This window comes from Mycobacterium sp. (assembly GCF_032159565.1).
GTDB lineage: Bacteria > Actinomycetota > Actinomycetes > Mycobacteriales > Mycobacteriaceae > Mycobacterium.
The window spans coordinates 1-54684 of sequence record NZ_JAVHWR010000189.1 but is presented as its reverse complement, the minus strand read 5'-3'; the positions used below and the strand labels follow the sequence as shown (position 1 = coordinate 54684).

At 66.1% G+C, this 54684-nt stretch carries 46 protein-coding genes; 22 read left to right on the top strand and 24 right to left on the bottom strand.

What is annotated here, in order from left to right; genetic code table 11:
- Window positions 1–310: 310 nt before the first annotated feature.
- From QOC76_RS25695 to QOC76_RS25665, 7 genes are all read right to left on the bottom strand, one after another.
- Window positions 311–523 (bottom strand): formate dehydrogenase subunit delta, encoded by a 213-nt coding sequence (locus tag QOC76_RS25695; RefSeq protein WP_526361751.1) that lies wholly within the window; start codon window positions 521–523, stop codon window positions 311–313.
- Window position 524: 1 nt separating this feature from the next.
- On the bottom strand, window positions 525–3347 hold the full coding sequence (fdhF, locus tag QOC76_RS25690; protein WP_526361749.1) for a formate dehydrogenase subunit alpha: 2823 nt from the start codon (window positions 3345–3347) through the stop codon (window positions 525–527).
- Window positions 3344–4945 carry a formate dehydrogenase beta subunit gene (locus QOC76_RS25685; protein WP_526361747.1) on the bottom strand — a complete coding sequence of 534 codons (1602 nt, stop codon included), beginning with the start codon at window positions 4943–4945 and terminating at the stop codon, window positions 3344–3346. The genes fdhF and QOC76_RS25685 overlap by 4 nt, the downstream gene beginning before the upstream one ends.
- Window positions 4942–5433, bottom strand: coding sequence for a formate dehydrogenase subunit gamma (locus QOC76_RS25680; protein WP_526361745.1), 492 nt, complete (start codon window positions 5431–5433; stop codon window positions 4942–4944). Before QOC76_RS25680 ends, QOC76_RS25685 begins: the two co-directional genes overlap by 4 nt.
- A gap of 90 nt (window positions 5434–5523) precedes the next feature.
- On the bottom strand, window positions 5524–6780 hold the full coding sequence (gene frc / locus QOC76_RS25675; protein ID WP_526361743.1) for a formyl-CoA transferase: 1257 nt from the start codon (window positions 6778–6780) through the stop codon (window positions 5524–5526).
- Window positions 6781–6831: 51 nt separating this feature from the next.
- Window positions 6832–8562: an oxalyl-CoA decarboxylase gene (gene oxc / locus QOC76_RS25670; RefSeq protein WP_526361741.1), complete on the bottom strand. Its 1731-nt coding sequence runs from the start codon at window positions 8560–8562 to the stop codon at window positions 6832–6834.
- A gap of 171 nt (window positions 8563–8733) precedes the next feature.
- Window positions 8734–9642: a LysR family transcriptional regulator gene (locus QOC76_RS25665; protein ID WP_526361739.1), complete on the bottom strand. Its 909-nt coding sequence runs from the start codon at window positions 9640–9642 to the stop codon at window positions 8734–8736.
- Between the two features lie 109 nt (window positions 9643–9751).
- Here QOC76_RS25665 and QOC76_RS25660 point away from each other — a divergent pair, with 109 nt between their 5' ends.
- Window positions 9752–10231 (top strand): PAS domain-containing protein, encoded by a 480-nt coding sequence (locus QOC76_RS25660; protein ID WP_526361737.1) that lies wholly within the window; start codon window positions 9752–9754, stop codon window positions 10229–10231.
- 101 nt (window positions 10232–10332) lie between these two features.
- Here QOC76_RS25660 and pyk read toward each other — a convergent pair whose 3' ends face one another.
- Both pyk and QOC76_RS25650 read right to left on the bottom strand, forming a co-directional pair.
- On the bottom strand, window positions 10333–11751 hold the full coding sequence (pyk, locus tag QOC76_RS25655; RefSeq protein WP_526361735.1) for a pyruvate kinase: 1419 nt from the start codon (window positions 11749–11751) through the stop codon (window positions 10333–10335).
- Window positions 11752–11762: 11 nt separating this feature from the next.
- Window positions 11763–12788: a ketopantoate reductase family protein gene (locus QOC76_RS25650; protein WP_526361733.1), complete on the bottom strand. Its 1026-nt coding sequence runs from the start codon at window positions 12786–12788 to the stop codon at window positions 11763–11765.
- A 272-nt stretch (window positions 12789–13060) separates the two neighbouring features.
- On the opposite strand from QOC76_RS25650, the gene QOC76_RS25645 reads away from it, so the two are divergent.
- Genes QOC76_RS25645 through thiC form a run of 4 tightly spaced genes read left to right on the top strand, consistent with a single transcriptional unit; the run spans window position 13061 to window position 17465 of the window.
- Window positions 13061–14155 carry a Re/Si-specific NAD(P)(+) transhydrogenase subunit alpha gene (locus QOC76_RS25645; RefSeq protein ID WP_526361731.1) on the top strand — a complete coding sequence of 365 codons (1095 nt, stop codon included), beginning with the start codon at window positions 13061–13063 and terminating at the stop codon, window positions 14153–14155.
- Window positions 14152–14469, top strand: coding sequence for an NAD(P) transhydrogenase subunit alpha part 2 (locus QOC76_RS25640; RefSeq protein WP_123026674.1), 318 nt, complete (start codon window positions 14152–14154; stop codon window positions 14467–14469). The genes QOC76_RS25645 and QOC76_RS25640 overlap by 4 nt, the downstream gene beginning before the upstream one ends.
- Window positions 14462–15850, top strand: coding sequence for an NAD(P)(+) transhydrogenase (Re/Si-specific) subunit beta (locus QOC76_RS25635; RefSeq protein ID WP_526361729.1), 1389 nt, complete (start codon window positions 14462–14464; stop codon window positions 15848–15850). Before QOC76_RS25640 ends, QOC76_RS25635 begins: the two co-directional genes overlap by 8 nt.
- Window positions 15851–15881: 31 nt before the next feature.
- Entirely contained in the window at window positions 15882–17465 is a 1584-nt protein-coding gene (gene thiC / locus QOC76_RS25630) for a phosphomethylpyrimidine synthase ThiC (protein WP_526361727.1), read from the top strand.
- A gap of 237 nt (window positions 17466–17702) precedes the next feature.
- Here the strand turns inward: thiC and QOC76_RS25625 are convergent, their stop codons facing one another.
- Entirely contained in the window at window positions 17703–18449 is a 747-nt protein-coding gene (locus tag QOC76_RS25625) for a Mut7-C RNAse domain-containing protein (RefSeq protein ID WP_526361725.1), read from the bottom strand.
- A 172-nt stretch (window positions 18450–18621) separates the two neighbouring features.
- Between QOC76_RS25625 and QOC76_RS25620 the strand changes: the two genes are divergently transcribed.
- The 4 genes from QOC76_RS25620 to QOC76_RS25605 are packed head-to-tail and all read left to right on the top strand — an operon-like array spanning window position 18622 to window position 23534.
- A complete protein-coding gene (locus QOC76_RS25620) occupies window positions 18622–20934 on the top strand; it encodes an MMPL family transporter (protein WP_526361761.1) in 2313 nt (770 codons plus the stop codon).
- Window positions 20935–20937: 3 nt separating this feature from the next.
- Window positions 20938–22008: a type III polyketide synthase gene (locus QOC76_RS25615; RefSeq protein WP_526361723.1), complete on the top strand. Its 1071-nt coding sequence runs from the start codon at window positions 20938–20940 to the stop codon at window positions 22006–22008.
- Window positions 22009–22017: 9 nt separating this feature from the next.
- Complete coding sequence (locus tag QOC76_RS25610; protein WP_526361721.1) at window positions 22018–22521, top strand: isoprenylcysteine carboxyl methyltransferase family protein; 504 nt, start codon at window positions 22018–22020, stop codon at window positions 22519–22521.
- Window positions 22518–23534, top strand: coding sequence for an NAD(P)/FAD-dependent oxidoreductase (locus QOC76_RS25605; RefSeq protein WP_526361719.1), 1017 nt, complete (start codon window positions 22518–22520; stop codon window positions 23532–23534). The genes QOC76_RS25610 and QOC76_RS25605 overlap by 4 nt, the downstream gene beginning before the upstream one ends.
- A gap of 346 nt (window positions 23535–23880) precedes the next feature.
- Here the strand turns inward: QOC76_RS25605 and QOC76_RS25600 are convergent, their stop codons facing one another.
- From QOC76_RS25600 to QOC76_RS25590, 3 genes are all read right to left on the bottom strand, one after another.
- Entirely contained in the window at window positions 23881–25440 is a 1560-nt protein-coding gene (locus tag QOC76_RS25600; protein WP_526361717.1) for a class I adenylate-forming enzyme family protein, read from the bottom strand.
- The gene (locus QOC76_RS25595; protein ID WP_526361759.1) at window positions 25437–26318 is read right to left on the bottom strand and encodes an SDR family NAD(P)-dependent oxidoreductase; all 882 of its coding nucleotides are present in this window, start codon (window positions 26316–26318) and stop codon (window positions 25437–25439) included. Before QOC76_RS25595 ends, QOC76_RS25600 begins: the two co-directional genes overlap by 4 nt.
- A 73-nt stretch (window positions 26319–26391) precedes the next feature.
- Window positions 26392–27792, bottom strand: a complete 1401-nt coding sequence (locus tag QOC76_RS25590; protein ID WP_526361715.1) for a WS/DGAT/MGAT family O-acyltransferase — start codon at window positions 27790–27792, stop codon at window positions 26392–26394.
- Window positions 27793–27931: 139 nt separating this feature from the next.
- On the opposite strand from QOC76_RS25590, the gene QOC76_RS25585 reads away from it, so the two are divergent.
- Window positions 27932–30175 (top strand): alpha/beta hydrolase-fold protein, encoded by a 2244-nt coding sequence (locus tag QOC76_RS25585; protein WP_526361713.1) that lies wholly within the window; start codon window positions 27932–27934, stop codon window positions 30173–30175.
- Window positions 30176–30268: 93 nt separating this feature from the next.
- A complete protein-coding gene (locus QOC76_RS25580; RefSeq protein ID WP_526361757.1) occupies window positions 30269–31087 on the top strand; it encodes an alpha/beta fold hydrolase in 819 nt (272 codons plus the stop codon).
- A gap of 167 nt (window positions 31088–31254) precedes the next feature.
- Here the strand turns inward: QOC76_RS25580 and QOC76_RS25575 are convergent, their stop codons facing one another.
- The 3 genes from QOC76_RS25575 to QOC76_RS25565 all read right to left on the bottom strand — a co-directional run bounded on the left by QOC76_RS25575 (window position 31255) and on the right by QOC76_RS25565 (window position 32539).
- Complete coding sequence (locus QOC76_RS25575) at window positions 31255–31452, bottom strand: hypothetical protein (RefSeq protein ID WP_526361711.1); 198 nt, start codon at window positions 31450–31452, stop codon at window positions 31255–31257.
- 79 nt (window positions 31453–31531) lie between these two features.
- Window positions 31532–31690, bottom strand: a complete 159-nt coding sequence (locus QOC76_RS25570) for a DUF6307 family protein (RefSeq protein ID WP_526361709.1) — start codon at window positions 31688–31690, stop codon at window positions 31532–31534.
- Window positions 31691–31795: 105 nt separating this feature from the next.
- Window positions 31796–32539 (bottom strand): TetR/AcrR family transcriptional regulator, encoded by a 744-nt coding sequence (locus QOC76_RS25565; RefSeq protein WP_526361707.1) that lies wholly within the window; start codon window positions 32537–32539, stop codon window positions 31796–31798.
- A 382-nt stretch (window positions 32540–32921) separates the two neighbouring features.
- On the opposite strand from QOC76_RS25565, the gene QOC76_RS25560 reads away from it, so the two are divergent.
- Both QOC76_RS25560 and QOC76_RS25555 read left to right on the top strand, forming a co-directional pair.
- Window positions 32922–33158, top strand: a complete 237-nt coding sequence (locus QOC76_RS25560) for a hypothetical protein (protein ID WP_526361705.1) — start codon at window positions 32922–32924, stop codon at window positions 33156–33158.
- A gap of 59 nt (window positions 33159–33217) precedes the next feature.
- Window positions 33218–34114 (top strand): slipin family protein, encoded by an 897-nt coding sequence (locus tag QOC76_RS25555; protein WP_526361703.1) that lies wholly within the window; start codon window positions 33218–33220, stop codon window positions 34112–34114.
- Window positions 34115–34740: 626 nt separating this feature from the next.
- Here the strand turns inward: QOC76_RS25555 and QOC76_RS25550 are convergent.
- A complete protein-coding gene (locus QOC76_RS25550) occupies window positions 34741–35157 on the bottom strand; it encodes a hypothetical protein (protein ID WP_526361701.1) in 417 nt (138 codons plus the stop codon).
- Window positions 35158–35935: 778 nt separating this feature from the next.
- A complete protein-coding gene (locus QOC76_RS25545) occupies window positions 35936–36724 on the bottom strand; it encodes a DeoR/GlpR family DNA-binding transcription regulator (RefSeq protein WP_526361699.1) in 789 nt (262 codons plus the stop codon).
- A gap of 129 nt (window positions 36725–36853) precedes the next feature.
- On the opposite strand from QOC76_RS25545, the gene QOC76_RS25540 reads away from it, so the two are divergent.
- Genes QOC76_RS25540 through QOC76_RS25500 form a run of 9 tightly spaced genes read left to right on the top strand, consistent with a single transcriptional unit; the run spans window position 36854 to window position 46804 of the window.
- On the top strand, window positions 36854–38173 hold the full coding sequence (locus QOC76_RS25540) for a D-tagatose-bisphosphate aldolase, class II, non-catalytic subunit (RefSeq protein ID WP_526361697.1): 1320 nt from the start codon (window positions 36854–36856) through the stop codon (window positions 38171–38173).
- The gene (locus QOC76_RS25535) at window positions 38170–39303 is read left to right on the top strand and encodes an SIS domain-containing protein (RefSeq protein ID WP_526361695.1); all 1134 of its coding nucleotides are present in this window, start codon (window positions 38170–38172) and stop codon (window positions 39301–39303) included. The genes QOC76_RS25540 and QOC76_RS25535 overlap by 4 nt, the downstream gene beginning before the upstream one ends.
- Before the next feature lie 2 nt (window positions 39304–39305).
- On the top strand, window positions 39306–40292 hold the full coding sequence (locus QOC76_RS25530; RefSeq protein ID WP_526361693.1) for an N-acetylglucosamine kinase: 987 nt from the start codon (window positions 39306–39308) through the stop codon (window positions 40290–40292).
- Window positions 40289–41251, top strand: coding sequence for an EamA family transporter (locus QOC76_RS25525; protein ID WP_526361691.1), 963 nt, complete (start codon window positions 40289–40291; stop codon window positions 41249–41251). Before QOC76_RS25530 ends, QOC76_RS25525 begins: the two co-directional genes overlap by 4 nt.
- Window positions 41248–42570, top strand: a complete 1323-nt coding sequence (locus tag QOC76_RS25520) for an alpha-glucosidase/alpha-galactosidase (protein WP_526361689.1) — start codon at window positions 41248–41250, stop codon at window positions 42568–42570. Before QOC76_RS25525 ends, QOC76_RS25520 begins: the two co-directional genes overlap by 4 nt.
- Window positions 42571–42582: 12 nt before the next feature.
- Window positions 42583–43863: an ABC transporter substrate-binding protein gene (locus QOC76_RS25515; protein ID WP_526361687.1), complete on the top strand. Its 1281-nt coding sequence runs from the start codon at window positions 42583–42585 to the stop codon at window positions 43861–43863.
- A 4-nt stretch (window positions 43864–43867) separates the two neighbouring features.
- The gene (locus tag QOC76_RS25510; RefSeq protein WP_526361685.1) at window positions 43868–44758 is read left to right on the top strand and encodes a carbohydrate ABC transporter permease; all 891 of its coding nucleotides are present in this window, start codon (window positions 43868–43870) and stop codon (window positions 44756–44758) included.
- The gene (locus QOC76_RS25505) at window positions 44755–45663 is read left to right on the top strand and encodes a carbohydrate ABC transporter permease (protein WP_526361683.1); all 909 of its coding nucleotides are present in this window, start codon (window positions 44755–44757) and stop codon (window positions 45661–45663) included. The genes QOC76_RS25510 and QOC76_RS25505 overlap by 4 nt, the downstream gene beginning before the upstream one ends.
- Window positions 45664–45697: 34 nt before the next feature.
- Complete coding sequence (locus tag QOC76_RS25500; protein ID WP_526361681.1) at window positions 45698–46804, top strand: ABC transporter ATP-binding protein; 1107 nt, start codon at window positions 45698–45700, stop codon at window positions 46802–46804.
- A gap of 7 nt (window positions 46805–46811) precedes the next feature.
- Here QOC76_RS25500 and QOC76_RS25495 read toward each other — a convergent pair whose 3' ends face one another.
- The 6 genes from QOC76_RS25495 to QOC76_RS25470 all read right to left on the bottom strand — a co-directional run bounded on the left by QOC76_RS25495 (window position 46812) and on the right by QOC76_RS25470 (window position 54666).
- A complete protein-coding gene (locus QOC76_RS25495; protein ID WP_526361679.1) occupies window positions 46812–48290 on the bottom strand; it encodes a glycoside hydrolase family 130 protein in 1479 nt (492 codons plus the stop codon).
- A complete protein-coding gene (locus tag QOC76_RS25490; protein WP_526361677.1) occupies window positions 48287–49309 on the bottom strand; it encodes a glycosyltransferase in 1023 nt (340 codons plus the stop codon). Before QOC76_RS25490 ends, QOC76_RS25495 begins: the two co-directional genes overlap by 4 nt.
- Window positions 49306–50460, bottom strand: a complete 1155-nt coding sequence (locus QOC76_RS25485; protein WP_526361755.1) for a glycosyltransferase — start codon at window positions 50458–50460, stop codon at window positions 49306–49308. Before QOC76_RS25485 ends, QOC76_RS25490 begins: the two co-directional genes overlap by 4 nt.
- A 294-nt stretch (window positions 50461–50754) precedes the next feature.
- Complete coding sequence (locus QOC76_RS25480; protein WP_526361675.1) at window positions 50755–51216, bottom strand: cyclic nucleotide-binding domain-containing protein; 462 nt, start codon at window positions 51214–51216, stop codon at window positions 50755–50757.
- 103 nt (window positions 51217–51319) lie between these two features.
- The gene (locus QOC76_RS25475) at window positions 51320–52858 is read right to left on the bottom strand and encodes a serine hydrolase domain-containing protein (protein ID WP_526361753.1); all 1539 of its coding nucleotides are present in this window, start codon (window positions 52856–52858) and stop codon (window positions 51320–51322) included.
- A 35-nt stretch (window positions 52859–52893) separates the two neighbouring features.
- A complete protein-coding gene (locus QOC76_RS25470) occupies window positions 52894–54666 on the bottom strand; it encodes a DUF7159 family protein (RefSeq protein WP_526361673.1) in 1773 nt (590 codons plus the stop codon).
- Window positions 54667–54684 lie beyond the last annotated feature (18 nt).

Below are 54684 nucleotides of genomic sequence, written 5' to 3'. Positions count from 1 at the left end.
CTCGAAATAGACCTTGAGCGCAAGACCACATTTGAGACATTGCCAACCTGCACCCGGCTGTCCGATTCGCCCAGGTCAAGCCGTCTCAAACCTCAGTCGCAGAATAGGTTGTCTCATTCCCGACGTTCACACCGCAGTGAGACCACGCCAAGAAGAGACGATCCAACGCGCGAACTCAGCGTGGCACGTATCGGCTGAGCATGCGGGGGCAGCCCGAAAGCGATGGATATGCGTAACGCCGAAACGTACGTTTGGGCGCAAAAGTGCGAGTAGCACGCACCATTTCGTCGATCTCGGCGCGTCTGAAGTACTACCGCAGCAGGGCCGCCGCGGCCACCGCTACAGGCTCGAAATCCGTTGTCCCCGAGTCGACGAGCTCGAACAGGCGCCGTTTCATGCGCGGATCCCAGAACCTACTGACGTGGTTGGCGACTTCGGCAACCGCCCGCTCGGTGGGCAGATAGCCGAAATGAACGACGATCTTGTTGATCAGCCTGATCTCGGCAGCATCGTGGAGCGACATGTCAGTCCACGAGCCCGGCGGCCAGCTCACGGTCTGCGGCCGCTTGGCCATTGAGATGCAAGACCGGGTGGGTGAGCGTGACTTGGACGGCCGTCACCTTGTACTCCGGGCAGTTCGTCGCCCAGTCGGAGTTCTCCGTCGTCACGACATTCGCTCCGGTGACCGGGTAGTGAAACGTGGTGTACACGACGCCGGCCGGCATCCGGTCGGATATCTGTGCACGTAGCGTCGTTTCGCCGACCCGACTGCCCAACGTCACCTCGTCGCCGTCGACGATGCCACGCACCTCGGCGTCGTGAGGATGGATCTCCAGCAGATCCTCCTGGTGCCAAGCGATGTTCGCCGTGCGCCGGGTCTGCGCTCCGACGTTGTACTGGCTCAGTATCCGGCCCGTCGTCAGAATAAGCGGGAAGCGCCGCGTGCTGCGCTCGTCGGTCGGCACGAACGGGGTCGGCACGAACCTGCCCAGACCCCTGGTGAACGACTCGACGTGCATGATCGGCGTACCGTCCGGCGCACCCTCGTTGCACGGCCACTGGATGCTGCCCACCTCGTCGAGCTTGTCAAACGAAACGCCCGCGAACGTCGGCGTGACAGAAGCGATCTCGTCCATGATCTGGCTGGGGTGGTCGTAGTGCATGGGATAGCCCATGGCCGTGGCGATCTGGCTGACGATGTCCCACTCGTGCTGGCCGCTCTTCGGCTTCATCACCGCACGGACGCGGTTGATCCGGCGTTCGGCGTTCGTGAACGTCCCGTCCTTCTCCAGGAACGACGCGCCCGGCAAAAACACGTGGGCGTATTTCGCCGTCTCGTTGAGGAACAGGTCCTGGACCACCACCAGCTCCATCGCACCCAGTGCGGCGAGAACATGCTTGACATTCGGGTCGGATTGCGCGATGTCTTCACCGTGGACGAACAGCCCACGGAATGTGCCGTCGATCGCCGCATCGAACATATTCGGGATGCGCAAACCCGGATCTGCTAAAAGCTTTGTACCCCAGAGGTTTTCGAACACGTGACGCACCGCGTCGTCCGACACGTGCCGGTATCCGGTCAGCTCGTGCGGGAAAGAACCCATGTCGCAGGCGCCCTGCACGTTGTTCTGGCCGCGCAGCGGGTTGACGCCGACACCGTCGCGGCCGATATTGCCGCACGCCATCGCCAGGTTCGCCATCCCCATGACCGTCGTCGAGCCCTGGCTGTGTTCGGTCACGCCCAGGCCGTAGTAGATGGCTCCGTTCGGCGCCATGGCGTACAACCGCGCGGCGGCGCGCAACTCCTCGGCGGGCACGCCGGTGATCGACTCGACCGCCTCGGGGCTGTGCTGGTCGCCGGAGATGAACCGGGCCCACTCGTCGAATCCCTCACACCGGGCCGCGACGAACGACTTGTCGGCGAGGCCCTCGGTCACCACCACGTGGGCCATGGCATTGACGACCGCCACGTTCGTTCCCGGCTTCAACTGGAGGTGGTGGTCGGCCTCGATGTGTGGCGAGCGCACCAGGTCGATGCGGCGCGGGTCGACCACGATGAGCCGGGCACCCTGGCGCAGGCGCTGTTTCATTCTTGACGCGAAGACCGGGTGCCCGTCGGTCGGGTTGGCCCCGATCACCACGATGACGTCGGCCTGCGCCACCGACCGGAAGTCCTGCGTACCTGCCGACTCGCCGAAGGTCTGCTTGAGCCCATATCCCGTGGGCGAGTGGCACACCCGGGCACATGTGTCCACGTTGTTGCTGCCGAACGCGGCGCGAACCATCTTCTGGACGACGTAGACCTCTTCGTTCGTGCACCGCGACGACGTGATCCCGCCGATCGCCCCCGCGCCGTGCCGGTGCTTGATGTCAAGCATCCGACGGGCGACGGTCCCGATCGCCTCGTCCCACTCGACCTCACGCCACGGGTCGGTGATCTTCTCGCGAACCATCGGTTTCAGCACCCGGTCCGGATGGGTCGCGTAGCCGAAGGCGAACCGTCCTTTCACGCACGAGTGCCCCTCGTTGGCGCCCCCGTCCTTGTGGGGCACCATGCGGACCAGTTCGTCGCCGCGCAACTCCGCCTTGAACGAGCAGCCGACGCCGCAGTAGGCGCACGTGGTGATCACCGACCGCGACGGCATCCCCAGCTGGATCACCGACTTCTCCTGCAGGGTGGCCGTCGGGCACGCCTGCACGCAGGCGCCGCACGAAACGCACTCCGAGTCCATGAACGACTCGCCAGCGCCCGCCGACACCTTCGATTCGAAGCCGCGGCCCTCGATGGTCAGCGCGAACGTGCCCTGGATCTCGTCACAGGCCCGCACGCAGCGCGAGCAGGCAATGCATTTGGACGGGTCGAAGTCGAAGTACGGGTTGCTGTCGTCGACCACGGCGTCCAGGTGGTTCTCCCCGTCGTAGCCGTACCTGACCTCACGCAGTCCGACCGCGCCCGCCATGTCCTGCAATTCGCAGTCACCGTTGGCCGAGCAGGTCAGACAATCCAGCGGATGGTCGGAGATGTAGAGCTCCATGACGCTCTCGCGGAGCTTGGCGACCTTCGGCGTCTGGGTCCGGACCACCATGCCGTCGGCCACCGGGGTCGTGCACGAGGCGGGAGTTCCACGGCGGCCGTCGATTTCGACGAGACAGAGCCGGCAGGACCCGAACGCTTCGAGGCTGTCGGTGGCGCACAACTTGGGCACATCGACACCGGCCAGCGCGGCCGCCCGCATGACGGACGTGCCTTCGGGGACGGCGACGCGCAGCCCGTCCACCTCGAGCGAAATAGACGCGGGACCGCCCTTCGCCGGGGTGCCGAAGTCGGGTTCCTTGAGCAGCGTCATGGTGTACCTTCCGTCCTCACGCTGATGGGCAGTTGCATGCCTGGCGAAATCGGTTCGCGGGCAAGGAAGTCGTCCGGAAACTCCGTGATCGCGCTGCGGACCGGCATCGGGGTGAGGCCGCCCATGGCGCACAACGAGCCATCGGTCATGACGTCGCAGAGGTCTTCGAGCAGGGCAAGGTTCTCGTCGGAATGTTCACCCGCCGTGATCCGGTCGATCACCTCGACGCCGCGCACCGAGCCCACCCGACACGGTGTGCACTTGCCGCACGACTCCGCGGCGCAGAACTCCATGGCGAATCTGGCCTGGGCCGCCATGTCGACGGTGTCGTCGAACACCACGATGCCGCCGTGGCCGACCATTGCACCGGCCGCGACGAACGCCTCGTAGTCCATCGGAAGGTCGAACTTGGACGTCGGCAGATACGCGCCGAGCGGACCACCGACCTGGACCGCACGCACCGGACGTCCGGAACGCGTGCCACCTCCGTAGCCGTCCACGAGCTCGCCCAGCGTCACCCCGAAGGCCAATTCCACGATGCCGCCGTGGCGGATGTTCCCGCCGAGCTGGAAGAGCTGGGTACCCCGCGACCGTCCCACGCCGAGTTCCTGATACGCCTGCGCACCGTCGGCAAGGATGGTCGGCACGCTGGCCAGCGTGAGCACGTTGTTCACCACCGTTGGCTTGCCGAACAGACCGTTGATGGCCGGGATCGGCGGCTTCGCGCGGACCATGCCGCGCTTGCCCTCGAGACTCTCCAGCATGGAGGTCTCCTCGCCGCAGATGTAGGCGCCGCCTCCCACCCGGACATGCAGGTCGAAGTTCAGCGACGAGCCGAGCACGTTGGCCCCGAGCCACCCTTGGCCCCTCGCGATTTCGATGGCCGAGCGCATCGCGGTCACCGCGTCGGGATACTCCGACCGGATGTAGATGTACCCCTCGCTCGCGCCTACGGCGTATGCCGCGACCGTCATGCCCTCGATGAGCATGAACGGGTCCCCCTCCATGACCATCCGGTCGGCGAACGTGCCGCTGTCACCTTCGTCGGCGTTGCAGCAGACGAACTTCAGTTCGTCGACGCATTCGAGGACGGTTTTCCATTTGATGCCGGCTGGGAAGCCGGCGCCGCCGCGTCCGCGCAGTCCGGAGTCGGTGACCTCGGAGACCACGTCGGCCGGGGACATCGCCAATGCCCGACGTAGACCGGCGATGCCACCGTGGTTCAGATAGTCGTTGGGGGACAACGGATCGGTGACACCCACCCTGGCGAACGTGACCCGGTCCTGCGTCGCCAGCCAGGGTAGATCCTCGACCACACCCACTCGCGATGGGTGCTCAACGCCATCGAACATGCCGGCGGCCACGAGGTTGTCGACGGCGCCGGGGGTGACGGGTCCGTAGCCGATGCGTCCGTCGGGCGTGACCACTTCGACCAGTGGTTCCAGCCACAGCATTCCGCGAGACCCGTTGCGGACCAACTCTATTGGCCGTCCTACCCGCGCAGCGGCGCGCAGCAGCGCGTCCGCGACCTCGTCCGCGCCGACCGATGTCGCGGCGGAATCCCTTGGCACGTAGACGGTCACCGGTGCCGCGCTCATTGCGAGATCGCCTTCTCGATAATCGATGACAGCCGATCCTCGTCCAGCCGGCCGTGTAGCCGGCCGTTCACCTGCGCGGCGGGCCCGAGCGCGCAGTTGCCCAGGCAGAAAACCTGTTCGGCGGTCAGCGATCCGTCCCGGCTCGTCTCCCCCAGCGACACGCCATAGCGATCCCGCAGGTGAGTGACCAGTAGTCCGGCGCCGACGGCCTGACACGCCTCGGCCCGGCAGACGCGGACCGTCGCCCGCCCGGCCGGCTCCGTACGGAAATCGTGGTAGAAGCTGACGACGCCGTGTACGTCGGCCCGAGAAAGGTTGAGCTCATCCGCCAACACGGCGATGGCCTCAGGCGGCACATGGCCCAGGGCCCCCTGAACCGCGTGCAGGATCGGCAGCAGGGCGCCGCGCTGCGTGCGAAGGCTGGCGGCGATGTCTCGGACCAGGGCTGCGACCGTGGTGTTGGCCTGCCCTGTTGTCGTGGGATTCATGGGCTTCCTCCGGCGGCAGGTGAACGGATGAGAAGTGGGTGGAACCGCCCCAGGATTGCGGCCCGGGACGGTTCCACTCGCACCGGCCGGTTAGACGACGACCTTGTTCTTGTGGAACTCGGCGATGGTGTCCGCGTCGTATCCCAGCTGGGCGAGAACCTCGTCGGTGTGCTCGCCGAGCAGTGGTGCGCCCTTGATCTCGGGCTTGAACGCGGAGAACTTGATCGGGCTGCCGACGGTCAGGAACGACCCGCGGCCCTTCTGATCAACCTCGACGACGCTGCCTGCCTCGCGCAGCGCCGGGTCGACGGCGAGTTCCTTCATGCTCATCACCGGCGCACACGGAACCTCCCACTCGCGCAGGATGTCGACCGCCTCGTACTTCGTCTTGTCGGCCAGCCACTTCTCGATCTCGGCGAAGATGTCGAAGATCTTGTCCTGGCGGGCAAGCGCGGTGCTGTAGCCCGGGTCCTCGGCCCATTCCGGCCTGCCGATGACCTCGGCCGTGCGCTTCCAGTTCTGCTCCTGGACAGTGAAGTAGATGTAGGCGTTGGGGTCATCCTCCCAGCCCTTGCACTTGAGCACCCAGCCCGGCTGGCCACCGCCGCCTGCGTTGCCGCCGCGGGGGACGGTGTCGCCGAACTCGCCGTTCGGGTACTGCGGGTACTCCTCAAGGTAGCCAACGGCTTCCAGCCGCTGCTGGTCGCGAAGCTTGACACGGCAGAGGTTCAGCACGGAGTCCTGCATCGAGGCCGAGACCTTCTGACCCTTTCCGGTCTTGTCGCGCGCGATCAGCGCGGTGAGGATACCGATCAGCAGATGCATGCCCGTGTTGCTGTCGCCGAGGGCCGCACCGCTTACGGTCGGCGGGCCGTCCCAGAAGCCGGTGGTCGACGCGGCGCCGCCGGCGCACTGCGCGACGTTCTCGTACACCTTGAGGTCATTCCACGGTGACGCATCGTTGAATCCCTTGACAGAGCCGAAGATCAACCGCGGATTCCACTCCTGCAGCTTGTCCCAGGACAGGCCCATCCGGTCCATGGCCCCTGGTGCGAAGTTCTCGACCAGCACATCGGCCCCGCGAATCAGCTTCTCCATCACCTCGAGTCCCTCGGGTGACTTCGTGTTGATCGCCAGCGAGCGCTTGTTGCTGTTGAGCATGGTGAAGTACAGGGCGTCGACATCGGGGATGTCCCGCAACTGACCCCGCGTCACGTCACCCCCGCCGGGGCGCTCGACCTTCAGCACGTCGGCTCCGAACCAGGCGAGCATCTGCGTGCACGCCGGGCCTGCCTGGACGCCGGTGAAGTCGATCACTTTGATGCCGGAGAGCGGTAATTCAGTCATGAGACGTTTCCTTTCCATGTTTTCGTCTTCGTGCTCTGTGCGGTCAGGCGTTCACTTGTTGGTGATGCCCTTGGGATTGAGATGGGCGATGTTGCCGCTCTCGGTGCCGTCGGAGGGGTCGATGACGCAGTCGATGAGTGCCGGCCTGCCCGATGCCAGGGCCTCCCGCAGGCAGGCGGCGACCTCGGTTGGCGTTGTCGCCTGATATCCCTTGCCCCCGAAGGCCTTGATCATGAACTCGTGACGTGCCCGCAGTGCGGTCGGTGCCGGGTCGGCGGACGCGGAGATGTCGTCACCGCGGTAGACGCCGCTGTTGTTGAGGATGACGGTGACGATCGGCAGGTTGTACCGGCAGACCGCCTCGAGCTCCATTCCGCTGAACCCGAACGCGCTGTCGCCTTCGATCGCGACGACCGGCTCGCCGGTCTCGACGGCTGCGGCAATCGCGTAGCCCATGCCGATGCCCATCACACCCCAAGTTCCGCTGTCCAACCGGTGCCGGGGTACTTGCATGCCAATTGTGTTGCGCGCCAGGTCAAGCGCGTTCGCGCCTTCGTTGACTACATAGACCTGGGGGTTGTCGTGCAGGACATCCCGGATGGCCTGGAGGGCGCCGAGGAATTTCATCGGGTGGGCGGCAAGCGCGGCCTCGAGGCGGCCGGCCATCTTGTCGACGTTCTGCGCCGACTTGGCCGTCAGCTCCTCGCGCCACTCCGTTTGGACAGTGATCTGACCGGGTTTGGCCCGTTCGAGGAGCGCCTCCATCACAGAGCCGATGTCGCCGACGAGCGGAGCCGCGATGGGCTGGTTGCTGTCCATCTCCGCGGCGGCGATGTCGACCTGGATGAACTTGGCGTCCGGGTTCCACTGCGGCGCATCGCCGTGTCCGAGCAGCCAGTTCAACCGGGCACCGACGAGCATCACCACGTCAGCCCTCTTCAGGGCCAACGATCGGGCGGTAGCCGCCGACTGCGGGTGATCGTCGGGCAGCAGGCCCTTCGCCATCGACATCGGCAGGTACGGCACGCCGGTGGTCTCGACGAACTCGAGGATCTGCTCGTCCGCCTGCGCGTATGCGGCGCCCTTGCCGAGCACGATCAGGGGCCGTTTGGCGTCGGCGAGCAGGTCGATCGCGGAGTCGACCGTGTCTACTTCCGGCAATTGCCGCGGGGCCGGGTTGACGACCCGCCACAGCGTCCCCGCGGCCTGCTCTGCATCGATCACCTCGCCGAGCACTGCGGCCGGGATGTCGAGGTAGACGCCTCCTGGCCTGCCGGACACCGCGGTGCGGATCGCCCTGGCGATGCCACGGCCGATATCCTCGGCCCGCGATACTCGGTAGGCCGCCTTGGCGAACATCTTGGCGGCAGGAAGCTGATCCATCTCCTCGTAGTCTCCGCGCTGGAGGTCGACGAGATGCCGCTCACTAGACCCCGAGATCTGGACCATCGGGAAGCAGTTCGTGGTGGCATTGGCAAGCGCAACAAGCCCGTTGAGGAAGCCCGGGGCGGACACGGTCAGGCAGATGCCCGCCTTCTTCGTCAGGAACCCCGCCGCCGCGGCCGCATGGCCGGCGTCGCTCTCGTGGCGGAAGCCGATGTAGCGGATGCCCGACGCCTGTGCGAGCCGAGCCAGGTCGGTGATCGGGATCCCGACGACTCCGTAGATGGTGTGCACGTCGTTGAGCTTCAGTGCGTCGACGACCAGGTGGATCCCATCAGTGAGAGTGCCCGTGTCGTCGGCACCCTGCGCCTCCGTGTCTCGCGTGGGAGCAACGGTCATGATGTGGACCCTTCCTAACTGTTCGAAGCCGAAGCCGAAGCTGCTCGAAATTTCCCTTACCTACTAACACTTTTCACGTCTTCGGCCAGCGCGTCCAAGACCTGTTGTCAACGACTCGATAAACGGTGGCTATCACGGGGTTGCGCGCCGCCCCGGTTGTCGGCGAAGCATTCACTGCCCGCTCAGGTCGCCGACGAGGTGCGGCCCGGCCGCCACATTCAGAAACGCTCTGGCGGCGACCGAACCGGGGGCCGCCGCGTGAATCGCCATTGAGATATGCGCCGTCGCGTCCGGTTCGACGAGCCGGATGGCTCTCGCGGCGCTCGTCACCGGCATCGCGCGCAGCCAGGTGTGCGGCACCACGCTCGCCCACGATCCGGTCGCCACGTGTGCGTAAAGGGAAGCTACGGAGTCGGTTTCGACCTGAGGGGTGGCAAGCGCCCCACTGCTGGCGAAGGCCTTGTCGATGAACTGACGAAATCTCATGTCCGGTGTCAGCAACGCCAGCGGCAGCTCCGCCGCCTGAGCCCACGTGATGGTTCGGGCGCCCGGCACCAGCTTCTCTCCGGACACGAGCAGCACATACTGCTCCTCGTACAGCGGCACTACCGTCAGGCCTGACTGATCATCGGGCCCGAAGTGCGCGATGGCGGCGTCCAGCTCGAAGTTGCGAAGTTGCCGCAGCAGCTCGGTGGATGACAGTCGGGAGCAGACCTTCACCTTGGCCAGCGGGTGCAACGCACAGAATGCGGCCACGGGCTGTGCCATTGTCGTGGACACCGTGGGCCCGGTACCCAGGCGGAGCGTGCCGGAGATGCCCGAACGGAGAGCCGCCGCCTCGGCCTTCAGGCCGTGGTGATCGGCGAGCAGTCGCTTGGCCCAGACCACGAGCCGTTCGCCCTCCAGGGTCAGACCCTCGAAGTTCTGGCCCCGGTTGATCAGCGTGACGTTCAGCTCGCGTTCCAGTTTGGCGATCGCCGTAGAAAGGGCAGGCTGCGACACGTAGCAGGCTTCCGCGGCACGGGCGAAGTGTCGTTCCCTGGCGACGGCGACGAAGTACTCCAGCTGGCGTAGCAGCATGGGCGGTCCTCCTCGTCATCGTAGATTGTATACAGTATGTCTTATTCGGTATGGTACCCGTGGGTCGACGGAAATGTCCACCTTGGAACGGCGATGTGGGAGGGCAACAATGAGCGAGACAACGCAAACAGCTCCGGAAAGGGCCGAAGGCGGTGTCACCGCGGCCTGGCTCGCCCAAGCGGCCGTGACCGAAGCGCCCGATGCCATCGTGGTGACGGATCCTGACGGAACCGTTCGACTGTGGAACAACGGAGCGGCGCGGGTCTTCGGATTTTCGGCAGCCGAGATCGTGGGCCAGAGCCTCGACATGATCATCCCCGAGAAGCTGCGGGACCGGCACTGGAGGGGCTACCGGCAGACGATGCTCACTGGATACACCCGCTACGGGGACAAGCTGTTGAGCGTGCCGGCCACTCACCGCGACGGGCGCCGGCTGTCGGTCGAGTTCAGCGTGGCGCTACTGCGGGACGACGCCGACCAGATCGTCGGGATATCGGCGATCATGCGCGAGGTCAGCGAGCGCCGGGAAGCCGAGAAGGCGTTGCGCACCAAGCTGACCGAACTCGAGTCTCGGGTCGGCTCGGCCTGAAAATTGCGCCGAGCGTGCGGTTTCATACGCGACACCCCGGGTAAGGTGTACGAAACCGCACGATCGCGGGTGCACTGACCGGAATGACCGAGCCGGCAGCGTCATTCGATGCGCAGCACGCGCACCGAGTCGGTGCACCCCGATACGCCGCTGCGGCTCCCTGACACCACCACGACCAGACTTCCCGGATGCCGCATGCCCATGGCCGCCAACCCCCGACTCACCTCGGTCGGCAGGGTTTCGGCCGTGGTCGCGGGTGCCAGCACTGCGGACTCGATGCCCCAGGAGAACGCCAACCGGGCCCGTACCGACTCGTCGTGCGCGAAGGCGAGTAGCGGCAGCGGCGATCGCTGCCGCGCCAGGCGCAGGGCCGTGTCGCCGGTACGAGTGAAGCAGCACAGCACCTTCGCGCCGAGCCGTCGGCCCAATTCGCAGGCGGCCGCGGCAACCGCGTCGCCAACGCCGGCATCGCCTTCCTCGGCAGCCCACTCCGGTGTGATCTCTTCGTATGGCGCGTCTTCGGCCGCAGCGACAATGCGCGCCATCGTGGCCACCGTGTGGGCCGGATACGCCCCAACGCTCGTCTCGGCGGACAACATGACTGCGTCCGCCCCGTCGAAGATGGCGTTGGCCACGTCGGAGACCTCGGCCCGGGTGGGGCGCCGATCAGAGATCATCGAATCCAGCATCTGGGTCGCCACGATCACCGGTTTGGCTGCCTGGCGACACAGGCCGATGGCCCGCTTCTGCACCAGCGGGACCTGCTCCAGCGGCATCTCCACGCCGAGGTCCCCGCGGGCGACCATCAGTCCGTCGAACGCATCCACGATCGCCTTCAGGTCCGAAACCGCCTCCGGCTTCTCGAGTTTCGCCATGATGGGTACCCACTTGCCGACTTCGTCCATGACGGCGCGCGCGAGCTTCACCTCCTCAGGGGCCCGGACGAATGACATGGCGACCATGTCGACCCCGAGCTCGAGGGCGAACTTCAGATCCTCAATGTCCTTCTCGGACAGGGGCGGGACGCTGACCGCGACGCCCGGCAGCGAGATGCCTTTGTGGTCACTGACCGGACCACCCCCTAAAACCTCGCAGGTGATGTCGTCGCCGTTGACGTCGACCACCCGCAGGTCGATCTTTCCGTCGTCGACGAGCAGCCGATCACCCGGCCGCACATCGGCCGCCAGCCCCGCGTATGTCGTGGAGACCCGGTCGTGATCGCCGCGACATTCGGCGGTGGTGATCACGATGCGCTCACCGGTGGCCCAAACCACTGAGCCCGCGGCGAACCGGCCCAGCCGGATCTTGGGTCCCTGCAAATCGGCCAGTACCCCGACCGGAAGACCGCGTTCGGCGGAGATCTGACGGACCGTGTCGTAGACGACCGAGTGCTCGGCTTGGGTGCTGTGGCTGAAATTCAGCCGCGCGACATCCATTCCGGCGTCGACGAGTTCGGCCAGTCGCGGCGCGGTGCTGGTGGCGGGCCCCAATGTGCAGACGATCTTGGCGCGACGGTTCACGGTTGGTCCTCTCAGGACATAACGGGCGAAGTTTCCTTCTCCGGCGTGCGGATGGCCTGCGACGATGCGGGCGCGCACGTGCGTGCAAGCAGATCGGTGGCGGCATGGATGGTGCGCAGAGTGGGAGCGGCGGCGCCGGTCAGGTCTGCCATCTCCACCACCGCGGTCACGATGGCGTCGAGTTCCAATTGCTTGCCCGATTCGAGGTCTTGCAGCATGGAGGTCTTGTGGTGTCCTACGTTCTCGGCTCCACGCAGCCGCTTCTCGATGGAAATGTCCGGGGTGCTGCCCACCCTGGCAGCGATGTCGAGCGTCTCCTCCATCAGCTGGATGACCACGCGCCGGGTGCCGGGGTGCTGACACAACTCGACCATCGTCGCTCTGGTCAGCGCGCTGAGCGGATTGAACGCGACGTTGCCCATGAGCTTGATCCAGATGTCGTTGCGCAGGTCGGCCTCGACCGGCGCCTTCAATCCGCCGGCAATCATCGCGTCGCTCAACGTCTTACAGCGCTCCGAGATCTCTCCCGACGGCTCACCGATGGAAAACCGGGTGCCCTCGAGATGCCGGATCACTCCCGGCGCCTCGATCGTGGTGGCGGGATAGACGACGCAGCCGATCGCCCGCTCTGGCGACAGCACGGCGCTGGTGGCTCCGCCGGGATCGACGGCCTCGATCCGACGGCCGCTGTACGGGCTTGGCAATTGGTGGAAGTACCACCAGGGGATCCCGTTCTGCGCGGGCAGCACTGCCGTGTTCTCGCCGAGCAGCGGTTTCACCAGGGGACCGCAGGACGGGTAGCTGTGCGCTTTCAGCCCGAGGAAAACGTAATCAACGGGCCCGATCTCGGCCGGGTCGTCCGTGGCATTCGGATATGCCACGAAGTCGCCACGCGGACTGATCACGCGCACACCGTTTTTCCGCATCGCGCGCAGGTGTTCGTTCCGCGCGATGAGGTGCACTTCAGCGCCTCCGCGATGCATTGCGGCCCCCCAATAGGCGCCGATTGCTCCGGCACCGACGACTGCGATCTTCACGGCAACCTCCTCCTCGATCGCATACTGTATGCACTAATTGCGTTGGGTGTCTATCACCCAGTTGGGGGACGCCTGGCGGCCCGACGAGAATGCGCGCAAATCGAGTACTCGCCGAGATCGGCAAGCCGCGCCGTCTCGGTCTCGCCCGAGGTCCTAGTGAATACTGTATGCGATATGCTACTGTCAGCCTGCTCCGGCTTGGCATCGCCGCATCAGCACATCGACGTGAACCGCCAGGAGCGTTCTGCCCGGCCACAGCCAGGAAGAGGAATATGACGCTTATCGGAGTGCCCCGGGAAAACGCACCGGGCGAACGACGCGTTGCGCTGGTCCCCAAGCTCGTCGAACGACTATGCGGCGCCGGCCTTTCCGTCGTGATCGAGGCCGGGGCGGGGGCCGGGGCACTCATCCCCGACGCGCACTATGAACAGGCCGGCGCCAGCGTCGGTGATCCCTGGCCGGCCGACGTCGTGGTGAAGGTGAACCCACCGACCGACGACGAAATCACGTTCCTGAAGCCCGGATCGATCGTGGCCGGATTCCTGGCACCACGCACTCGCCCCGAGGTCGCTGACCGACTCCGGATAGCGGGCGTCACCGGTTTCGCCATGGAAGCGGTGCCACGGATCTCTCGGGCGCAGACCATGGACGCGCTGTCCTCTCAAGCCAATGTCGCCGGTTACAAAGCGGTGCTACGCGCTGCCGAATGCTCGACCCGCTTCTTCCCGATGCTCACCACGGCCGCGGGAACGGTGAAGCCGTCCACGGTCCTGGTACTCGGCGTGGGCGTTGCCGGGCTTCAGGCGCTGGCCACCGCCAAGCGGCTGGGCGGCCGCACGACCGGCTTCGACGTTCGCCCCGAGGTCGCCGAACAGGTTCGGTCGCTGGGCGCCCAGTGGCTGGAGCTCGGTGTTCAGGCCGCCGGCGACGGCGGCTACGCCCGCGCGCTGACCACCGAGGAGCAAGCGGAGCAGCAACTGCGGCTCACAGAGGCGATCTCGGGTTTCGACGTCGTGATCACCACTGCGCTCGTTCCGGGCCGCCCGGCACCTCGGCTTGTCACCGCCGAGGCGGTACGCCGAATGCGCCCGGGCAGCGTGGTTGTCGACCTCGCCGGTGAAGCGGGTGGCAACTGCGAGCTCACCGTGCCCGGGGAGACCGTAGTTCGGCACGCCGTCACCATCGCCTCGCCGTTGAACCTGCCGGCGACGATGCCGGAGCACGCCAGCGAGCTCTACGCGCGCAACGTCGCCGCGCTGCTCGAACACATGCTGGCCGACGGCCAGATTGTGCCGGACCTCTCCGACGAGATCCTTGCCGCTTGCTGCGTGACCTCGACCACCGACCAGTTGACGGAGGCCCGATGACACTCCTCTCCAATCTGGCGATCTTGGTGTTGGCCGGCTACATCGGCTTCTCCGTGATCTCCAAGGTGCCCAACACCCTGCACACCCCGCTGATGTCCGGGACCAACGCCATCCACGGCATCGTGCTGCTCGCCGGCCTGGTGCTACTCGGCCGCTCCGCGTCCGGTGTGTTCGAGCGGACGTTGCTGGTGATCGCCATCGCCTTCGGCGCCATCAATGTGGTGGGCGGGTTCCTTGTCACAGACCGGATGCTCGGCATGTTCAAAAAGAAGCCGGCTTCCGAATCGGGAAGGACTGCGGCCGTTCATGAATGAGCTCATCTCGATTCTCTACATTGTTGCGTTCGCACTCTTCATCTACGGCCTGATGGGTTTAACCGGTCCACGAACAGCGGTGCGTGGCAACATAATCGCGGGCGCCGGCATGGCGATTGCGATCGTGGCGACCCTGCTGACGCCGGGGACGAGCAACTGGCTATTGATCGCGCTCGGTCTCGCGTTGGGGACGGTCATCGGTGTGCCGTCGGCGAAGCAGGTCAAGATGACCGCGATGCCGCAACTGGTGGCGCTGTTCAACGGCGTCGGCGGCGGCGCGGTGGCCCTGGTGGCGTGGGTGGAGTTCCGGGACAGCCACGGCTACGCGACGGTGGCCGGATATGTCACGGTCACTTCGCTTTTCGCCGCAATTGTCGGTTCGGTGTCCTTCTGGGGATCGTTGATCGCCTTCGGCAAGCTGCAGGAGGTGTTGCCGGGCGGGCCGATCACGCTCGGCCGGGCACAGCAACCGCTCAACGCGGCACTACTGCTCGTCTCCATCGGCTGTGCCGTCGCGATCGGTCTGGGCCAACGATCCGAGATGATGATCATCGGTGTCCTGCTCTCGGCAGCGGTGCTCGGCGTAATGGTCGTGCTACCGATCGGCGGCGCGGACATGCCGGTCGTGATCTCGCTGCTCAACGCGCTCACCGGACTGTCCGCCGCGGCGACCGGGCTCGCGCTGGACAACACCGCGATGATCGTCGCAGGCATGATCGTCGGCGCCTCGGGCACCATCCTGACCAACCTGATGGCCAAGGCGATGAACCGGTCGATCCCGGCCATTGTTGCCGGCGGGTTCGGCGGGACCAGCTCGGCCGCAGGCCCGGCCGGCGGTCCGGTGGACCAGACCGTACGGCAGACCAGTGCGGCCGACGCGGCGATGCAGATGGGATACGCGAGCCAGGTGGTCATCGTTCCCGGCTACGGCATGGCCGTGTCCCAGGCGCAGCATGCGGTGCGCGAGATGGCCGGCCTGCTCGAGCAACGAGGCGTGGAGGTCAGACATGCCATCCACCCGGTTGCGGGCCGGATGCCGGGCCACATGAACGTGCTCCTCGCCGAGGCCGACGTCCCGTACGAGCAACTCAAGGAAATGGACGAGATCAACGGCGAGTTCAGCCGCGCCGACGTGGCGCTGGTCATCGGTGCGAACGATGTCACGAACCCGGCGGCCCGCTCGAATCCCGCATCGCCGATCTACGGGATGCCGATCCTCAATGTGGACCAGGCGAGGTCGGTCATCGTGCTCAAGCGCTCGATGAGCGCCGGATTCGCCGGCATCGACAACGACCTGTACTTCGACCCGAAGACCGCAATGCTCTTCGGTGACGCAAAGTCCTCGGTCGCCGAAATCAGCCAGGAACTGAAGGTCCTGTGAGCGGATTTCGCAGGCGTAGGGAGATGATTTCATGACCGATCTGCCTGCCGGTCTCGGCGCGTCCGTGACCACGGGCCCGATTGCGGGCAGCACCAAGATCTACCGGGGCCTCGCGGATGTGCCGGGCGGCCGGGTGCCGTTTCGGCGGGTGAACCTGTCCAATGGTGAGCACCTGGACCTATACGACACCTCGGGCCCATACACCGAAACCGACGCGGTGATCGATCTGTCCGCGGGTTTGCCCCCGCGGCCCGCGGTCAGGCGGGATCGCGGCACCCAGCTGCAGCGTGCCCGCGCCGGTGAGGTCACGCCCGAGATGGCGTTCATCGCTGCTCGTGAGTGCGTGCGGCCCAAGCTGGTCCGCGATGAGGTGGCCCGCGGCCGCGCGGTCATCCCCGCCAACTACAACCATCCCGAGAGCGAGCCGATGATCATCGGCAAGGCTTTCGCGGTGAAAATCAATGCCAACATCGGCAATTCCGCGGTCACGTCGTCGATCGCCGAAGAGGTCGACAAGATGGTGTGGGCCACCCGTTGGGGCGCCGACACCGTGATGGACCTCTCGACCGGTCGCGACATTCACCTCACCCGGGAGTGGATCCTGCGCAACTCACCGGTGCCGGTCGGCACCGTGCCGATCTATCAGGCGATGGAGAAGGCCAACGGCGACCCCACCGCACTGAGCTGGGAGGTCTACCGCGACACCGTGATCGAGCAAGCCGAACAGGGTGTCGACTACATGACGGTGCACGCCGGGGTGCTGCTGCGCTACATCCCGCTCACGGTCAAGCGGGTCACCGGCATCGTCTCGCGCGGGGGATCGATCATGGCGGCCTGGTGCCTGGCCCATCACCGCGAGTCCTTCCTCTACACCCACTTCGCCGAGCTCTGTGAGATCCTGGCGCGCTATGACGTGACGTTCTCGCTGGGCGACGGGCTGCGGCCCGGGTCGATCGCCGACGCCAACGACGAGGCGCAGTTCGCCGAACTGCGCACGCTGGGAGAACTGACCAAGATCGCGAAATCGGCTGGCGTGCAAGTGATGATCGAAGGTCCGGGTCACATCCCGATGCACAAGATCGTGGAGAACGTGCGGCTGGAAGAGCAGCTGTGCGAGGAGGCGCCGTTCTACACGCTGGGCCCGCTGGCCACCGACATCGCCCCGGCCTATGACCACATCACCAGCGCGATCGGCGCGGCCATCATCGCCCAGGCCGGCACCGCGATGCTCTGCTACGTCACGCCCAAGGAGCACCTCGGTCTACCCGACCGCAAGGACGTCAAAGACGGCGTGATCGCCTACAAGATCGCGGCCCACGCGGCAGATCTCGCCAAGGGACGCCCGCGCGCGCAGGAGCGCGACGACGCATTGTCGAAGGCGCGCTTCGAGTTCCGGTGGCACGACCAGTTCGCGCTGTCACTCGACCCGGACACCGCGCGGCAGTTCCACGACGAAACGCTTCCCGCCGAGCCGGCCAAGACGGCCCACTTCTGCTCGATGTGCGGGCCCAAGTTCTGCTCGATGCGCATCAGCCACGAAGTCCGCGACGCTATGGCCGAGAAGTCCCGGGAATTCGCCGAACACGGCAACCGCGTCTATCTGCCGCTCGACTGACATCCCTGGGCTGCCCGCCATTCGCGACACTGCGCGGATCGCGATAGTTTGTAACCGCGACGGTCGTCGTCCGCGCCTGACCAGCTGTCGGCGAAGTCAGTGCACCGGCGTGAGTCCCGACCGCACCAGGTTGACGCTGTCGGCGACGATCTGGCCGATGTCGCCCCGCCCCCAAAGGATTCCGCGATCTACCGATCGGCGTCGACGGCCTCTACCTCGCCGGTAGCTGTATCACGCTCACAGCTGCTCGCGGACCCGTTCAACGAGACGCAGCAGCTTTGCATGATGCGACCCCGGCCAGTAGATCCGGCCGCAGTCCGCGCAACGAACGAAATCGCGGTAGTAGCGCCGCGTCAACGGCTCCAGGCGGTCGATGACCTCTTCTTTGCTGACCGCGACCAGCTCGCCGTTGCATCGCATGCAGCGGGTCAACGGTGCGAGCCGCTCACCGAGGTCCAGCCGCCGTATCACTTCGACCGTCTGCGCTTCCGGGTCGTCGGAGTGGACGAACACGCCATGGGTGACGATGCGGCGTTTCAACAGGCCGCGGTCTCGCGTCAGCAGGATGCGCCGCTGAGCGAGGCTGATATCAACCAAGGTCTCGTCGTGGGCATTACTCCTCCACCACGCGTCAAACCCGATCAGCCGCAAGAGCTGCGCCAGTCGACCAAGGTTGACGTCGACAACGAAACGGGTATCGCGCAGCGGCACCGGACGAAGCCGGGCCGTCGGGCCGATGTCGAGCGCTTCGAACATCGGGTACGCGGCGATGCGGTCGCCGGGGGCTGGGCGGTGTGTGAAACCCTGCGCCTCCCCGTTCACCACGATCAGGTCGACTTCGGTATGCGGAATGCCCGTCGCCTCTAGCACGTCTTTGACCGTCTGATGCGGTCGGAAGGGACGGCGCAGGGTCAGGCCGCGCGACCCGCGTGGCAAGAAGGCGTTGAGCTCGGCGTACACCCGCACATCCACGTGACCCGCCATTCCTCATCTTCTCGCGCAGACTCAGCCGGCCGCAATCGCATGCCTGGGTGCTAGCCATCTGAAGGGCCATCACCGGACCGATTGAACCGTTCGCCTTCTCACTCCGTGACTCTTTTGGAGACGCGGAAGTCTCCGCCTCGTGGTGGCCAGTCCACAGAGCGGAGGATCGAACCTGCTACATCGAACCGCCCGACTGGCCATCGCCGCGCCGCGCGCCGTCATCGCACTCGCGGCGCTGTTGACCGTCGCGCTCGGTGTCTTCGGGCTCCCCGTGGCCAACAAGCTATCCGCCAGCGGGTTCCAGGACCCAACCTCCGAGTCGTCCCGCGCAGCCGATCTGTTGACCGGCAAGTTTCATCAGGGCGACGTCCAGTTGCTCATCGTGGTCTCCAGCCCCGACGGCGTCGACAGCCAGAACACCACGCAGGCAGGCCTCGACATCGTCGACCATCTCCACCGGTCGCCTCACGTCGCGGATCTCAGCTCACCATGGACCTCACCGCCATCGGCCGCCCACGGTTTGATCAGCAAGGATCGCACCGCCGGACTGATCGTCGCCGGCATCGTCGGCGACGAGGCCGACCAGCAGAAGTACGCCAAGGAGCTGTCCGACCAAGTGGCGCACGACCGCGGCGGCGCGACAATCCGCTCGGGCGGCGTCGCGATGGTCAACATCCAGATCACCAACCAGTCGCAGCGCGACCTGCTGCTGATGGAATCGTTCGCCATCCCGCTGAGCTTCATCGTGCTGGTGTGGGTGTTCGGCGGCCTGCTCGCGGCTGCTCTTCCGGTCGCTGTCGGCGTCATGGCGATACTCGGCGCTCTCGCTGTCCTGCGGCTCATGACGTTCGCCACCGACGTATCGATCTTCGCGCTGAACCTCACCACGGCAATGGGTCTGGCGCTGGCCATCGACTACACGCTGCTCATGATCAGCCGGTTCCGCGACGAGCGCGCCGACGGCGCCAGCCGTGACGAGGCCCTCACCCGCATGATGCTCACCGCGGGCCGCACTGTGGTGTTCTCCGCCACCACCGTGGCGCTGTCCATGGCGGTGATGGTGCTGTTTCCCATGCACTTCCTCAAGTCGTTCGCCTACGCCGGCGTCGCCACCGTCGCCTTCGCCGCCGGCGCGGCCATCGTGGTGACACCCGCCGCGCTCGTTCTGCTCGGCGACCGCCTGGATTCACTCGACGTCCGCCGGCTCGCCCGCCGCATGTCCCCCGCAAACGGGAGGTACCCCCACGGCCGACCCGATCCGCAGCCCATCCCCCTCGAGCAACGGTTCTGGTACCACTGCGCGAGATTCGTTATGCGCAAAGCAATTCCGCTCGGGCTCGCCGGCGTCGCGCTGCTGCTTGTGCTCGGCGCGCCCTTCCTCAGCGTGCGGTGGGGATTCCCGGACGACCGTGTCCTTCCGAGTTCCGCCTCCGCACACCAAGTCGGCGACCAGCTGCGACGCAACTTCGCCATCAACACCGACACCGCGGTCACCGTCGTCCTGCCCGACGCCGACGGCGTAAGCGCCTACGACATCGACCGATACGCCACCGAACTCTCTGCAGTGCCTGACGTTTCGGCGGTATCGGCCCCGACGGGCACCTTCGTCGGCGGCCACCGCACCGGGCCGCCCTCTGCTCCAGCGGGTCTCGGCTCCGGCAGCGCTTTCCTCACCATCGACAGCACCGCTCCGTTGTTCTCCGAGCAGTCCGAAGTTCAACTCGACCGACTGCACGCGGTGCCCGGACCCGCAGGCCGTCACGTCGACATGACCGGTACCGCCCAGATCAACCGCGACAGCGTCGACGCCATCACGACGCGGCTCCCGATAGTCCTCGGAACCATCGCCGTCATCATGTTCGTCCTGCTCTTCTTGCTCACCGGCAGCATCGTCGTACCGGTGAAAGCGTTGGTGCTCAACGTCCTTTCGCTGACCGCTGCGTTCGGCGCGATGGTGTGGATCTTCCAGGAGGGCCACCTCGGCGCGCTCGGCACCACATCGACCGGCACGTTGGTCGCGAACATCCCCGTGCTGCTGTTCTGCGTCGCGTTCGGCTTGTCGATGGACTACGAGGTCTTCCTGGTCTCCCGCATTCGGGAGTTCTGGCTGGCGTCCGGCAAGTCGCGAGCCGACAACGACGAGAGCGTGGCCCTCGGCATCGCCCGCACCGGACGGATCATCACCGCCGCCGCGCTCATCATGTCGATCTCGTTCGCCGCGCTGATCTTTGCTCACATATCGGTTCTGCGACTATTCGGCCTCGGGCTGACGCTGGCCGTCATGGTCGACGCGACGCTGGTGCGGATGGTTCTGGTGCCCGCGTTCATGCACGTCATGGGCCGATGGAACTGGTGGGCACCCGGGTGGCTGACCGCACTGCATCGCCGCCTCGGGCTCAACGACGGCCACAGCCCGGCGCCGCCACCACCGGCCGAACCAGTCAACGCCGACATTGAACCGAGGCAGCGTGGGCGTCGTGTCTAGAGGATGAGCCCTTCCAGCATCATTGCGGGCGTATACGGGGCGTTACCGCTGCACCGGTACGCGCAAGATGAAATCACCGAAGCGTTCCTGCGGATTCCGGCTTTCGCCGGATATGAACAGGCCCTACGTGGACTCCACAAGAGTGCGAAGGTCGACAGCCGCTACAGCATCCTGCCGTTGGAGAAGCTGATGTCGCTCGCCGACTTCAAGGAATCCAACGACCTCTTCATCGAGCACGCCGTCGAACTTGGGTGCCAGGCGTTGTCCGGTGCGCTTGAGGAGGCGGGGCTGCGTCCCAGTGACGTCGACCTGATCGTGACGACGACGGTGACCGGTGTGGCGGTGCCGTCGTTGGATGCCCGCATCGCCGGGCGGCTCGGCCTGCGGCCCGATGTGCGCCGGGTGCCGATCTTCGGCCTCGGCTGCGTGGCCGGCGCGGCCGGCGTGGCCCGTCTGCACGACTATCTGCGAGGTGCACCCGACGGCGTTGCCGCGCTGGTGTCGGTCGAGCTGTGTTCGCTGGTCTACCCCGCCGCTCAACCGACGATCGCCACAATGGTGGGCAGCGCATTGTTCGGTGACGGGGCGGGCGCCGTCGTGTCGGTCGGTGAGCGTCGCGCCGAGCGCATGGGGGCCATCGGGCCGGACGTGCTGGCCTCACGCAGTCGGCTCTACCCCGACTCGCTCGGCACAATGGGCTGGGACATCGATGGTTCAGGCTTTCATCTGGTGCTCTCGCCCGATCTGCCCGACCTCATCGAGCGGTATTTCGCCGATGACGTCACCGGCTTCCTGACCGATCACGACCTGACGATCGACGACATCGGTTCATGGGTGTCGCACCCCGGCGGCCCGAAGGTCCTCGAGTCGATCAACACCGCCCTCAACCTCGACGACGAAGCGCTGGAGTTGTCGTGGCGCTCCCTGAGCGAGGTCGGCAACTTGTCGTCTGCCTCCGTGCTGCACATTCTGCGCGATGCGCGTGACAAGCCGCCACCGGCCGGCACACCGGGGCTGATGATGGCGATGGGCCCGGGCTTCTGCTCCGAGCTGGTGCTGCTGCGCTGGAACTGAATCCCGTTCATGACCTGGTATGCGTTGTTGATCGCCGCGGTGGCGGGCGAGCGTGTCGCCGAACTCGTTGTCTCGCAACGCAATCTGACCTGGAGCCGGGACCGCGGCGGCACCGAGTTCGGAGGCCGGCACTATTTGGCGATGGTGGTCCTGCATGTGGGCCTGCTGGTCGGCTGCCTTGTGGAGAGTCTGCACCGTCCCTTCCTGCCTGCGCTGGGCTGGCCCATGCTGGCGGTGGTGCTGGCCGCACAGGGCCTGCGGTGGTGGTGCATCGCGACCCTTGGCCACCAGTGGAACGCCCGCGTCGTCGTCGTCCCCGGCGCCGAGCGGGTGAGCCGCGGGCCGTATCGCCTCATGCCGCACCCGAACTACCTAGCGGTGGTGGTCGAAGGGGTTGCACTGCCGCTGGTGCATACCGCGTGGATCACCGCGCTCGTGTTCACCGCGCTCAATGCTGCGGTGCTGCGGACGCGGATCAGGGTCGAGAACGCTGCCCTGGTGAGGCTGCGGTGATCGACCTGTTGGTTGCGGGTGGCGGGCCGGCCGGTCTGGCCACCGCAATCCATGCCGCACGGGCCGGGCTCGAGGTCGTCGTGGTGGAACGGCGGCGCGGGCCCGTCGACAAGGCCTGCGGAGAGGGGTTGATGCCCCACACGCTTCGGCAGTTGGGAGCCCTCGGCGCAAACCCGCCGGGCATGCCGTTCCACGGCATCACCTACATCGACGGTCCGCGCCGGGCGACCGGGCGATTCCGCTCCGGGCCGGGGCGCGGTGTGCGCAGAACATGTTTGCATGCAAGCCTTTTGGATACGGCGACGGCGGCAGGGGTACGGATCGAGCATGGCGAGATCGGCCGGGTGAGTCAGGACGCGACGTCGGTGCAGTGCGGCGACTTCCGCGCCCGCCACCTGGCCGCCGCGGACGGACTCCACTCGCCGATCCGGGCCTCGCTCGGGCTGAGCCGCCCCTCCGCGGGGGCACGCAGGTGGGGCATCCGCCGTCACATAGCGATGAAGCCGTGGACTGACTGCGTGCAGGTGTATTGGTCTGACAACGCAGAGGCGTACGTGACGCCGGTGGCAGAGGACTGCGTCGGCGTCGCGATCCTCACCACGCGCCGCGGCCCATTCTGCGAGCAGTTCAAGGCATTCCCCGCTCTGAAGGCTCTGGTCGACGGCCACGCACACGGCCCGGATCGGGCAGCGGGTCCGCTGCGGCAAAGAGTGCGCAGCCGCTCAGCGGGGCGGGTGCTGTTGGTCGGTGACGCGGCGGGATATGTCGACGCCCTGACGGGCGAAGGCCTCGGCATTGCCTTCGGCGCGGCCGAGCTGCTTCTGAACTGCATCACCGCCGGGCGTGTCGACGACTACGACCGTCAGTGGCGCCAAATGTCACGCCGCTATCGGCTGCTCACCGCTGGTGTGTTGCGCGCCAGCGCGTTCCCACCACTGCGTTCTGCAATTGTGCCCGCCGCCAATGCCTTTCCCGGCGTCTTCACGGGCGCGGTTAACATGCTCGCCGACTAGCAGCCATCGTTGCGTCAGTCGTCTAATCAAGCCGATCACTCTGAGTCGCAGAGAGGAGCGCTTCTAACTCAGGCTCGACGCGGTCGAGCCTGATCCCGCGTTCATCCCGCCTACAACGCTGCCCACCAGGTGCTCGACGACATCGGCGACCCGGTCACCGGACGTCATGACTCAATCGCAATTCACCCTGTATCGAACAGTTACCCAACACCGCGAGACATTGCGTAGCGTTTTCCGCTAATTGCCGACGCGACGCTGCCTGGGGGGCGAATGGCTTTTCCGTGGGAATTGAATCTCGAACCTACATACCGTGACGACAGGCCGCCTTCTCGCGAACGTGATGCCGTCAGGGCGTCAGCTCGTTACGAACGACCTTACCCGCCGGATTGCGCGGAATCTCCTTCACGATCCTGATGTCGCGAGGTTGCTCGAAGCGAGAAACCCTGTCTTTCAGGAACTCTCGGATTGAGTCTTCGCGGACGTCGGCGTCCGCTCGGGGTACGACGAACGCCACCAGCCGTTGCCCGTAGTCCTCGTCGGGCACGCCCACCACAGCGTTGTCGGCGACGTCCGGATGCTCGGCCAGGGCGTTTTCGACCGCACGCGGGTAGACGTTTTCGCCCCCGGAGACGATCATGTCGTCTCCGCGGCCGACGATGAACAGCCGTCCCGCCCGGTCGAGGTAGCCCATGTCGCCGGTGTCCATCATGTCGTCGACGACGTCTTTGTTTTCACCGCCTGTGTAACCCTCGAACGTCAAGTCACCGCCGACGAAAACCCGCCCGGTTACCTCGGGGCCGACGACCCCGCCGTCGTCGTCGAGGATCCGCACCGCGCAACCGACAACGGGCCTGCCCACCGTCTCCGGCGCCTCGCGAAGATCGGTCGGCGTTGCGAGAGCGCCGATACCGACTTCCGATGAGCCGTAACCGTTGTAGATGATGTCGCCGTAAACCTCCGAGAACCGTCTGGCCAGACTCGGATCAAGCCGGGCACCGCTCGATACCACCACTCGTAACGACGGCACCGGGTTTCGCGCCCGCATGCTCTCGCTCAGGTCGAGGATTCGCGCGAGCATGACCGGCACGACGGTCAACGCGTCGGCGCGATGTTCTGAGGCCTGAGCCAGCGTGGCTTCGGCGTCGAAGCGCCGACCGGTGAGCACAGTGCCACCAAGTCCAAGGGTCAGGGCCAGCATGCCGAAGCCCAGGCCATGAAACATGGGCGCGGGCACTGAGATTCGTGATCCGATTTGAAGCCTCGTGCGATCCAAGATCGATGCGCCGATGCCCAGTGCCATTCGGATTTTCGGCTGACGCGGTACACCTTTCGGTGTACCGGTCGTGCCGGAGGTCAGCAGAACGATTCGGCCGGCCCGCGCCACAGCAGGCCGCGAACCTTCGCGCACATCGACGTCCGCCGCATCGACCACCCTCACCCCGCCGTCCGCGTCACGCACGCGCGAAGCGAACTCGCTTTCACAGACGACCAGTCCGATCCGGTGGCTGCGAAGCGCGGCAGCCAGCGATTCGGTCCGAAAGTCCGTGTTCAGCAGCACTACGTCGGCTCCGACCATGGCCGCCGCGAAGACAGCCGCGGCAAAAGCCCGCCCATTGCGGCACAAGACTCCGACCGCGTGCCCCGGGCCGCTGCCGCGGCGTTGCAGCTGATCGGCGAGACTCTCTGTGCACAAAAGCAATTCGCGATAACTGATGGCACCCTCGTCGTCGATCATCGCTGTCCGGTGCGGCCACCGAGCCGCCGTCATCCCCAGCAAGGTGATCAGATTCGCGCGACCTCGCGCCACTTCGCGAACGAACCGCGGCAACGCGGCAGGCCCCGGCGGAACCAGCAGTCGAGAGCGCAGTAACGCCCGACATCCCGTCGCCACCAAGCTTTCGGTCATCGGTCCTCCGCTTCCACCGTGTCCGAATGCCGCGCGCGCCGCCGCCACCACACTTGCGTCGCGCGCTCCACCGGCGACCGCAGGAGCACCGTGGTGACTTCGGCGGGCCATAACCACCACGGCGCGATCGTTCGAGGCCGCTCGATGATCGCCTTCGCGATGATGTCCGCCGCCTCGTCGGGAGTCAGTCCAGGAGCGTTGCGCAGGCTCGCCGTCGGCGCGGTCATCCGGGTATGGATCAGCGCCATGTAGATCGACGTGACGTCGATGCCGTCGGCATGCAATTCCGCAGCGACGCTGCGCAGCCACATGTCGAACGCGCCTTTGGACGCCTGGTAGGCGCCCCACCGCGGACCGGGGGGGACGCGGACACCGACACTCGAGACATTCACGATGTGCCCCGCCCCGCGGTCCCGCATCGCAGGCAGCAACCCCAGCAGCAGCCAGATCGGGCCGAGGTAGTTGATGCCGATCGTGCGGTGAAAGTCGTGCGGTCGCTCGTATTGGTGGTGCAGCGACCGCCGGATGGATTTGCCGGCGTTGCTCACCACGATGTCCGGCGGCCCGTGCTCGTCGGTGATTCTTTGCGCCAACGTGGTCGCGGCGGCCTCGTCGCTCAGGTCGGCCGGGTAACTGACTGCGCGCCCGCCGCCCGCGCCGATCGCCCGCACCAGCTCGTCGAGCTTGTCCTCCGACCGGGCCGCCAGCAGCACGGTCGCTCCGGCGGCCGCGAGTGTGCGCGCGGTGGCCTCGCCGATACCGAACGACGCGCCGGTCACCAGTACGGTCTTCCCCGACACCGCGTCGCGGAGGCGGTCTGGCGCAGATCCATGCGATGGATTCACGACTTTGTCGAGGGCTTTCGCCGCCAGGCTCACCAGAACGGACTTCCCCGGAGCCGGCGTGCTCAACCGGCCGAGCGGCTGAGCCGCGTGCGCCGAAGCCAAGGCCTCACCTGCGCGCCGGAACGTCGCATTCGAGCAACTCCTGAAGCGCAACATCGAAGTCGTCGGCCAACCGCCACAGATCGGGCAACAGGTCCGGACAGGAGACCACGCCCACGTTCAACTTGCCGTCCAGCGACATCACGGTGATGTTCAGGCCGCAGCCGTGGAACAGCGGTCCGAGCGGATACATCGCCTGGACTTCACAACCCATGAAGTACAGCGTTGCCTGCGGCCCCGGCACATTCGAAACGATGAGGTTGTGCACGGGGTTCCCGATCAGCGGCGAGTCAGCCAGAAGACGGAAGACGGCGCCGAACACCGCCCGGGCCGCCAGTTGCGCCCAATCCTGCAAGAGCGTGGGGCTGATAGCCGAGCTGTGGTTCTTGGCAGCGGCGTCCGAACGGGCGATCGCCCGTAATCGTTGCGCGGGATCACTGATGTGGGTCGCGAGGCTGCAGAACATCCCCGACAACTGGTTGTGACCCGGCCGATCGGATTTGTCGTGCACCGACACCGGCACCATCGCCACCAGTGGTTTGGCCGGCAGCTCGCCGTAGTCGCTCAAGAACCAGCGCAGCACCGACGCGCACAAGGCCATCACCACGTCGTTGACGGTGACGTTGAAGCGGTCCTTGACCTTCTTGACGTCGTCGAGGCTCAACTGCACCAACGCGATGTTGCGGTCGGCGGTGACCGATGTGTTGAACCGGGTTGCCGGTGCTGTGAAGGGCGCCGCCATGGTCAGTCCGTCGCCCGCACGCCGCAGGGTCTTCACGATCGTCGCAGCCGTCGTCGGCATCAAGTTCACCAACTGCCAGGGCCGCGCGGCGAACCTCATCAGCCCACCCGCCGCTATCTGCAGCGGACCGGCACTGCCCGCACCCTCCACCGGTGCCGGCGGCGGCATGTCGGGCGCGGCGCTGCACAGCTGCGACAAGAGGTTGGCGCCGTTCACCCCGTCCACCGCGGCGTGATGGACCTTGGTCATCACCGCCAACAGTCCGCCGGCGCGCGGGTCGGTTTCGGCAACACCCTCGATCACCCACATCTCCCACAGCGGCCTGTCGCGATCCAGCGGTGCGGATGCGATGTGCCCGCAGATCTCGACCAGCTCTCGGCGTCCTCCCGGCGAGGGCAGCTTGATGCGGAGCAGATGACGGTCGAGGTCGAACCCGTCGTCGTCGACCCACACCGGATAGTCCAAATTGAGCTGGCTGTCGGCCAGCTTTGCCCGCAACTCCGGGATGGCCGCGATTCTCGAGGCCAGCTCGTCGCGAAGGCGGTCGAAACTGTAACCCCCCGGCACCGTCGACGTGTCCAACTCGAGGATCGAACACACATGCAGGGGCTGGGTAGAACTTTCGATGTAAAGGAAACTCGCGTCGAGCCCACTGAGACGCTCCATATGCCGAGGCTAGGCGCAATGACCACGCAACGAAGGCGATTGCGCAGAACGCCGACAATTCTCGAAAACTCCACCGTCGGAGCGCAATCCGCGGGCCGAAGGGTTACATGCCTGGTCCGATACCCCATAGGTTGAAACCATGTCATTGGTAGACGTTGTCCTCCTGCCCATCCGCGTCGGGCGCCACATCGCCGAGGCGGTGTTGCACACGGTCACACCGCAGTCGCCCGCGCCGCCTTCGGAGCTGTTCGTCGTCGATGGGATGCCCGAAGGCGTTCCGCCGGCGGCGCGCCGGCCCGAGCCCGCCCTTCCGGCACCGGCCGGATGGCCGTTCGGCGAGGAGTTCCCGCGCACCTGCGGCACCAGCCGCTTCGCCGACGGTGCCCTGTTCTGGACCGACTTCCTCTACGACGACCACGGCGCGACCGGCGTCCCGGTGAGCCTGGGTAAAGGCGGGGCGCCGCCACGCGGCACGTACGTCTACCCCGACGGACCCGCCGCCCGCAACGGCGCCGACATCTTCCGCGTCGCCATCGGCCTCACCGATACCGACACCTGGTGGCGGGTCGACTGGAACACGCTGCTCGACCCGTCCGTCCCCGTCGCACTATTCACATTCGACACCGACCGCGCAACGACAACCACCGACGAATGGCCGGCGAAAGCGGGCATCCGTTCCGCCGGCATCGACCTCGCACTGCTCGTCTCGGCCTCCGGTGCACGGCTGATCGACCTCACCACTCATGCGTCGACACCGGTGGAACACACCGTCGACATGGCGGCTCGCTCCTTCCTCGCCCGGCTTCCGCGCGCCTTGGTGGAGCCGGCAGGCACCTGGACGGTTCGGCTGGCCGCCGGGCTCGCGAACGAGCGGGGAGACGGGTTCGCCGACGTTCCCCTCACCCACGGCGCGAAACCCGGGCAGCCGAACGTCTACAACGTCGCGTTCCGCACCCACGAGCAGGAGAAGGCGCACCTCAACTTCTGGTCCGACCAGGCCCAGGCCGCCGCCCTGTCCCACGGCGACGTGTCCCAGTTCTCGCTTGCCGTTCCGTGGGATGCGCTCGCCGATCACACCGCCACCGACGAGCCCGTCGTCAGGGGCGTCTCCACCCGGTGGTATGTCTCGTCGGTCGAGCTGGGACAGGGCGTCGCCGACACCGCGCCGTTGAGCACCGACCCCACCTTCCTCGGCCGGGTGCAGCCCTATTCGGTGTGCCTTCCCGCGACGTACGCTCCCGGCCGCAAGTTGCCACTGACACTGCTGTTGCATTCACTTGCGCTGGGCCAGAACCAGTTCGCCGCCATCGGTCCGCGGCTGCTTCACCAGATCTGCGAGGACCGGGACTCGGTGGTGGTGACACCGCTGGCCCGCGGTCCCTCGTGCTGGTACCTCGACGAGGGTGAGCTGGACGTGTGGGAAGTCTGGGCGCGCCTGGCCGAGCAGTTGGGCACCGACCCCAACCGCACCGTGATCGCGGGCTACTCGATGGGCGGCTACGGCGCCTACAAACTGGCGCTCGCCTATCCGGAGGTGTTCGCCCAGGCGGTCGTGCTGGCCGGGCCGCCGTCCTGCGGGGTGCGACTGCTGCCCGACGTCGACATCCCGGCAAACCTCGACCCGGACTCGCACTGCGCGCGCGAGGGCGACACGTTGCGGTTGCTCGTCAATGCGCGGTGGCTTCCGTTCGTCATCGCCCACGGCCTGCTCGACGAGTTGGTGCCGGTCTCATCGATGTTGTTCCAGGTGCATGAGCTCGACCGGCTCGCCTACCGCTACCGGTTCACCCTTTATCCGACCGAGGACCACATCGGGTGGGTGTTCAAGGACGAGTTCGACGATCCGGTTTCGCACATGGGCACCGGCCTCCGGCAGGGCGACCCCGGCCATATCACCTTCACGTGGTTTCCGCAGTTGGTGCGGCCCGACCTCGGCATCGGGCCACACCAGGTCTGGTGGCTGTCGGACCTGACGGCCGACCCGGACACCACAGCCACGCGGGGTGCGAGAGCCTCCGTCGACGCGAGGTCTCATGCGCGGCCGGACCCTACGCGCACCACGCAGCGTCGTCGTGGCTTCGAACCGGACCTCGACCTCTCACCCGGCCTGTACACCGAACTCATCTGGAGGATCGGGCCGGCTGTCGCTCCGTTGCCTTCCCTGGCCTTGAACCTCAGCCGCGTCGCAGGGCTCACCATCGACGTCGCCAGGGCCGGGCTTGCCGCGTTGTCGGCATCGACCATCGCCGTGGTGACCGACACGCCCGCGCACATCACGCTGGCCGCGCTGCCACCCGACACGACGGTCCTGCTCGACGGTCGGCCGACCGGTCCGACGGTGGCGGTGCCCGTCGGTCAACACACCATCACGTTGACCCATTGAGGCGTCGGGTCACCGTCTTTCGCGTAAAGCGTCTCCGGAATGGCCGACACGCTGTGAGCATTGCACGATGACGGATCATCACCCCCGATGAAGATGCCAATGACCAACCCGATGCGGCACCCCTTCCGCGTTCCACGCGTCGAGAAGCCGCGCGCCGAAGGTCGCTTCTACCTGCCCACCGGCCGTCGTCTGGGCTTCGCCGAGTTCGGCGACCCATCGGGGGAGCCGGTGCTGTGGTTCCACGGCACACCCGGCGGCAGGCGCCAATTTCCGCTGATCGGCCGTCGCGCCGCCGAGAAGCTCGGCCTGCGTGTGGTCTCAGTGGGACGACCCGGTACGGGCTTGTCGGACCCGCACCCGTATGAGTCGGTGGCCGACTGGGCGACAGACATGGCGCATGTTGCCGAGGCCATCGGCGCTCAGCGACTCGGCATCGTCGGCCTCTCCGGCGGCGGGCCATATGCGCTGGCGTGCGCGGCAGTGCCCCCGCTCAGTGGCCGGGTCGCGGCCGTGGCGGTGCTCGGCGGTGTTGTCCCGTCCGTCGGCCCGGACGCTCTTGCGACCGGCGCCATCGAGTTGGCTCGGCGCTTCGCGGTGCTGCTGCATGCCCTGCGCCGCCCATTGAGCGAGACCGTCAACGTATTGGCGCTGCCGCTGCTGCCTCTGGCGCACTACGCCTGCCAGGCCTACGCCAGCGCGGTTCCCGAAGGCGACCGGCGTGTGCTGCAGGATCCCGAGATGGAGGGCATGTTCATCGACGACCTCGTCCTTCTGGCGAAGGGTCGCTTCCAGGCCATTATCGACGACGCGCGACTCTTCGGGCGCGACTGGGGCTTTCGGCTTTCCGACGTCGCGGCGCCGGTGCGGTGGTGGCACGGCGACGCCGACACCATCGTGCCGCTGTCGCATTGAAGACTTCACGCCGTGCGGGCACGTCACAGCATTTTGGGCTCAGTGCAATTCCGTGACACGCACCCGACACAAATACCTTGTCGCTGCAATGCGGCACCGCGTCACAGCGACCCGCCGAGCCCGTCGATCATCCCCGGCGAAGGTGCTCGACGACCACGGGTGATCGGTCAGCCCCAGAAAAGGCCCTTCTTCCAACTCTTTTCGTTGCCTTCAACGTCGGCCCAGTCCCCTGGCGCGTAGCTGTACGGCTGTTTCGCACCGCCGCGGACGACATCGAGCCCGCCGTCGTTGTGCTTGATGTAGGAATCGCCGAACCGCATGTACTTGTCGGTTGCGCCGTCGCGGAGTGTCACGGTAACTGCCATTGTCGAAGCCTCCAGATGCGCCGGCCAATGGCGGCAAGGGTCAGATCAAAAATGTGAGTGGGATGCCGCGGGCCGCTGGTCAGCGGATCTTCTCGGGGATTGAATTCAGCGCGAGGAGGATCTGCACGGCCAATTCGCCTGCGGCCTCGTTACCGATCTTCGAGTGCCTCTTGATGATGTCCTCGACAAGCTGGACGCGTAGGTCATAGGGCGTGCGGGGCATTGTTGGCGAAGCCATGAATTTTCCTTCATAGTCGAGCATCTTCGCTCGCAACCGAGCGGCCCGATAGTCCTGACGGTACGCCCTTTTCGTCACGTGCGTTGTGTAGCCCGTTGCCCCCCATCACGATCGAGACGACCCGTCCGGCGTCGTCAGTGTCGCCGTGAGTCCAAAGAACAGCAGATCGAGGCCGCGGTCGAGCTCAGCCTCTCCGTCGTAGGTCGCCAGCACCGATGCCAAGGCGCGCACCTGTGGGAACTCGGTGACCGCCAGCCGGTGCAAGCCCAGCCGCAACACATCATCGGTCTCCTCCGGTCGTTCGATCACCTCTTGCAGCTCGGTGAGGATGTGGCCGTGTAGATAGCCGAAGAGCACCCGGTAGATGTGCAGGGCATCTGCCCCGCTGAAGCCGGAGGACGTGAGCAGGGCGACAACATCCTCGAGAGGCCGCAGCATCCCCGGCGGCCGCTGTCCTAATGGAGTCGTTAGCGGCCGAGTCACCAACAACGGCACCACGTTTGGGTGTGTGACGGCTAACCGGCGGAACTCGTGGGCGACGGTGCGCAACTGACTCGCCCAGTCTGGATCGGCCGTATCTACCCGTAGTTGACCGAGCACGATCTCCGCGACACCGTCTAGCAGCGCCGCCTTACCCGGTACGTGTCGATAGAGCACTGTCGGATCCCGGCCCACCTCCTCACTGAGGCGGCGCATCGACAACCCGTCGATACCGTCACGGTCGATGATCCCCAGCGCCGCCTGCAGGATCACTGACCTGTTGACCGGACCGTCGGTTTGGCCGGCGGCCGCGGCGGACGGGTCAATTCTGTCGGCGCCGGAATCCGGCGAGGTCCGCTGTTTCGTCATCGCGCGCAGAACTTCCCTCCAGGTCGCTCATCACGTCTACCGGATGTATGTTAACGCTATGTGTCAACGCTGTTGACTTCGGCACGGAATGAGTGTGTACTGGAGATCTACCAGCAGATGAGAGGCTTCGACCGCTTGTCACCGTTGGTTGGTTGTCTCCTCGTCGCCGCGATCGCGGCGTGCGGAGCAATGCAGGGGCGGCCCGCCCGCAGACCGATGCTTCCGTGTTCGGCTATCACCCCACGGGGTCGACCGGCACGTTGTTCCTCTTTGGGATCGCGGTCGGCGCGGTGGCGTCGCTCCGACTCGAGTCCTGCTGGCGGGGCCACGGCACACCACCGACAGATGCGTTAACCGGCTCGACCAACCTAAGGGAGCCGACATGGTTACCAACTCAGTTGTTTTGATAGTCGTTGCCGCGTTCGCGACACTGGTGCTCGCCCTCGTGGCCTACGCAACACTTACCCATGAGCGCCGCGGCAAGTGCGAAACGATCCGCGATCAAGCGGAGGAGGCCCTGGCGTGCAGCCTGCAGCATCGAGCGACGGCCTATCGAAGCGAAGCAGTCACCTCCCGCGACCAATTGAACGAGCAGAGGGTCCACCGGCTCGTTGGATGACGGCTGCGGAATAGCCACACGGAGCGCCCCCACTGCGAACCTCAAATCAAGGACATGCCATGAATGCTCTGACCGTCTTTTTGGTCGTTACCGCCGTAGTCGCCGTCGTCACCCTCATCGCATTGACGCAATCGGTGAAGGTCGTGACGCAATACCAGAAAGGTGTGTTGTTCCGGCTCGGCAAGGTGGTCGGAGTGAAGGAACCCGGCCTGGCCCTGATCATCCCGGTGATCGACAGGCTGGTACGCGTGTCGCTGCGCATTGTGACGATGCCGATCCAATCGCAGGGCATCATCACCCGCGACAACGTAAGCGTCGATATCTCCGCAGTCGCCTACTTCCGAGTCGTCGACGCGGTGAAATCCGTCATCGCCATCGAGAACGTCGGATCCGCCATCAACCAGATCGCGCAGACGACACTGCGCAAGGTGGTCGGTCAGCACACCCTCGACGAGGCGCTCTCCGAAACCGACGTCATCAACGACAACATCCAGAAGATCCTCGATGTGGCGACCCTCGAGTGGGGCGTGGAAGTCAACCTCGTCGAGCTCAAGGACATTCAATTACCCGAAAGCATGAAACGCGCGATGGCCCGGCAAGCCGAGGCCGAGCGGGAAAAACGTGCCAAAATCATTGCGGCCGAGGGCGAATCGATGGCAGCCGCCGCCCTTGGTCATGCATCGGACACGATGATGGCGCACCCGCTCGCACTGCAACTGCGCAATCTGCAGACGTTGGCCGAGCTCGGAGTCGAGAAGAACACCACAGTGGTATTCCCCGCACCCATGATGAGCGCTATCGGCGAGATCAGCAGCTTCCTCACTCGGGAAACCGCCGCCGCAAAAGAGATCACAACCCCACCCGCCCCGGCCGAATCGCCGGTGATGTCGTGGACGGACGTGGCAACCAGCGGCGAGCCCGCGAACGGTGCGGCTGTAGAACCCGGGCATGCGTGAGCGCGCTCCACAACGCCGAACTACTCGGTCGGGCGGTGTCGGGCGCGCGCGGCGCGGGTCGGGAAGTGCCAGTCTATTTACCTTGTAGCCTTGAAAGATATTGGCGCACAGTTCAATTACTGCTGTAGGGCAGGTCGTACTGTGTCGGACAGTGCCCCTTACGCGCACGGCGAGAAAGCCTGCAGCAGGCTGCGTAACCATTTGGATGGCCTGACGATCCGGCCGTGCGGCGGAGAATTGGGCTATTACGAGAACCCGAGTGAGTGCGGACCACCTGCCGAGATGCGCGAGACGACGGCAGAGCATCGACACCAGGTCATCGACCGAATCCCTGGGGCCCTTTGGGGGTCAGTGGCCACGGCGAGACGGTGTCTGCGGTAACCCCTCGGCACCGCTGGACACCGACCCACCTTCCGAATCCCAGACAGACTCGGCCGAAGCTACTTCCCTCCGTCTGGTTCTGCGACTTACACCTGCACGAAGTATCTCGTTAAGGGTTAACGACTTTCGGGAAACTGCGCGAGGCGAAGCGCCCATGTCAGCATGATTGCCGACAACGCGTTCATCGGATATGTGCGTCATGACTGTGTCTCTCTATCTGCCCGCGGTAACGTGCTTGCGCTGGACTAGGTCTCGGTTTCGGTGCTCTGCGGCGGCACGGAAGCGCCCGGATGCCGGATCGTGGCGCGCCGAAGCCGGCGGTTGTTCATGGGCTCGTCCACCGACTTCTGGTGTTCGAGTTGGCGGATCAGCTCTCGCTTCGCTTCGGACAGCGCGTGGTCGATGTCCGGGTTCTCGGCGACCGCTATCAGCGGCTGATGGCCAGGCAGGATAGTGCGCAATGTGACGCGCTGTTCCTTGCCGCCGCGGTCCTGCAGGGAGACTTCTAAGTCCACATCACTCGGATCCCACCTTCCCAGGTGGGGCCCGAGCGCTGACAACATGTCGACTATGTGCGCACGTTCCCTCGCCACGAAGCCGGCGCCGACATGTATCGCGTTCTCGCGAAGGGTGTTTCGTTGTTGGTCGTCATATTTAGTCATCGTGGTTCCCGACTGCTCGGAACTTCACGTCACCGGTGACCGGGACCGCCGTCATCGGCGTTCCGTCAAAATCGACAGACCAGGTCCCGTACATCACCGAAGGTGCAGGCTGAAGTTGCCGATCCCCACGCATCTGTTCGCCGCCGCGCGTGGACATCCTGTCCTGCATACCCACCATCGAATGGTCGGGGCGCACTAACCACGCTGCGCGAGAGTCACCCAGCCGGGTTGCGTTGTACGTGTTCATATGATCCGTTCTCCTTTAGATAACGGGTGGCCATGCGAGCGCTCCGGGGTGTCCGGCGTGGTCACCGCTATGCGATGGTCTGAAACCCGTTTAGGCGGATTGAGCGGGAAGCGCATCGATGTGGACGGCGAACGCATAGCAACGGCGCCGCCCCGCGGTTCCCAGACTAGGTCTTCAGTAAACGCGCTGACAGACCACTTGTCAACAATGTTGGCCAACACTGTTACCGATCGCACTGCGTCGGGTTGGTCGTCCCAACTCTCAACTCCCGAGCTCAGCAAGCAGCTCACGCAGTTCCCACGCGATGTCGGCACGCACCGCCGCGCTGGACTTCGACCTCATCGCACGGCTTCGTGCCGCCGTCCCGGTACGTCGGCACACTTCTCAACCTCCGCTTCACCGCCGGTTCGCGCCCACCTCGACGCCGATGCAGAAGTCAACGACCCCCGCCGCTATCTCGCCCTGGCGCATGCGCGATCACCGACGCGGTGGCCGCTATGGTCACCGCGATCGATGGCTGATCGCCTACGACTATCCGTCGTCGCCCACCTCGACCACGTGGACGTGCACGCCTGCCGCCTCGATGAGCTCCAACTGCCCACTATCGGCCGTCGAGTCGGTCACGAGATGGTCAATTTCGCTGAGCGGCACCATCTTTGCGAGCGTGACCTTGCCGATCTTCGAGCCGTCGACGGCGACGACGACTTGTTGCGCATTGGCGGCCATCGCGATCGCTGTGCGGGCCTCGGCCTCGTCGAACGTGGTCGCGCCCACCTCCGCCGACATCCCGTCAGCGCCGAGGACCGCCGTGCCCACGTTGATCACCTGGAACGCTTGCTCCGACATCGGCCCCACCGCCTCCATCGAATTCGCCCTCACCAGGCCGCCCGTCATGATCACCTTCATGTGAGCGTCCACAGCACAGTCCGCCGCGATCGTCAGCGAGTTCGTCACGATCGTCATCTGCGGCCGCCCCTTCAGCGATCGCGCCACCTCCCCCGTCGTCACCCCACCCGTCAGCGCCACCGCCTGCGGGCCCGCCGGCACCAGCGCCGCCGCGTGCTGCGCGATCCGCCGTTTGATCGCGACCATCCGATGATCCCGCAGCCGCACCGGGATCTCACTTCCGCTGGGGTCCAGCGCCCTCGCTCCGCCATGCGTTCGCACCAACAGCCCCTGCTCCTCGAGTTCGCCCAGATCGCGGCGGAGCGTCGCCGCCGACACCCGAAACTCTTTTCGCAACACTTGCGAGTCGACCTCGCCGCGCTCGCGCAGAAGTGACAGCACCTCACGCATCCGGTCGGTTCGCCTGATCGACATGACGGCGACTCCTCCCAATCAGTGCAAACGATCAATTTTAGTGATCACTTGGCGGCTATCCGTTGCGCACTATGAGCGAGCTTCTCATTATCGACGAATGTTGCATACGTTCGGCCGCCGGGTCGCCGGGTGACATCGGTCGCCACCGCGCAGGCCCCTCGACGGGTCAACTGGCTGGCCGACACGATCAGCCGGCACAAAGCCGGCGAAGTCGTCGGGATCTACTCCGTCTGCTCCGCCCACCCGACCGTCGTGGAGGCCGCCATGGTGCAAGCCGCCGCCGACGGCAGCTATGTCCTCATCGAGGCCACCTCGAATCAGGTCGACCAATTCGGCGGCTATACCGGCATGCGTCCTCCCGAGTTTCGCGACCTCGTGCTCGCCATCGCCGACCAACGCGGGTTCCCACGTGACCGCGTCGTCCTCGGCGGCGATCACCTCGGTCCCAACCGCTGGCAACGCGAAACCGCCAGTGCCGCAATGGACAAGGCTGAGACAGTCATCGCCGCCTACGTCGAGGCCGGCTACGCCAAAATCCACCTCGACTGCTCGATGTCCTGTGCCGACGACCCGACAGTCCTCGACGACGAGGTCGTCGCGCAGCGAACCGCCCGCCTGATGCTCGTTGCCGAGGACACCGCCCACCGCACCGGCGTCGGCGCACCCATGTACGTCATCGGGACCGAGGTGCCCGTCCCCGGCGGCGCCCACGAGACCCTCGGCGTCCTCACCCCGACCCCCGCCGACCGCGCCCGGCGTACCGTCGCGGCCCATCGCAAAGCCTTCGCCGACTCCGGACTGGACCACGTCTGGCTCCGCGTCATGGCACTGGTCGTGCAGCCCGGCGTCGAGTTCGACCACCTCCACGTCATCGACTACCAGCGCGACGCCACAGCCGAACTGAGGCGCGTCCTCGACGACGAGGACCACCTGGTCTTCGAAGCGCACTCCACCGACTATCAGCGGCCCGCGCAGCTGCGCGAACTGGTGGAAGACCACTGGGCCGTGCTGAAGGTCGGCCCCGCCCTCACCTTCGCGATGCGAGAAGCCCTGTTCGCGTTGGCCCTCATCGAGAACGAGCTCGTTGCACGGCCATCGCGGTCCAACCTGATCGAGGTCGTCGAGCGGAGGATGCTCGCCAACCCCGAATACTGGCAGGGCTACTACGAGGGCGACCCGCTCACCCAGCGCACCGCCCGGCGCTACAGCTACAGCGACCGGCTGCGCTACTACTGGGCCGACGACGAGGTCGACGCCGCGCGCCGGACCCTTCTGCAGAATCTCGACCGCACCGGTATCCCGATGCCACTCATCAGCCAGTTCCTCCCCTACCAGTACGACCGGATCCGCGCCGGTGACCTCGAGCCCAACCCGCAGGCCTTGGTCATCGATCGGATCCGCGACGCGATGCGCCCCTACGCCCGAGCCGTGTCTGGAGTGACCGAATGACCGATTCACTGCCCGCCCAGAAAGACGGCGGCGCAACGATTGTCGAGATCGGCCAGCAGCCCGACGTCTGGCGCGAGGTCTCGCAGAGCGCCGATGGCGCAGCCAAAGAGTTCCTGCGTGACCTCACCGGCCGCGCCAATATCCGGATCATCCTGACCGGGGCGGGTAGCTCCGCCTTCATCGGCGACATCGCGGCGCCCGTGCTCCGGCGTCATCTCGGGCGACGCGTCGAGGCCATACCGACCACGAGCATCGTCGCCAGCCCGCTCGACTACCTGGAGCCCAACACCCCGACGCTGATGGTGTCGTTCGGCCGCTCCGGGAACAGCCCGGAAAGCCTCGCCACCACCGCATTGGCCGACGAACTCGTCGACGACATCTGGCATCTCGTCCTCACCTGTGACCCCGACGGTGAATTGGGCCGGGCGCACAGCGGCCGCGCCAACTCGCGCGTCGTGTTCATGCCGGAACGCACCAACGACCGCGGGTTCGCGATGACGTCGAGCCTGACCTCGATGCTGTTGACAAGCCTGCTGCTGCTCGGGCCGGCTACCGCCGACAACGGTGAGGCGCTCGCCGCCGCGGCCGAGCACGTCGCCACTCTTCAGCCCGACATCGCCGCCCTGGCGCAGACCAAAAAGCAGCGGTTCGTCTACCTCGGCAGCGGACCGCTGGAAGGACTCGCACACGAGTCCGCGCTGAAGATGCTGGAACTGACTGCGGGCGAAGCTGTCACCTACTTCGACTCCCCGCTGGGATTCCGGCACGGGCCGAAGTCCGCGCTCGACGCCGACACGCTCGTCGTCGTCTACGTCTCCACTGACCCGTACACCCGTCGCTACGACCTCGACATCATCGCCGAGATCCGCGCCCAGCTCGGCCAGGACGCAGTCGTCGTGCTCAGCGCCGAGCCGATCCCCGAAACCCACGGTCCCGCTGTAATATTGCCGGGCCTCGACGGTTTCGACGACGCTCTTGTCGCACTCCCGTATCTGGTGTTCGCTCAGTACCTCGCGCTGTTCACCGCGCTGGAACACCGCAAGACACCGGACAACCCGTTCCCCTCCGGTGAGGTCAACCGCGTCGTGCAGGGCGTCACTATTTATCCGATGGCGAAGAGCGGAGCGTAGGCATGGCCTTTTATCTCGGAGTCGACGGCGGGGGCTCGAAGACCGCGTTGGCGCTCATCGACGACACCGGAGGGGTCGTCGCCCGCGCGACCGCGCCGACGTCCTACTACTTCAACGACGGCTTCGACGTCGTCGAAAAGGCCCTCGCGCAAGGCGTTACGGACATCTGCACCCAGGCCGGAATCGCACCGGCGGATATCGATGCGGCCTTCTTCGGACTTCCCGGCTACGGCGAGGCCAGCGGTGACATCGAGCAACTTGACGCCGTGCCGGCCGGTGTGCTCGGCCACGACCGGTACAGCTGTGACAACGACATGGTCTGCGGCTGGGCCGGCTCGCTCGCCGGCGAGGACGGCATCAACGTCATCAGCGGAACCGGGTCGATGACCTACGGCGAGCGCCAGGGCGTCGGCCACCGGGTCGGCGGCTGGGGTGAGCTCTTCGGCGACGAGGGTTCGGCGTATTGGATTGCCACGCAGGGGCTCAACGCGTTCTCCCGGATGAGTGACGGCAGGCTGCCGCACGGTCCGCTGCTTCAACTCATGAAGGACCGCCTGCAGGTCGCCGGTGACCTGGACGTGGTCAGCCTGGTCATCGACACGTGGAAGGGGAACCGCAGCAAGATCGCCGCCCTGGCCACCACGGTCTGCGAAGCCGCACGCACCGGTGACGAGGCGTCGGCGCGCGTCCTGTCCGCAGCGGCCGATGAGCTTGTCACGCTGATCGAAACGACCCGCGCGCTCGTCGGGTTCACCGAGCAGGAAACCGTCCCGGTGTCGTATTCGGGCGGAATGTTCAGCGACGACGGCTTCCGCACCCTGTTCGTCACCGCGCTGCAGGGCGCACCCGCCAAGTACGACCTGCAACGCCCGCGGCTCGACCCGGCGCTGGGCGCCGCGCTGTACGCCGCCAAGCACAGCGGACGTCCGTTGAGTCCGGATGCCGTGCAACACCTTTCCGACACAACCAGACGAGGTGAACCATCGTGACTGAGACCACTGCCGCCACCGGACAGACCCGCAGCTGGATTTTCTACGCCGCTCTGCTCATCCTGTTCTGGGGCGTCTGGGGCGCGTTCTCTGCCCTGCCCTCCACGAAGTACGGCTATCCCGACGAGATGATCTACAGCATCTGGGCGCTGACCATGATCATCCCGGCCGCGTTCATATTGCGCGGCCAACGCTGGGACCGTCGTCCTGCCGCAACGATCTACGGCCTGATCATCGGGCTCACCGGTGCCGGCGGCCAATTGATCTTGTTCCAGGCGCTCACAATGGGGCCCGCCTACCTCATCTTCCCGATCGTCTCGATCTCCCCCGCAATCACCGTGATCATGGCGATGGTGCTTCTGCGCGAGCGGATTTCACCGCTGGCCGTCGTCGGCCTCGTCCTGGCACTGGCGGCAATCGTCATGTTCACCATCACCGGCGGCGGATCCGAGGGTTCGCACGGGCCTTGGCTTCTGCTGGCGATCCTGATCTGCGTGGCGTGGGGCGTACAGGCGTACTTCATGCGCAAGACCGCGACGATCGGCGTCAACGAAGCAACCACGTTCGGATGGATGACCATCAGCGGGCTGCTCCTGATCCCGGTCGCCCTGATCTCGCTCGGCGGCATCCCCACCGACTTCCCTTGGCAGGCACCCGCGTTGACGGCGATCACGCAGGTGCTCAACGCCGTCGGCGCCCTGTTCCTCGTGATGGCCCTCGCCCGCGGCAAGGCCTCCATCGTGGCGCCCACCACCAACGCCCTTGCACCCGCGCTCACCGTCATCATCTCGCTGATCGCCTACCAGACGCTGCCCACTCCCTACGGCGCGATCGGCATCGTGCTGGCGCTTGTCGGCTCGACGTTGATGGTTTACAGCGACGAGAAGCGCGGCGAGGCCCTCACCGAGGCAGTCGTCGCCGACGCGCCCGCAACCACCGAACAGCGGCCGGTGCAGTGAAACCCACCGTCGTCATCATCGGCGCGGGCAGCGTCGAGTTCACCCGCGAACTGCTCGGCGACATCCTGTCCTTCCCTGAGCTGAGCTCGACCAGGGTGGTGCTGCACGACATCGACGACGAACGGCTGGAGACGGCGGAGGCGATCGCCCGCGCCACCGCCCGCGCGGCCGGCGCCGAACCCGAGGTAGTGGCCACCCGCGATCGCCGCCGGGCACTCGACGGTGCGGACTACGTCATCAACGTCATCGCGGTCGGCGTACACGAGGCCACCGTGCGCGACTTCGAGATCCCGGCGCGCTACGGGCTGAACCAGACCATCGGTGACACGATCGGCGTCGGCGGAATCTTCCGCGGCCTGCGCACCTTTCCCGTCCTGGCCGACATCGCCCGCGACATGGCGGAGGTGTGCCCCGACGCCTGGTTGCTTAACTACACCAACCCGATGGCCATGAACATCTCGTTCCTGCATGCGGTCGCCCCGCGGCTGAAGGTGCTTGGCCTGTGTCACTCCGTGTACTGGACGATGGTCGGCCTGTGCGAACTCGTCGACGTGCCCTACGACGACGTGTCCTACTGGTCGGCCGGCGTGAACCACCAGGCGTGGGTGCTGCGGTGGGAGCGCCGCGGCGAGAATCTCTATCCGCTACTGGACGAGCGCATCGCCGCCGATCCGGAACTGCGCAGGCGTGTCCGGGTCGACATGTACCGGCGGCTGGGTTACTACCCCACCGAAACCAGCGAACACAGCAGCGAATACGTGCCGTGGTACCTGCATCATCCCGACGAGATCGAGCGGCTGCGCATCAACGTCGGCGAGTACATGTCGATCAGCGAAGCCAACGTGGCCGAGTATCACAGAGTACGAAAGGAATTGGCCGACACGCAGTCGCTGGCAATCGATACCAGTTCCACGGAGTACGCCCCGCAGGTGATCCACTCCCTGGAGACCGGGACACCGCGGGTCATCTCGGCCAACGTCGTCAACGACGGGCTGATCACCAACCTGCCCGACGGCGTGGCGGTCGAGGTGCCCTCACTGCTGGACTCGCTGGGTTCACACCCGATGAAGGTGGGCGACCTTCCGCCGCAGTGCGCGGCGCTCAACAGGAGTTTTCTGGGGCCGGTCGACCTCACGGTGCGCGCGGCTGTCGACGGCGATCCGCGTCTGGTGCGCGCGGCGGCCATGGTGGATCCGAACACCGCCGCGACGCTGACCGTCGATCAGATCTGGAGACTGTGCGACGACCTGACCGCTGCGCACGGCGACCTGCTACCCCCATCGCTGCGCTCCACCCTCGCCCGAGATTTCGCCAACTAAGGAGTGTCCGCCGTGATTCGACGCAGGTTGTGTATCCCCCTGGTCGCCGTCCTCGCCTTCGTCCTCGCCGCGTGCGGTGGCGGCGGCGACTCGTCGTCCGGCCCCACCGAGATCGCGGTGTGGCACGGCTACCAGGACACCGAGGGCGACGTCTTCAAGGGCCTGATCGACCAGTACAACAAGGACCATCCGGACGTCAAGGTGTCCGAGTTGTACTCCTCCAACGACCTCGTGCTGCAGAAGGTTCTCACCGCGGTCCGGGGCAACAGCGCACCGGACGTCGCCTACATGTTCGGGTCCTGGTCGCCGAACATCGCCAAGATCCCGCAGGTCGTCGACATGAAAGACGAAGTGTCGAAACCGGATTGGAAGTGGGACGACTTCTATCAGGCCGAGCGGGATGCCACAAAGGTCGGCGACAAGGTCGTCGGCGTCCCCGCACTGGTGGACAACCTCGCGATCGTCTACAACAAGAAGCTGTTCGCCGACGCCGGTGTCGCGCCGCCGACGCCGAACTGGACCTGGGACGATTTCCGCGCGGCGGCCGCCAAACTGACCGACCCCGCCAAGGGCCAGTTCGGCTGGCTGATCCCCGCCGACGGCAGCGAAGACACGGTCTGGCACTACATTCCGATGCTGTGGGAGGCCGGCGGCAACATCTTGACACCGGACAACACCAAGGCCGCTTTCAACTCCGAGGCCGGTGTCAAGGCGCTGACGACGCTGCAGCAGATGGCGGTCGACGACAAGTCGCTCTACCTCGACACCACCAACGAGAACGGGCCGAAACTGATGAACAGCGGCAAAATCGCGATGTTGGTCACCGGCCCGTGGGATCTCAGCTCGCTGTCCGACATCGACTACGGCGTGCAGGTGATGCCCACCTACGCCGGTTCGAACGGCGGACACCAGACCATCGCCGGCCCCGACAACTGGGTGGTGTTCAACAACGGCGACAAGAGGAAGCAGGCGGCCATCGACTTCGTCAAGTGGCTGACGGCGCCCGAACAGGTCAAGGCGTTCTCGCTGGGCACCGGCGACCTGCCGATCCGCGCGTCCGTCGGTGATGACAAATCCGTCCTGGACGAGCTGAACAAGAATGTGCCCGGCACCGCGGAGTTCGTGGCGAACCTGAAGAACGTCAAGACCGTCAGGCCGCAGGTCGAACAGTATCCGGCGGTTTCGGAAGCGCTCGGCCAGGCGATCGTGGCGGTCATGCTCGGCAAGGACCAGCCTGCGGCCGCCCTGAACTCCGCCGCCCAAGCCGCCGACGCGAAGCTGGCCGAGAAGTAGGCCGATGCCTGCATTGCTTCGGCGGCTGAGCCGCACCGACAGTGTGTCCGGGTGGGCGCTGGTGAGCCCCGCGGTCATCCTGATCGGGATCTTCGGCCTGCTGCCGGTGCTCATGTCGCTGCAGTTGTCGTTCCAGAAGTCCGACCTGCTCACACCGGAGACACCGTGGGTCGGCTTCGACAACTACCGGAAGCTGGCCGACGACCCGGTCTTAGTCGAGGCGATCAAGCACACCATCATCTACACGGCGTTGTTCGTGCCCGCCACGATGCTCGTCGGGCTGTTCGTCGCCGCCGCGCTGAACCGCTCGGTGCGTTTCATCTCGGTCTACCGCACAGTCGCCTACATCACCATGGCGGTGTCGACCATCTCGCAGGGCATCATCTTTTTGTGGCTGACCGACCGGGACTACGGGCTGGTCAATGCGGCGCTCAACGCCGTTGGCGCGCCGTCGCAACCGTTCCTGGCCTCACCGACGCAAGCGCTGTACGTCGTCGTGGCGATGACGATCTGGGGCTGGACAGGCTTCTCGGTCATCGTGTATCTGGCCGCGCTGCAGGGTGTTCCGGCGGAACTGCACGAGGCGGCCGCGATCGACGGAGCGAGTGCGTTCACCCGGTTCCGCACCATCACCGTGCCGCTGCTCGGGCCCGCGAACCTGTTCCTCGTCGTGTGGCTGACGATCAACGCGCTGCAGCTCTTCGACGAGGTGTACGTCACCACCAGGGGCGGCCCACTGCGCGCCACCACCGTCGTCGTCTACTACCTGTGGGACCGGGCGTTCGTGCAGTTCGACGCCGGGTATGCCGCGGCGATGGCCTACGCGTTGTTCGTCGTCATCCTGGTGATCACCGCCGTGCAGTTCCGGATCGCCCGTAGGCACGTGCACTCGTGACGACCACACAGCTGCCGCCCACCGAAACGACTGCGCCGCATACCGAGTCGCCGCGCCGGCGCCGTCGGCTGCGGCTGCCGTTCAGCCCGTGGCATCTGGTGCTGATTCCGGTGACGTTCATCTTGATCGTCCCGCTGCTGTGGATGCTCGTCACCTCCCTGGAGACCGAAGGCGAGGCGAACCGCTTCCCGCCGGTGCTGTTCCCCGAGAGTCCGCGGTTCGCGAACTACTCCGAGGCGTGGGCAGCGGCACCGTTCGGGCACTTCTTCGTCAACAGCGCGTTGGTGACGCTGGTGGTGCTCGTCAGCAACCTAGTGGTCTGCAGCCTCGCCGGTTACGCCTTCGCGCGCGTTCGATTCCTCGGGCGCGGAGCACTTTTCGTCACTTTGATGGCGACGCTGATGGTGCCGTTCCAGGTTACGATGATTCCGGTCTTCCTCATCGTCAAATGGTTCGGCGACAACGTGTGGGCGGGGCTGGGCATCGACCACATCGGCGCCCTGATGCTGCCGAACCTCGCGACGGCGTTCGGTATTTTCTTCCTGCGCCAGTTCTTCCTGACGGTCCCCGTGGAACTCGAGGAGGCGGCCCGGGTCGACGGGACGTCACGCATCGGTGTGCTTTTCAGGATCATACTGCCGCTGTCGCTGCCGGCGCTGTCGACCTTGGCGGCGCTCACCGTTCTCACGTCCTGGAACGACTTCCTGTGGCCACTGATCGTCATCACCTCGCAGGATCAGATGACGATCCCGTTGGGGCTCAGCTATTTCCAGGGTGCCCACCGGGTCAAGTGGCCGCTTCTGATGGCGGCCAACGTCATGAGCCTGTTGCCGATGCTGCTCGTGTTCATCGGAGCGCAGAGGTATTTCGTTCAATCCGTTGCGAGCACCGGGCTGAAGGGCTGATCGTGGCAGCCACGACGTCGAGAAAGGAGTTGCGTTGGCGGAAGTAGAGTTCCATGACGTGACGCGCCGCTACCCGGGTGGGGTGCTGGCGCTCAACGATTTCAACCTGACCGTGTCGGACGGAGAATTCCTGATCCTCGTCGGACCGTCGGGGTGTGGGAAGAGCACCGCGCTGCGACTGCTCGCAGGTCTCGACAAGCCGACGTCGGGAGAGATCAGGATCGGCAGCACCGTCGTCAACGGCCTGGCTCCCGGGCAGCGCGACATCGCGATGGTGTTCCAGAACTATGCGCTTTATCCGCATATGTCGGTCTACCGCAATCTGGCCTACGGGCTTCGGCAACGCAAGACACCGCGCGCCGAGGTGGATCGACGCGTACGCGAGACGGCCAAGCTGCTGGAGATCGACCAGCTGCTCGACCGCAAGCCCGGCCAGCTTTCCGGTGGCCAACGCCAGCGTGTCGCCATGGGACGCGCGCTCGTCCGTCAGCCCCAGGCGTTCCTGCTCGACGAACCGCTGTCGAATCTCGACGCGAAACTCCGCAACCAGGTCCGCGGCGACCTGAAGCGGCTGCACCGTGAAGTTCCCGTCACATCCATCTACGTCACCCATGACCAGGTGGAAGCGATGACGCTCGGCCATCGGCTGTGTGTGATGGCGGGCGGCGAGGTGCAACAGATCGGAACCCCCGACGAGATCTACAACCATCCGGCGAACACGTTCGTCGCGGCGTTCATGGGCAGTCCGCCGATGAACCTCATTCCGGCGGACGTTCGGTCCGGAGTCCTGCACGTCGGGAGCACGGTCGTGACGGCGGTTCCATCACCGGACGGTCCGGTCACGGTCGGCGTGCGCCCCGAGCATCTGCGACTACACAGCCGCTACGCCCAGGGCATGGTGCCTGCGCGCGTCGATTTCACCGAACCGCTGGGCAGTCACGTCTTGGTGACGGCGCTGGTGGAGGCGCAGAACGACTCGTCGTCCGGATCCGCGGCGACGCGGGTGGTGCTTCAGGCACCGGCAGGCACCGACTACGACGCCGGAACCCGGATCGGGCTCGAGATGCCGCCGGAGTCCACGTACTTCTTCGACGCCGATACCGGCGATGTCCGACGCAGTCAGGAGCGCATCGCGCTCTGAGCGGCCGTCAGCCGCCGAGCTCAGCGAGCAGCTCACGCAGCGGCACGGTCGCGATGCCGATGGCCGCGTCAGCGATCCCGTAGGGAATCACCAACGCCTCGCCGTGCACGAGTCCACCGCAGGAGTAGACGACGTTCGGGACATAACCGTCCTGTTCGTCGGCGGCTGGGCTCAGCAGCGGCCGCCGCAATTGTCCGATGATGCGGGTCGGCTCCTCGAGATCGAGCAGGATCGCCCCGATCCGGTAGGTACGCATCGGGCCGACGCCGTGCGTGAGCACCAGCCACCCAGCCTCGGTTTCGATGGGCGGTCCGCAGTTACCGAGCTGCAACGCCTCCCAGGCTTGCGTGGGCTGCTGACATGGGACGGAGTCTGGCCAAATGAACGGATCATCGGCATAGGCAACAGAATTCGATTCGCGGTCTGACCGCGACATGGCGGCAAAGCGTCCGCGGATCCGACGCGGGAATAGTGCCAGGCCCTTGTCGGACGCGGCGTTCCCAGCCATCGGCGTGGACGTGAACGACTGGAAATCCGCCGTCTCCAGGAGCTGCTGGCTGACGTGGGTTCCGCTGTAGGCCGTATAGGTGGCATAGAACGTGACCGACCCGTCGTCGTCGACGAAGCGGACGAAGCGCGCGTCCTCCATACCCGCCGCTTCGGCGCCCATCGCCGGGTGCAGGACCCGCTCGGAGAGCGGTATATCGTCGGCGAATGCGACGGCGTAAAACCGCTCGGCGACGGCCCGAATCAGCGAAATCGTCTGCTGCGCACGGCCGCGGGTGCTCATGTGTGTCTGAAGCGTGTCGAGTTGTTCGTCGAGGTCGGCTCTGGTGAACCTGTCGCCCAGTGCATCGAGAACGTAGTCGGCAGCCTCGCCAGCGTCGCGAAGCCGCGCCAGCTCACTGCGGAACACGGAAGCGTCGAGGAGCGTCGTCCCGACCGTTCCGACGGTGGCGAACCGGGCCGGAGGGTCGACCGTAACGCCGCCCTGCGCGTCGACCACGCCCGTCCGAAACCCGATGGATGACCGGTGCCCTTCGCCGATACCTCGAACGCTCATCACGAATCGCAGGCTGCCCGCGGCCGTTCCCACCTGATCCGGATGGGCGACGACGCTCGGATTGCACAATGCCGCAGCCTCGATGGCGTATTCACTGGTAAATGTGGCTCCCAGCAACAACATTCGTGGCAGCGACCGATGAATGTCGGCATCCAGGCGATCGGCGAGTTCACCGGCATGCCGGTGGAAGGTGCCGACCAGGTCTCGGTGCCGCCCGTCGAAGCGCGTGACGACATCATCCAACGATGAACGCACCTCATCCTCGTCGAGGGCAAGGATGCGTCTCAGCACGGCTCCCGCCCGGGAATCCTGGTGCTCGAAACCTTCCTGCCCGGGGACAAAAAGTCGGGTGATGACCCTCGACGGATCGGCGGCGAGGCGCTGCGGGCTACGTGTGACGAGCCCGTCCTGCACCGAAGTCATTGAGGCACAACGGAGAAACGCTGAGCCTGCTGCAATGTCGAGATCACAGCCAGAGTCGACTCAGCGCCCTGGTTCTGGTTCACCCCGTCAGCGAGAAGTCCATCGAACCCGCCGCCGGTCTCCGAGTCCCACATGACCTGTCCTGAGTCGTTGGCACCCTGGAACCAAGCGGCAGCGGCCGCGACACCATCGGGCCAGGTCGCAGCGGCGTCGACGGCGGCGGCACGCGCACACGCATCGGCCAATGCGGCCACCTCGATTGGCTGCTGGTCGAAAGCGGGCCTGACATCGTCGACCCCTCTGCCGGCCGCCGGGGTGGGAGACAAATGGCCGTCAGCCGATTCGAAGTCGAGCAGCCAACCCAAAAGATCCAGCCCACGCTGCTGCAATGCCGTGGCTTCAAGCGCAGCTCCCGCAGCGATCATCGCCTCGGGAAGCACCGCGTTCGCGTAGGCCAGTCGCGGCTCAGGCCAAGGCCAAGAGCTGTCGCCATTAGGCGCGGCGAGCGACACCGCATAGTCGGTGACTAGCTTGCGCGCGGCGGCGTGCTCGGGGTCGACGGCGAGAAGCTCAGCGGCTCCCAGTGCGGCGTAAGCCATCGCACGCGGCGATGTCGACCGTGTCTGCGCGGCGCGCCCGAACTGGATCACCGCCAACTTTCGAACAATGCCGACGTCACTGTGAGCGGCGGCCGTACCGAGCCCCCATAAACACCTGCCCCAATGGTCCCCCGTGGTCGGCTCGTCGGCCCAACTGCCGTTGCGGTTCATCCGATTTCGGCAGCCACCGCTGTAGGCTTGCGCCTCGTTCAAGAAACGCACTGCGATCCCGGCGAGACCCTTTACCGGGCCGTCGGCGTCGGGTTCTCGGGTGGCCACCACAAGAACGCGGGCCATGTCGTCGGTGCAGTAGCCGTGCTCGGGCCGGGGTTCGGCGAAGCACGCATGCTCGAAGGTGCCGCTACCGTCGGTCAGGCGCAGCAGATGGTCGAACTTGGGAGGCGACGACGCGGCGGTCATACCAGCACCCGCCGGTCGGCGAGGAGCTTGTCCGCCAGACTCAGGTATGCGCTCGCCACCACCGGCCACGCCATCTCCGGCGCCAATCGACGGGCCTCCGCAGCCATGGAGCCCGCGAGACGCGGCTGCGTCAGCACTCGGCGCAGGGCAGACGCCATGGCGTCCGGATCGTCGTGGTCGACGACGATGCCGGCTCCAGTACCGAGGAGCTCGACAGCGTGCGGGAACGCGGTGGCCACAACTGGCCTACCGCACGCGATCGCGTCGACCAGGACACCAGAAGTGACCTGATCGGTGGAGTCATAGGGCAGTACGACGACCGCCGCGGACTGAATGAGGGCAGGTAACTTCGACGCGCCCCAGTAGCGGGAGTCGAAGGTCACAGAATCGGCTACGCCACTGCGGCGGGCTTGCTCCATTCGGGCATCGCGATATGCCTCGCCATCGCCGGAAAGCACCTTCGGGTGCGTCCGGCCGGCGACCAGATACCTTGGGCGGCCGGGCAGGTCCTTCAATGAACTCATCGACTCGATCACCCGCTCCACACCCTTCCCAGGGCCTAATAGTCCCCACGTCAGGAGGGTGGGCCGACTCGGACGCTTCAGAGCCGGGCCGCTCGTGATGGCCGCGCCGTGCGGGATCGTGGTGACCTTACGGCGGTCCACGTCGAATCCGAGACACAACCGCTGTCTCGCAGCCTCGGACATGACGACCACATGATCCGCCATCGCCGCGATCGCTTCCAGAACCGAACGCTGGTGTGGCGTCGGATCTTTGAGGACTGTGTGGGCGACGACGATCGATGGCACAGATAGCCCCTCGATGACGTCCACCACGTCGTCTCCGTCGACACCACCATAGATTCCGTACTCATGCTGAATAACGGCGACGTCGTTCTGGTTCAGCAGCTCGGAGCTCGCACCAACGGAGGTCGCCGAACCGCTGTCCAGCTCCCCAATCACCCGCTCGCTCGAGGAACGTGCCCCGTCGTCGGCCACGCGTACGACACTCACATCGGCGCCATTCGCGCACAAGGCGTCGGACAGGGCAGCGGTGAACGTGGCCAGTCCGCAATGCGTCGGCGCATAGGTACTGAGGATGCCGACACGAGCAGTTCGGGAAAACCTTTGCCCCTCAACAGGATCGAGAATCGACGTATAGGGGGACGGACTGGTTGGAAAGAAGGGTTGAGCGCTCAAGGTAATCCCGATTGACGGTTGTTTCCTGCGTGCCCGGCATGAGCGGTTGCTCGGCGATCAGCGGAAGACGGCGAATGCGTTCCGGACTGGCTGGGTTACCAACGCCTCAACGGTACACCTAAAACGGCTAACCGCGACGTCGGGGAGTCCCACGCGAAGAGCTTTCAGAGGCGCAGAATTCGAACGGGGATCAGGTGCTCGACGATTTCGGCGAGTGAGTCGGCTGGTAGGGCACCGAACTTCGGCTCAATCGGCCGTTGCCGCGCCCGGTACGCGTCGCGTAATCGTGTCCTCGATGAGTGCGCGCAGGGCGGGTACGTCGTCGAGCAGGCGGTCGAGGTCATCGCGGTCGATATGCAGCACTTCGGCCCGCCCGGTCGTCGTCACCGTTGCACCGCGCAACTTGCCGCGCCTGAGCGCCGATTCGCCGATCACCTCTCCCGACTTGACCGTCGCGATCTTGTCCGAGCCGACGTACACCGCCGCCTCACCGGTAAGCAGGATGTAGCAGGCGTCCGACACGGTCTGCTCACGGATCAGCGGCCACGGCCCCGACGTCGACGTGCGATGCGACGCCTGGACGACGCGCTTCAGATCGTCTTCGGAGAACTTCGCGAAGCCCTCGAACTCCCGTAGCTGCCGTACGTCCTCTGCCTCTTGCCCGGTGATGGCGCGGGCCTTCTCACGGGCGACCTGACGCTCGCTCATAGTGCTCTCTCCCCGATTCCGACGGATCCGATAACCGGAGCGTAGCGAGAAACCGCCTCCCGTCTGCGCAAACCGCAAAACCTGGCCCTGGCCGTCGCCTGCGCTACGACAGTCCGACGGCCTGAGCAGCTGCCGTCGCCACGTCTCCCCGCAGCTTTGAGGCCGGTGGACTGCCCCTCGTATGGATGGAATTCGTCAGCAGAACCACATAGGTATCCGAGCCCGGATCTACCCAGATGCTGGTGCCCGTGAATCCGGTGTGGCCGAAGCTGCCGATGGGAAAGACCTCTCCTCGCGGCGTCGACTGACCGGTGTCGATGTCCCAGCCGAAGCCGCGCAGGTTCTGTCCCCTGATCGCCGGATACCGCGGCGCCAGCATCGGGTCCGACGTCCTCGGCGTATTTGCGATTGCCTCTCGGTTCGCTTCATTCGCCGCCTCGACTTGCCCAGCGCTATGCCCGGGCTGCTGCGGACTCGTCATCAACTCGACGGTCGCCTGCGTCAGCGGATACGTGCTCGGCCGGCCCGCCAGCCGGTCGAGCAGCGCCTGCGCATAGACGCCGACATCGTGTGCCGTCGAGAACACACCCGCATGCCCGGCCACTCCGCCCATCCGCCGCGCCGTCGTGTCGTTCACCGAGCCCCGCAGCAGATAGTCGAGGTCGGGATTCTTGCCCGGGTCTCCCCTGTTCTCCTCGTCCCTCGCCGTCGGCGCGATTCGTGACAACAGGCTGATGCTCCATGTGTCTGCCGGGCACCCAGCAGGCGCGAATCCCGCTGTCTCAGGCGCCCAAGCCAGCGCCGCACCCCTCATCACGTGCGGACCACACACCTTGCTCGCGGGCAGATAGCGGGTCTCATTCATGCCCAGGGGGGCAAAGACGTTCTGCTGGACGTAGTCGTCTTCCGTCTCGCCCGTGAGCTTCTCGACGATCGCGCCCAGCAGTACGAAGTTGATGTCGGAGTAGCGAACGCCTGCGCCCGGTGTCGACTCCAACGGCGTCGCCAGCGCCCGATGAAAACCTTCTGCTCTGTCGATTTGGCCTAGGCCCCATGGATCCTTGAGCTCGACGTCACCCGTTTCGCCCGACGTGTGCGTGAGCAACATGCGCACCGTCACCTGTGCCCGCACGGGATCGTTCGCCGGGTTGAAGTCCGGCAGATACTTCTGCACCGGATCGTCGAACTTCACCTTGCCCTGCTCGTACAGCTGCATGACGGCGGGCGCGGTGGCGAGCGGCTTCGTCAGCGACGCCATGTCGAAGATCGTGTCCTCGGTCATCGGCTCCGCCGGTGTGGGCGAGCCATCCAACCCCGGCTCCGCCGCGAGCTTCCGCTCGCCGTACGCCTGGTGAAAGACGACTTTGCCGTCGTGCCCGACCAGAACCACGGCACCGGGCAATTCGTTCGCCGCGATAGCGCGGTTGATCAAGTCGGAGACTTTGTTGAATGCCGGGTCAGGAGGCGCCTCTGGCGGCAACGTCGTTGTGGGAACCGGCGCGGGTGCCTGCACGACCTGGGCCTGCGGTGTCTGCTCGGCGGTGGTTGGGGGCGGTGCATCCCCGCGTGAGCAAGCCGTAGCGAGTGCGAGCACGGCAGCGCCAACCGCGATGCTCTTTCCCGCAGACGCCTTGCCGAACATGACGCTCAATCTTGTCACTGCTCGGCGGCGAGGGGTTACGGGGACAACACCGGCGTCGTCGCGGGCGCCTGAACGGCACCGCCACCTCCGCTGGAGGATCCGCTTCCACTGCTGGAGGACCCACTGCCGCCCGACGGCGCCTCCGGTATGACGGGAGCTGGTGCAGGAGCCAGCGCCGGCGCGGGTGCGATCGCAGGCGCGGGTGCGATCGCGGGAGCCGGCGCGATTGCCGGTGCCGGTGCCACGGGAGCGGGTGCGGGTGCGGGGGCCGGCGCCACCGGCGCAGGCGCTGGCTGGGGCGCGAGAGCAGGCGACTTGTAGGCGGGCGCCGGCACGGGTTCGGGCTGTGGCTCCGGTTTCGGCGCCGGGATGACCGACGACGGCGTCGTCGTGGTCGTCGTGGTCGTTGTGGGACTCGTCGTGGTGGTGGTCGGCGACGTGGTGGTCGTCGTCGGCCACGGCCACGACGGCCTGGGGAACGGGTTCCATGGCGGGAAAACGTCCGGGGGAACCGGGACGGGCGGCACCTCAGGAGCCGGAATCACAGGCGCCTGCCCAGGCACCGCCGGCGGGGCCACCGGCACGTTGTCGATCGCCGGGCCCCGGTTGATAGGAACCCTGGGCAGCGCCGGAGCCGCGGGCGGCGGCGACACCACCGCCATCGGCAGGGCGACCGGATCCGGCTCGTGCGGCACCGCAGGCAGGTAACGCCCCGGCACCGTCTCCGACTGGATGGCCGGTACCGGCTGCGCTTGCACGTCGGCGACCGGCCGGATGGTGACCGCCACCGTGACGGCCAGCGTCGCGAAACTGATCAGCACGAACCCCAGCGCACTGCCCATCATCAGTGTCCTCGGCGGTGGCGGCGCGATCACCGCGGTGTACGGCGCCTCATCGTCCTGCTCCGGAACGAACTCCTCGAGCGAGTCGGCGGACATCTCGTAGGAGTCCGGCTCGTCCAGCGAGTAGGCCAGCAGCGGCCCGACTGCTCCATCAGAAGCCGGTGCCATCTGTGTCGCGTCGGCGGCGGCCGGTGCCATCTGCGTCGCGTCGGCGGCGGCCGGTGCCATCTGCGTTGCGTCGGCGGCGACCGGCGCCATCTGCGTCGCATCCCAAGCGGCCGGCGCCATCTGCGTCGCGTCGGCGACAGCAGGCGCCATCTGCGTCGCCGCGCCCGCCGGGGCGAAACCGGGATCGTCGGCCGTCTGCGCGGCACCGCGCGCGATCGCGAAGCCGGGATCCGCCGGCACCTCCACCGGTGTCGTCGAACGAAGCTCGGCCGCAACGGAATTCAGGTCCAAGCGCTGCCCCACCAGCATCACCCGGGTGGTCGCCTGCGGCGCCTGCGCCAGCACGGCGGCACACGCGGCGGCCGCACCGGCCGAGCCGATGGGCACCGACGCCAGCACCGACGCCGACTCTGTGTCCGCGCCGATCACCGTCAGCGACACGGTGTTTTCGGCCGACAGCAGCAACGCGGCGTCCGCGCCGACTCTGCGGGCCAGCGCCGCGGCCGCCTCGCTCTCCGTCACCACGTCGACGTTCTGCACACCCGCGTTCGACACGGTCATGCGCAAGGTCTCGGCCTCCGACGCGTCGGGCAGACAGAGCCGTGTCGCAATCACCCGGTTACCCGAGTCGGCCACCGCACGGTAGGTGCCGACAATGGTGTCGGCGAGGTCGGTCGCCGCGTCGCCGGTCAGGTCGAGCGCATACTCGTCGAACACCTGGCCGCTCGAGGCGGACGAACCGATCAGCGCCAGACGCGCCACCCGTCCGGTGACCGCCACCCCGAGGACTACGTCCACAGGTTCACTCCTTGCCTC

Coding starts and splice junctions, on each gene's coding strand:
- QOC76_RS25695 (WP_526361751.1), bottom strand. CDS start 523: ATGTCGCTCCACGATGCTGCCGAGATCAGGCTGATCAACAAGATCGTC.
- fdhF (WP_526361749.1), bottom strand. CDS start 3,347: ATGACGCTGCTCAAGGAACCCGACTTCGGCACCCCGGCGAAGGGCGGT.
- QOC76_RS25685 (WP_526361747.1), bottom strand. CDS start 4,945: ATGAGCGCGGCACCGGTGACCGTCTACGTGCCAAGGGATTCCGCCGCG.
- QOC76_RS25680 (WP_526361745.1), bottom strand. CDS start 5,433: ATGAATCCCACGACAACAGGGCAGGCCAACACCACGGTCGCAGCCCTG.
- frc (WP_526361743.1), bottom strand. CDS start 6,780: ATGACTGAATTACCGCTCTCCGGCATCAAAGTGATCGACTTCACCGGC.
- oxc (WP_526361741.1), bottom strand. CDS start 8,562: ATGACCGTTGCTCCCACGCGAGACACGGAGGCGCAGGGTGCCGACGAC.
- QOC76_RS25665 (WP_526361739.1), bottom strand. CDS start 9,642: ATGCTGCTACGCCAGCTGGAGTACTTCGTCGCCGTCGCCAGGGAACGA.
- QOC76_RS25660 (WP_526361737.1), top strand. CDS start 9,752: ATGAGCGAGACAACGCAAACAGCTCCGGAAAGGGCCGAAGGCGGTGTC.
- QOC76_RS25645 (WP_526361731.1), top strand. CDS start 13,061: ATGACGCTTATCGGAGTGCCCCGGGAAAACGCACCGGGCGAACGACGC.
- QOC76_RS25640 (WP_123026674.1), top strand. CDS start 14,152: ATGACACTCCTCTCCAATCTGGCGATCTTGGTGTTGGCCGGCTACATC.
- QOC76_RS25635 (WP_526361729.1), top strand. CDS start 14,462: ATGAATGAGCTCATCTCGATTCTCTACATTGTTGCGTTCGCACTCTTC.
- thiC (WP_526361727.1), top strand. CDS start 15,882: ATGACCGATCTGCCTGCCGGTCTCGGCGCGTCCGTGACCACGGGCCCG.
- QOC76_RS25625 (WP_526361725.1), bottom strand. CDS start 18,449: ATGGCGGGTCACGTGGATGTGCGGGTGTACGCCGAGCTCAACGCCTTC.
- QOC76_RS25615 (WP_526361723.1), top strand. CDS start 20,938: ATGAGCCCTTCCAGCATCATTGCGGGCGTATACGGGGCGTTACCGCTG.
- QOC76_RS25610 (WP_526361721.1), top strand. CDS start 22,018: ATGACCTGGTATGCGTTGTTGATCGCCGCGGTGGCGGGCGAGCGTGTC.
- QOC76_RS25600 (WP_526361717.1), bottom strand. CDS start 25,440: ATGACCGAAAGCTTGGTGGCGACGGGATGTCGGGCGTTACTGCGCTCT.
- QOC76_RS25590 (WP_526361715.1), bottom strand. CDS start 27,792: ATGGAGCGTCTCAGTGGGCTCGACGCGAGTTTCCTTTACATCGAAAGT.
- QOC76_RS25585 (WP_526361713.1), top strand. CDS start 27,932: ATGTCATTGGTAGACGTTGTCCTCCTGCCCATCCGCGTCGGGCGCCAC.
- QOC76_RS25580 (WP_526361757.1), top strand. CDS start 30,269: ATGCCAATGACCAACCCGATGCGGCACCCCTTCCGCGTTCCACGCGTC.
- QOC76_RS25575 (WP_526361711.1), bottom strand. CDS start 31,452: ATGGCAGTTACCGTGACACTCCGCGACGGCGCAACCGACAAGTACATG.
- QOC76_RS25570 (WP_526361709.1), bottom strand. CDS start 31,690: ATGGCTTCGCCAACAATGCCCCGCACGCCCTATGACCTACGCGTCCAG.
- QOC76_RS25565 (WP_526361707.1), bottom strand. CDS start 32,539: ATGACGAAACAGCGGACCTCGCCGGATTCCGGCGCCGACAGAATTGAC.
- QOC76_RS25560 (WP_526361705.1), top strand. CDS start 32,922: ATGGTTACCAACTCAGTTGTTTTGATAGTCGTTGCCGCGTTCGCGACA.
- QOC76_RS25555 (WP_526361703.1), top strand. CDS start 33,218: ATGAATGCTCTGACCGTCTTTTTGGTCGTTACCGCCGTAGTCGCCGTC.
- QOC76_RS25550 (WP_526361701.1), bottom strand. CDS start 35,157: ATGACTAAATATGACGACCAACAACGAAACACCCTTCGCGAGAACGCG.
- QOC76_RS25545 (WP_526361699.1), bottom strand. CDS start 36,724: ATGTCGATCAGGCGAACCGACCGGATGCGTGAGGTGCTGTCACTTCTG.
- QOC76_RS25535 (WP_526361695.1), top strand. CDS start 38,170: ATGACCGATTCACTGCCCGCCCAGAAAGACGGCGGCGCAACGATTGTC.
- QOC76_RS25530 (WP_526361693.1), top strand. CDS start 39,306: ATGGCCTTTTATCTCGGAGTCGACGGCGGGGGCTCGAAGACCGCGTTG.
- QOC76_RS25510 (WP_526361685.1), top strand. CDS start 43,868: ATGCCTGCATTGCTTCGGCGGCTGAGCCGCACCGACAGTGTGTCCGGG.
- QOC76_RS25495 (WP_526361679.1), bottom strand. CDS start 48,290: ATGACTTCGGTGCAGGACGGGCTCGTCACACGTAGCCCGCAGCGCCTC.
- QOC76_RS25490 (WP_526361677.1), bottom strand. CDS start 49,309: ATGACCGCCGCGTCGTCGCCTCCCAAGTTCGACCATCTGCTGCGCCTG.
- QOC76_RS25480 (WP_526361675.1), bottom strand. CDS start 51,216: ATGAGCGAGCGTCAGGTCGCCCGTGAGAAGGCCCGCGCCATCACCGGG.
- QOC76_RS25475 (WP_526361753.1), bottom strand. CDS start 52,858: ATGTTCGGCAAGGCGTCTGCGGGAAAGAGCATCGCGGTTGGCGCTGCC.